The sequence below is a fragment of the Bacteriovorax sp. BSW11_IV genome (genome assembly GCF_000447755.1).
Lineage (GTDB): Bacteria > Bdellovibrionota > Bacteriovoracia > Bacteriovoracales > Bacteriovoracaceae > BSW11-IV.
Genome location: NZ_AUNE01000008.1, coordinates 1 through 57671 on the forward strand (window position 1 = coordinate 1; position 57671 = coordinate 57671).

The following is a 57671-nucleotide window of genomic DNA, read 5'->3' on the forward strand; positions in this document are numbered from 1 at the left end:
CAGGGCATGGAATTGCCCATAATCAAATTGAAAAATATTTTCGAGGCTACGGTGCTGCCGGGGAAGATAATCTTAACAAAGGCGTTGGTCTAGGTATTGGTCTTTTACTGGTGAGCAAGACCATGAAAAATCTTGGTGGTAAAGTTGTCTTTAAAACAGCACCTGATAAAGGCTGTGAAGTTCAACTTGTATTTAATAAAGATCTCATTCATAGCTATATGGAAGAAGATGCAACAGCAAGTATTACTCCTATTGTTCAAGAGGTTTCTACAAAAGAGGCGCTTATGAATATGGGAGGACTAAGAGTTCTTGTCGTTGATGATGATGAAGAGAGCTTTTTCATGCTCAATGAGCAACTTAAAAATTTTATGATGGTGGACTATGCTAATAACGGCAAAGTCGCTGCAGATAAGATTAAAGAAAATGATTACGATATCGTTCTCATGGATCTCCAAATGCCTGTGATGGATGGGATAGAGGCGACAAAGCTTATTAGGGAAATTGAACGAGAGTCAGGTCATGCTCATGTGCCAATTGTTGCACTGACTGGATATGCCCCTGAGAAGGATGTAAAGCCAAGTGAGGCCAGTGAATTCCAGGCCTATTGCATGAAACCAATCCGTAAACAAGACTTAGTTCGTACACTATATTCTCTAACCTTGCGTAATGGGCAAATGGCCTCCTAAACAGGGGGTCAGTAGCCTAAAAAAATCTGACATCTCCCTGTCAAGGGGGATTGGGATGGCCAGTGCTTTTTTTATAAATCCTTGTATTTATCGTGATTGTAAGGCCCTATAAATTTTCTATAGGAAAGAAAGGCCACTAGATTTTTTTTGACCCAAATTCGAAATTAAGTCAAAATTTAAGATGAGACTAGAAAGTTATAGGACATGATGTCCGAGACTTTCAGTAGAAAACCCTATAATAGTGCAGGAGGTACTATGACAGACCGCAAGTCTGAATCATCTAAAAGATTTCCTCTTCTTCCATTGAGAGATGTGATCATTTTTCCTCACATGGTTGTTCCTTTGTTCGTAGGAAGAGAGAAGTCAATTGCGGCCTTAGAAGAAGCGAGTAAGAACAATAACGAGCTTTTTCTAGTAACTCAAAGAGATGCCAACATCCTTAATCCTGATAGAGAGGACCTATACGATGTGGGTACGGTTGTAAACATCATTCAAATGCTAAGATTACCAGATAATACTGTTAAGGTATTAATTGAAGGTAAATACAGAGCTAAGATTGATTCATTCCAGGCATCAAGTGAAGGTTATTGGGCCGAAGTATCAAAGTGTACTCCTGTCAATTCAAACCCAGTGAATATTGAAGCGACTATGAGAAGCATTAAGAGCGTTTTTGAGCAATATGTGAAGCTCAATAAGCGTATCCCACCTGAACTTCTCATGAGTATTTCTAGTATCACTGATGCGTCTCGCTTAGCTGATATTATTGTTGCTCACCTGAATATGAAGATTCCTGAGAAGCAAGAAATCCTAGATGCAATTGAAATCGAGGACAGACTGCAACTTCTTCTTGAGAAGATGCAAGGGGAAATTGAGATCATCAACGTTGAGAGAAGAATAAGAACTCGCGTTAAGTCTCAAATGGAAAAGTCTCAGAAAGAGTACTACTTAAACGAGCAAATGAATGCTATTCAAAAAGAACTTGGACAAAAAGATGAAAAATCTGAAATCCAAGAGATGGAAGAAAAGCTTGCTAAGAAAGTAATGCCAGAAGAGGCGAAAAAGAAAACAGAAAAAGAAATTAAAAAGCTTAAATCAATGTCTCCAATGTCGGCAGAAGCCGCTGTTATTAGAAACTACATTGATTGGATGCTATCTCTTCCGTGGAGTGAATTCACTGAAGATAATAACGATGTAAATCATGCTCGTGCCATTTTGGATGATCACCACTATGGAATGAACGATGTTAAAGACAGAATTGTTGAATATCTTGCTGTAAGATCACTCGTTGGTGCTGAAGGTAAGGGGACAATTCTATGTTTAGCAGGTCCTCCAGGGGTTGGTAAGACATCTATTGCAAGATCACTTGCAGAATCACTTGGTAGAAGCTTCCAGAGAATTTCTCTTGGTGGTGTTCGTGATGAATCTGAAATCAGAGGTCATAGAAGAACATACGTTGGAGCAATGCCTGGTAAGATCATCAATGCTCTTAAGAAAGCAGGGACTTCTAACCCAGTTATTCTTCTAGATGAAATTGATAAGATGACAAGTGATATGAGAGGGGACCCAGCTTCAGCTATGCTAGAAGTTCTTGATCCTGAACAAAACAAAAACTTTGGCGATCACTATATTGAAGTGGAATTTGATTTATCGAAAGTTATGTTCATTATGACAGCTAACGATCTTTCAAGAATTCCAGGTCCACTAAGAGATCGTATGGAAATCATCAATCTTTCTGGTTATACACCAGTAGAGAAGATGGAAATTGGTAAGAGATATCTTCTTGATAGAGCTTGTAAAAACAATGGTCTTCAAAAGTATGAAATCTCAGTTAACGACAAAACTATGCTTGATGTTGTTAGAGGTTATACAAAAGAAGCTGGTGTTCGTGAGTTCGAAAGACTTTTAAATACAGTAGCAAGAAAAATCGCTACGGAAGTTGTATCTAAAGGAATTGAGGAAGGTAAAAAGTTTACTGTCACAACTAAGAATCTATCTAAATATCTTGGCCCTAAAAAATATGAGGGTACTGGTATTGAACAAGAGCCACAAGTTGGTCTTGTAAATGGTCTAGCTTGGACATCTGTTGGTGGTGAACTTCTTCACATTGAAGTTGTAACTGTTCCAGGAAACGGAAAGATTCAAGTGACAGGTAAACTTGGTGAAGTAATGCAAGAATCTGCAAAAGCTGCACTAAGCTACGTAAGATCAATCAGTGGAAGACTTGGAATTGATTCATCTTGGTATGACAAAAATGATATCCATATTCACGTACCAGAAGGGGCAACTCCAAAAGATGGTCCTTCGGCAGGTATCACAATGTCAACAGCGCTTACTTCTGCGATCACAGGAATTCCTGTATGGCAAAACGTTGCGATGACAGGTGAGGTGACAATTAGAGGACGTGTTCTTCCGATTGGTGGATTAAAAGAAAAATTACTTGCTGCTAAGCAAGCAGGTATTACGAAAGTTGTGATTCCTAAGAAGAACGAAAAAGATCTTCCAGAGATTCCAGCTGAAATTAAGCAAGGACTAGAAATCTACGCGGTAGAGTCAGTAGAAGAAGTTCTAAAAGTAGCTCTTCAACTTATGGAACCAGAAAAGTTCCTACAACATGTTGGGCTTAAAGTTATCGATTCACAGACAGCTTTAGAAGTTGCAAATTAGTCTCAAGTCTTTATAGGGTTTAAATGGGCCACTCATTATGAGTGGCCTTTTTTTTATTTATATTTCGATTTAATCTTTGCGATAGTTCCATCTGCTTCCATATCTGCTAGTGCTTTAGAAAGCTTTCCTATAACTTCATCACTAATGCCTTTATTACAGGCTAAACTCATTTCAGTCTTTTTAAAAGTGAAGAGCTCTTTTATATTTGAAATTCCAGAGTGCTTTGCCAGGTAGGGACCAACGACACTCGAAGTGGCCCAAGCATCAATTCTTTTTGCCGAAAGTTTTTTTGCATTTTGTGTATCGTTTGCGGCCTGATCCACTTTGTAACCTTCTTTAATAAGGTAATCGGCGAGCGCATCTCCAATATAGCCACCAATTGTAATGTTTTTCATTTCATTAAGGGACTTAGCCGTGATTGGGGAGTCACTAGGAACCATAATTACCCAGTCATTATTAACAATAGGTCCAACCCATTTAAATAATGGCATACGTTCATCTGTAACAGTTGTTGAGTAAACGCAAGTGTTGTTCTCATCTTTTGCTCTGTTGTACGCTCTTTGCCAAGGTATCATCTCATGCTTGTGTCCAACTTTGGCCCTTTCGAGTAAGCTCACAACGATGTCAGAAGCAATGCCTATGATTTTACCATTTTCTTGGTACTGAAAAGGGGGGGAGTCCTCAGTTAAGATCGTAATATCTTGTGAGAAGGTGTTTAACGATAGAGAAAATAATGCGCAAATGAATAAACTCTTTGTCATACTGTCCTCTTTGTTACTTTTAATTGATTATAGTCATGATCGTAGACTGATATCCTCAATTAATTCTCAATTTTGTTATTTGCCATCACTAATCAGGGATAATTGATCGATAATTTGTAAACAATCTAAATGAGAGAAGGTTATGAACAAATGGTCTATTCAAAAGAAACTGATCTTTTTTACCAACGTCATTTCAGTATTAGTTATGTGTACATTAGGTGTGGTTATCTTAACTAATAATGAAAAGAGATTAAAAAGTAATCTCGATTCAAAAATGGAGATGGTCATAGGTTCGCTATCTCAATCAACTCAATCATTATTTTGGAATTTCGATAGCGTGGCCTTAGAGGCCATTGCAAATGAAATTCAAAAAAGTCCTGAAGTTGATTACGTGGTTTTTGATAATGAAGCAGGAAAACCGATGTACTCATTAACTAAGGAGTTCGAAGAAAAAATCAAAGAGTCTAAACACTCGATTAAAAGAGAAGTTCTTGTAAAAGAGAAAGTTGTAGGTGGGATTAGACTTGGATACAATGAATCTTTGATATCAATGGCCATTAAACAATCTTTCACTCAAATCGTTGTGATTATCTTACTTGGTCAAGTTCTTATTTCTGTAGCGATCTTTTTCTTAGTTTCAAAAATAGTAAAGAGTCTAGAGTCAAACATTGAAAGACTTAAAGAAACTTCGATTGAAACAAAAGACAGCTCTTTAAAAATGAAAAAGGCCAGTGAAACTCTTTCGGCCGCATCACATGAGCAGGCAAGCGCAATTCAGGAAACGGTATCAACACTTGATGAAATTACGGCCATGGTGAAAACAAGTGCTAATAATGCATCTGATAGTGCGACCCGTGCAGATCGCTCATATCAAGTAACAATGGATGGAAAGAAGAGTATCCAAGAGCTGGGTAGTGTAATAAATCTTATTATTGAAAACAATCAAAAAATTAAAATTCAAATGGATGAGAATAGTCGAAATTTGGATAATATCACTAGTACGATTAATGAAATTTCAACAAAAACGAGCATCATAAATGATATCGTATTTCAAACAAAGCTTCTTTCATTTAATGCTTCAGTTGAGGCCGCAAGAGCAGGTGAAGCAGGAAAAGGTTTTGCTGTTGTTGCAGAAGAAGTTGGGAACCTGGCAACCATGAGTGGTAAAGCGTCTCAAGATATTGGCGATATGCTTAACACTAGTATTAGTAAGGTTGAGGAAATTGCGAGAGAGTCAAAAGTAAGTATTGAGAAAATTGTTAAAGAAGGTGACGAGCAGATGAAGCAAATTTCAACAATTATTCGAGTTTGTGAAAATTCATTCGATGAAGTTGTAGAAAACGTTTCTGAAGTTAAGCAAATGATGGGGCAGGTTGCTGGAGCAGTATCAGAACAATCAATTGGTGTTGATAATATTTCGCAAGCTATGAATGAATTAGATAATACGGTTCAACAAAATTCGAGAGCAGCAAGTGAAACCTATGATCACGCAGAGAAATTATCTGGTCAATCAGAGCGATTGGATAAAATTGTTGCCAACCTTTATGAAACGGTTCATGGATCCAAGAAAGATAATATGCAAATTTCACAAAAAGGCGCAAAAGTACTCACCTTAAAAAAAGCGGCATAGAGTGATGTAATCTTTGTAAAAGCACTTTTTGTTAAATGTAAATTATTTTTCTGTTCTGACCGTGAAAACATTTATTGTTGGTAAATCCCCATTTGCAAGAATTTTTTTGCTGAGACGCTCGGTGAAAATTGTGATTTAACCGATAATAACATTATGAAAGCTTTATTAACTTTCAAAATGTATTTTATTTTATCGATGGCACTTTTTCTTTCATCATGTATGAACGGTGTTATTGATGTCAAAGTACTAAATGACAATATTGGTGGTAAGAGCTCTGGAATTATTTCAGGCCAAGTTCTTCCACTCGAGCCAAATCCCATGGCCATCTCGGCGGTTGAAGCCTTCTCTTGTGATATTACAAGTGTCCAAGTTCAATTGTATAAATTAGACGCTACTGGAAAGAAGGATGGGGTCAGTCTTGCAACTGTATCTCTTGATGGAGATGCTAAGTTTTCTTTTGCTCCGAAAGTCATCACATCACTTTCAAATACTGTAGAGTACCTGATAGAAGCGAGTGGATGTGGCAGTGTTTATCAAAGGCCCTTAACGAATATTGATGAAACTCAAAATCTTGATGAGAAGACGACCATCGTCGTGAATCTTTTAAATAGCGGTGTCTCCAAAAAAATAGTGGATGTACCAAGAGAAAAAGTGCTCTCTTTCACAAGTCAATTTGAAAATACAACAGTCTCGACAATGCTTGAGGAAATCACAAATAACTCTGAAATTCAAAATGCTCTTATTGATGCCCTTGGTGACTCTGATTTTTTACCTTCTCTGTATTTAGAAAAATCTGACGGACTTTATAGAGGAGGAGAAGTCATTTCATTTGATTATAAGATTGTTGATCTTTCCAACAAAGTGACAGCGGCAGATTTAATGCTCACAACTGATGGAATAAATTATTCTGCATATAAGAGTTTAAGTGTTTCTGCTTCAGGGGATTTTATTACACTTCCTTCTATAGACTCAAATAATGCAGGTATTAAGATTGAGCTATCATTTGGAGCATCATCTAAGAAAGAATCACAATCTTTTCATTTTGTTATCGATGATACAGATCCTATTGTTTCCATTTCTTTAGCTAACAATATCAATCTTGCAAATGTTGATTTATATTCAGTAAGTGGAACATGTAGTGAAGAAGCAAGATCAATCACACTATTAATAAGCTCTCAACAAGTTAGTACAAATTGCTTAAATGGTGTCTGGTCTTATAGTCAAGGAGTTGCTTCTGTTTCTGATGGACCAGTCATTATTAGCGCAACACAAAGTGATGCTGCAGGAAATACTGCAACTGAATCAATCGTCGTTCAAAAAGATGCAACTGCGCCAGTTCTATCAATTGCAACTGCCAATAATAGTTATATCAATATAACCAATAACACTAGCTTTGCGATCAATGGAACTTGCAGTGAAGATGGGACTATTATTGTTAGTGGTGATGTTAATGATTCGATAATATGTTCTTCTGGATTATGGTCGAAGAATTTTGACTTCCAGTCTCTTGGTGACGGTAATATTGCTTTGAACTTTGATATTAATGATGCTGCAGGGAATAGTTCAATCACACAAAATTTGATTCTTATTAAAGATACGGTCGCACCTTTGTTAACATTAAATACTCCAATTAACTTAAGTGCAGTGAACATTTCTAACGTTGCAGCTATTTCATTCTCAGGAACTTGTTCTGACAGTGGCACAGTTGTCCTCTCTGGAGATCTTTCTGATACGATAAGCTGTAGTGGTGGAAATTTTTCTAAAATAATTAATCTGTCATCGCTCTCAGATGGACTTAAAACGATCAACTTAGACCTCTCTGATACTGCTGGTAATAATGCTACTCAAGTTAATATAAATCTCAATAAAGATGTTGTTGCTCCAGGTCTGACTCAAACATCTTTGGCCTCAAATTCACATTCAAATCAAGATAGTGTTACTTTTGGCGGACTCTGTGAAGATGGGATAACTATAGATGTCTCAGGAGAAGAGTCAACTCAAGTTAATTGTAGTAGTGGTTCTTGGTCATTTTCCACTGCAGCGAAAACAAGTGATGGGGATTACTCTTTTACTTTTACTCAGGTTGATAGTGTAGGAAATAGTAGCTCTATAAGTGAAACATGGAAAAGAGATACTGTGCTTCCATCTGTTTCACTTGTTGAAATTTCAAATAGTGCTGAGTATGTTGGTTCAATCTTCGTTATTGTAAAAGTTGCGGCCAGCGATAATAACAATAGTTTACAAGTTAAAATAGAAAATTCAAATCTAACAACTCTCGATTGTCAGGGAGAGTATACTGATAGTAATTGGCAAAGCTATACAGGTGCTTTCCAATCTTTTTCTCATGCTATTCACCCAGGTGATGGAGACAAAAAAGTTTGTGTTTGGGCAAAAGATAAGGCGGGAAATGTTACAGTTATTGCACCAAGTGCGGGAACTCTCGGACTTGATATGGATACAGTTAAGTACGAAGTAGGTAACGCTCCTGTTGTTACGGCATTCAGTGTTACAAATAATACGGCCGGTCCAAATTTTGGAACAAAGACCTTTAATCAAGGTGATCAAGTTTTAATTGAATGGACAATGACTGATATTGAAGGTCTAGATAATTCTCCCGTAAGTCTTTATTACACAGATAGTGCTTCGGCCACAGCGACTTGGAATGAAATTGTTGTTGGACATGGAGCTATTGGATATGGTCAGACAAATTATAGCGATAATTATATTTCATTCACCGCTCCTACAAATGGATTTTTTAAAGTTAAACTTGTGGCCTCTGATAGTGCAGGGAATACTTCTATTCCGGCAGACAGTGGTCCACTCAATACAGGAAATTGGCTGATTTATGCAGGTACAAATGATCGTGGTATTGGTGGGGCCGCTCGCTCAGTTGCATTAAAGTCAAAAGGGCGTGACTACGGATTTGGCGATGTTGCTTTGGATGTTCGAACTAATGATCTTTATATGATTGATAATGGAAATGGTCTTTATAAATATGATGCCCTATCAGGGAAGACATCTATGTTTATCAAGCATGGTAGTAATAATCTAACTGATAATTCAGTTTTAAGTACGAGTTCACAAGTTTACACGACTCTCTTAAATGTACGCTTTGATAATTCAAATAGTGGTCTATTGTACGCTATGACTTCCGATGCACAATATTCTTCAAACGTGAAAATTTGGCAGATAAACGTCGATACCAAAGAAGTAAAACTATATCTTGGTGGTGGAACTGTTTACGATGCAAGTGCGACACCGAGTACGGCAAAAGTATTAAATGCACCTTTCAATTTTGATGAAGATAATACGCTTTATTATTTCACACATTGCTCGAGTTCAACTACATATGATCGCTATAATGACGCTCCTAGGTTAATGAAAGTAACGCAAAATTCAGGGACAAAAACTGCTGGCGCTATTTCATTTGTGGCCGGTGATTGTACACGTGCGAATGCTTCAAGTGGCCCGCTTGATCCTCTCTCTTCACCTATTGGTGCAATTTCAATTCCTTCCTATGGAACTTTGGCCGCTTGGGATCATGGAAATGTTATTTATTTTTGTATGTACAACGTTAATTGCCAGAAAATAATCAACGGTCAACTTTATAGAACGAGTATTGGTTCTCAAAGACTAAATTATATCCACTCAATGAATAAATTCTATCTTGCAGGCTCTGTACTCTATGAGATTACGCCAAATCTTAGTGGAGATAACGGAGATATCTTAACGCCTTTATCAACGACAACTGCAGACGGTGAGTGCCTTGCAGATGGGCTTGATCCACTCATGAGCTGTTCAAGAATCGTATGGCCACCGATAGATGGACCAAATGGTACTCTCGGCTTTATGCAAGGGGGAGATAACTCTTCTTATTTCTTTAGATATTTAGATACCAGTGGAAAAATGCAGACATATGTTGGGGCGATGCCATTTTATGGTGATGGCCTTGATAAGTCATTCATGAGAGGGCAAATTTCTGGGATCTATTATAAAAAAGCAACAGAGGCCAATCAAGCGGCCTATCCTGAGGGGCTTTATTTTGTAGATCGCTTATCGATGGTTATGGGGCATATAGACCCATCAACAAAGCAGACGAGTATTATATGGGGAAATCAATCAGGGGGGAGTGGATCGACAGAGGGTGAGATGATTAGTAAAAATCAATCCCTTGGTGTTACTTATGATTTTGGTAACCTCCATCCTTTAACATTTGACTCTCAGGGAAATCCTTGGACAAGAGTTAATAATAGTGTTTACACAACAAGTACCACTAAGGAAATTGAAATCTATATGGATGCTGGATCTGGATATACAGAAGACGCGCAAACAGGTGATAATCCTAATGCAACTCGAATTTATCCAAATGGTGGAAAGAATAATTTTGCCATAAAAAATAAAGGATTATTTTATCTTTCTTACTATTCTTCAACATCAAGAACAAATATTAAAAGTCCTGAGCTGAAGTACTTTGATGTTACTTCTGCAACAGGTACGCTCCATATAATGGGGGATCGTTTTACAAATCAAACTTTTAGTCCCGATGATATGACCGGTGGGAATCTCGCAAGTAAAACTTTTCACTGCGCGGCCAATAACTGCTATTTGTATTACGATGATATCAACGACAAGCTTTATTTCTCAGAAAGAACTAATCTTAGAGTTATTGATAAACCAACGACACCTGCACAAAGTACATTACAAACAGTGGCCTCTTCTTCTCGAGAAATTTATAATTGGATTTTTTCAGAAGACAAGTCACAAATCTTCTACATCAACAGTGGTTCTCTTTATTGTATAGATATTAGTAGTGGAAAGTCTTGGTGTGATGATACTCCACTTGGTCCAAGCGAAGGAATGGAAACAATCTCAAGTGGGGCCAACCAATTAACTTGGATGAATTCAACGACACTTCTCATTAGTAATTATAAAGGTGTTATCTACCAATATAATCTTCTGCCTTAATAAATAATATCTTCGAAAAAAGCACCGTATTTACCTTGTTTGTCAGAAATAAGAATTTCGAGAACCCAAAGATTTTCAATGGGTCTGTGTTCGAATTCTTCAAGGCTGCCACGGTGGAAGAGGTGATGAGGAAAGTCGCCAAGTCTGTGCCCTTTCATATTCATATTGAGAACACATCCTTTGGCGTTGGCGGAAAGCTCTGCAAATGCGTAGAGATCTTTGCCGTTAAGGCCATTCTCTTTCCAGGCCTTATTACAGTCATGGAAAATATGCTTCACAGTCGTTTTTAAACGATTATATTCTTGATTATGACCAATAGAGAAGGTTTCACCATAATCGGCCTCGTGTCCCTTGAAGACTGGGCCAATATCAAAGAAGAATATATCATCTTCGGCCACACGAACTTGATCGTCAGATAATTCTCTGAATGAACACAATGTATTTTTTCCAATGCGAAATTTGGTAGGGTGCCATTTCTTTTCAACACCGTATTCAGACATTTTATCTTCAACAATTGCCAGTCCATCTTGTTCTGACATTCCGACTTCAATAAGCTTAGAGCTCTCTTGAACAATTTGTATGGCGAGATCTCTTGCTTCAAAGTATGAAGCAAGATTGAATTTCTCTGAAACTTTTTCTTCAGCAAAAGTGCTTGTTATGGTTTCTCGATTCTTTTGCATTCTTTCACTTCATTTAATTTAACAAGGCCAAAGCGACCATTAACTTTGACAATGCCACCTTTCTCACTTGGTGTAACCTGTACGTTTAGTTTTGCTTTCCCGACTTTTACACCTGCAAGGTATGCTTTACCTTCGACATATGTGTGGAGTGAATTTCCTTCACAACGAGCAACATACCACATCTTTCTTAGAAACTTATTGTCTGGAAAGTTGTGACCTTTATTATCTGTAATAAACTCATAATCGACTTCATCAACGATATGAATATCGAATTCAGAATGTTCTTCAAGATCATGTTGAATAACATTGATCTCATATTTATTTTTACTTGTTTCACATTGGTACCAACCCGCAATTTGCGGACAATTGGAAGCGAATGCAAGGGGAGTTGAAAGAGTTAAAATAAGAAATGTTTGAATAGTGCGTCTTGTAAGACCCATGTCACATCCTTTGACTTGTTTTTTTCATCCTGAAAAAAAATTAACTTTTTATTAGAATAAGATGTTGACAGATAAGATGCAATACTTTAATCTTCAAAAACCTCGAAAGGACAACAAATCCTTTTCAAAGGGCGTTTAGCTCAGCTGGGAGAGCGCTACCCTTACAAGGTAGATGTCGGCGGTTCGATCCCGTCAACGCCCACCATTTTTTTCCTCACTTTTTTATTTTTAAACTTATTGGACAACCTCTTATTAGGTTTGCTAGCGTTTTACTATACTTTTTCCATTAGGAGTTTATAGTGAAATTTTTAGCGCTTGCGTCATTGCTTTTTTCAACACAAGTTTTTGCTTCATCAATTAATTTTGAATGTTCTATGCCACAGGCACTAGAGGCCAACAGAGCTGCTTTTAATGGTAGCATTTATTTTTCTGAACAAGCTGTAGAACTTTCTCTTTCAAATGTAGAGATCATTAAAAAAGGTACAGAGACTTCATCTGAAATTATTGATGGTGTATCTGGAGAAGTCAGTGTAAAGATTTACCCGGAATCAACATTCGGTAGCGTTGTAACAAGTGTGACTCTTGAAAATAAGCAGAGCGCAGAGATTACAAAAATGAAGATCAATTTGGGCCTAGATACACCATTGAACTCATACGTTATCACAAGCGATGGGTACAAGTATCGTGCTCATTGCCTTATAAAATAAGGAATATCTATGATAAAGGTCGCAACGTTTCTAATGATGTGTATGGGTCTTTCTACTCAGGCATTTGAAACAGGCGGCCTTACTCTTGTGAGCACTCCTAAGCAATTTGAATGCTGGCCCAAAGCTCCAACGACAAAACGTTATATTGATACTAAGAAAATTCCTTTCTATAAAGAGGTTACATTTTCGTGTGTTTATTTGTGTATGAACTTGGCCTCAGAAGTTGAAGAAGTGATTGGTGTTCGCACTGTTCGTATCTTTGGTCGTGAAAAGGGTAATGAAAGTGTGTGCCGTGGATATGAGAAAGATATGGTCTTCGTGCAGACGCCTCTAAACCCAAAGTCTTGGGGTCATTATGAGCTTGGGAAAGTTAGACCATTTCAGGCCAAATCTTCAAAAATTAAGGAAATTGAGCGCTGGTATAAAGAGCAGGGTGCTGCCTTTGTTCCCTTTAAATTGCACTAGATTTTCGGCATGAACTTCTTAAGCGCCTATTTTCCTATTCAGAATAGGCAATCTTTGCCCTAGGTCAGTGAAACCCCAAAAAATTGAGAATATTTTCATCTCAATGTCCAAAACTCATAAATTAAAGTAAAAATTGTTAATGAAACTATTAAAGAGGTTTAATAATTCACTTCTTTCTTTGAGTTAGCGCCCTAAAATTAGGCCCTAAAACCAGACAAAAAACCATCAGTATTTCTCATCAATATTCCTGATAGCATGATCAATTTTGATAATAAAAATCAGGCTTTAGAATAAGTTTCGGTATTAATCTTTTATTAAAATAAATTCGTAGGATGTCGATAGGCTTAGAAGAATAGGGGCCTTTTACTGCTTAATTGAGGAAATATGGAAGATTTTGAGAGAGAGTTGAAGGAAGATTTTTTAGATGAATCAATGCAATTGCTTGAAGATTCGGAGCAGGCATTTTTACAACTAGAGCACGATAAAAATAGTGCAGATCTTCTAGACCAAATTTTTAGACTAGCACATAACTTGAAGGGGACATCGAGAGCTGTTGGCTTTGGAGAGGTTGCTGAGTTTACTCACGAAATGGAAAACCTAATTCTAAAAGTTAAGACTGGCGATGTTGAAATCACCGATTATGTCGTTACAGTTCTTCTAGAGTGTAATGATCACATTAGTCACATGATCACATCATTAAAAGAAGATCTTGATGCTACGTTTGATAGCGTAGAGATTGTCGCAAAAATTATTGGTGTTATTGAAGGCAATGCACCTGATTCGGTTTCACAAGCAGTAGATGAAGCATATGAAGAGCCAAGTTATGAAGAAGAATCTCTTCCTGAAGCTTCGGCCTTTGAAGAAGACGCTCCGGCCGCTGCAGAGAATTGGGAAGGTCTAGAAGACGAACTCGATCAAATTCTGAGTGAACACAATGAAGAAGTATATGAGCATACAGCGCAAGAAGAGGCCGAAGAGCTGATTGAAATGCGTGAGAGTGGAGAGCTTCAAGTAGATGATGTTGCGATTTCTCAATCAGCAATTGAATCACTACGTGAATTGGGTATGAGTGATGAAGAAATTTTTGCTCAGCTCAATGTCGAAACTTCAAATAAACCAGCTGTTGATGAAGGTATGACAATCAAGCAAGGTGAAGAAGTTATTGCTAAAGAAACAGTAGCTCCAAAAGTTGCAGAGGCCAAACCGATTGCTAAGCCCGTTTCTTTAGATGAAAAAAGAGCTTCTAATGCTGCTGCAAATGAAGCTGCTAATAAAAAGAAAGCAGAAGATGAAAGTATTCGTGTTTCATTGTCACGTGTTGAAGAACTCAATAACGTTGTTGGAGAATTAGTTATTCTTCAAACAGTTCTTGAACAAAGAAGACATGAGACAATCACAGACCCTCTTGCCAATAAGTCAATTTCTCAGCTTGGGAAATTATCGAAAGAAATTCAAGAAATTTCTATGTCATTGAGAATGGTTCCACTAAAAACAACTCTTCAAAAAATGAATAGAATCGTACGCGATACTTCTAAGACCTTAAATAAAATTGTAAATCTTTCTCTTGTTGGGGAAGAAACAGAAATTGATAAAACAGTTCTTGAGCATTTATCAGATCCTCTTGTACACATCGTTAGAAATGCTGTTGATCATGGTCTTGAAGATACGGAAGGCCGTATCAGAGCAGGTAAGAGTGAACACGGTAATGTTACAATTAAGGCCTTTCATGAAGGTAACAATCTTGTAATCGAAATTACTGATGATGGTAAAGGGATTAACGCAGATATCATCAGAAAGAAGGCGCTAGAGAAGAAGTTAATCTCTCCTAATTCTAGTATCCCAGATCACGAGATGATCCAATATATTTTCCACCCAGGTTTCTCGACAAAAGAACAGGTTACTGAAGTATCTGGTCGTGGTGTCGGGATGGATGTAGTTAAAACAAATATTGAAAAACTAAGTGGTAGCGTTCAAGTTATCACTGATGTTGGTGTTGGTAGTACATTTAGAGTTGTGCTTCCATTAACTATGGCAATCATCGAAGGTATGGTTGTTAGAGTTGGACAAGAAAAATACATTATTCCTCTTGGGCAAGTTCATGAATCTTTAAAACCAACGAAAGAGATGGTTCACTTTATTACTGGTATGGGTGAGTGTTTAAATTTAAGAGGAGAGGTCCTTCCATTATTTAATATTGGAAATACTCTTGCTCGTAAAATGGATGATACTAACTCATGTGAGAAAATTGCAATTATCGTTCATTCTTCAAACTTCAATTTTGCTGTTCTAGTTGATGATATTTTACATCAACAGCAAGTTGTTATTAAGAAGCTTGGCGATGAAATTAGACAGCAAAAAGGATTCATGGGTAGTTCAATCTTAGGTGATGGTAGACCATCATTCATCTTAGATTTGAATGAATTATATTCTTCATCACTTAAAAAACATAAAACAGCGTTAAAAGACAAATTACTTGGAAAGGCGGCGTAAAATGAATGAAACTCTAAGCACAATGAATAAGAAAAAAGAAGCAAACTCTGAACTGGAAAGATTCCTAGAATTTAGTCTTGGAAAAGAAGATTATGCAATTCCTCTACTAAGTGTAAGAGAAGTTATTTCAGTTCCTGAAACTACACCAATTCCAAAGGCCCCACCTCATTTCTTAGGGATCATGAACCTAAGAGGTCAGGTCATTTCGGTAGTAGATCTTAGGACAAAATTAAAAATAAAGCCTCTTGATAATAATCATGAAGAGTCTGTTATAATTGTAGATATTAACGGTATGAACTTAGGTATCGTTGTCGACTCGATTAACAAGGTTCTCGCTTTTCATATTGAAGAAATTAGCGAAGTTCCTGAAATCGAATCACAAGTAAATGCTGAATACATCCAGGGTGTTTATCGTAAAGAAGATTCACTAACTGTTCTTCTTGACGTTGCTAAAGTTCTGGATCTTAAAGATTACGGAATGATGAAAAAAGCAGCATAAACCTTAAAGTAAAAGCTACAAAGTTCGAGTTAAGTAAGTGTCACATTTAATAAATGGCACTTACTTTTTTATATCTGAGGATACCTATGACAGCAATTTTGAAAAAACAAGATTTTGAATATGATGAGCTAGTAAAGAAAGTCTCGGCCATTGTTGCAAAGATTTCCGGAAATGTTCTTGAAGAAAAACAAGCTCTAATGGTTCAGACTCGAGTGAAAAAAAGAATGTCTGAATTAGGTATTGTTACTCCTCGTGACTATATTGGTCATCTTGAAAAAAATCTAACATCAGAATCTCAGGTTCTGGTATCGCTACTGACGACTCACCATACTTTTTTCTTTCGAGAATTCGCTCATTTTGAATTTTTAAAAGATAATCTTGGAGATATCGTTGCAAGAGTTAAGGGGCGAGGAGAAAAGAAAATTAAAATTTGGTCAGCTGCTTGCAGTAGGGGCCAAGAAGTATACTCCCTTTGTATGTTTTTGAATTTTTATCTCCCAAAAATTGATCCGACAATGACATATGAGATTCTTGGAAGTGACATCGATCACGAATCAGTTGCGATTGGAAAAAATGGTGTTTATCACAAACGCGAAATTAAGACTGTTCCAATGAATTATTTGGCAGACAATTGGGCCAGAGGAACTGGAGATATCTCTGATTTCGTTAAAGCTAAAAAGAGTCTGACTGATAAAACGAGATGGAAAACACTTAATCTTCTTACATTTCAAAATGATTTAAGAACTGAAAAGTTTGATGTTATTTTTTGTCGAAATGTCTTTATTTATTTTAGACCAGAGCAAATTAAACAAATCGTAGGACAGTTCATGAAGCATCTTGAAAAAGGTGGATTCTTATTTTCTGGTATTTCTGAGTCTCTTGGTGGACTTGGAATGGAAATCAAAAACGTTGGTCCTTCAATTTACGTTGATAAAATCGCTGAGGCACCAAAACCTGCTTCTGCAACGACATCTCCAGTTGCTTCTGTTGGCACGCCAGTTCCTGCACCTATGGTCAAGAAGCTTCCTGTTATGCCAACTAAGTTTAGAGTTCTATGTGTAGACGACTCTTCGAGTGTTCTAACTCTACTTAAGAAAATTTTCTCTATGGATACTCAATTTGAAGTTATCGATGTTGCTAAAAATGGTGTTGAGGCCAATGAGATGATGCAAAAATATAGAGGTCAAATTGACCTTATGACTCTTGATATTCATATGCCAGATATGGACGGTGTGACTTACCTAGAGAAGTATTATAATTCATCTCACCCTCCAGTTGTCATGATTTCTTCTGCCTCTAGAGAGGATTCATCCGCGGCCATGAGAGCTCTAAGAGCTGGAGCAAGTGACTTTATTGAAAAACCGGCCCTTAATAATTTAATGGAGCGTGGTGAAGAGATTAAGACAAAACTCAAGGTCGCCTATATGGATAAGGCCTTTGTAAAAGAGCATATCTCTACTGTTGATAAGCAATTTGAGCACAATCTTGTTATTGGTGATGCCGCTTCTAAAATGCGTGTTATGGTTTCAACAATTTCAGACCAGAAAAAAGTAGTTCACTTTTTCAAAGAGATTAGAGGAACGCAACCACCAACAGTTATGTTTTTCGAGGGACAGGATAATTTACTCTTAGCTCTTAAAGATGACTTGTCATTAAAGATACCATTCAAAGTTGAAGTTTTAGATTCACTTTCTGCCGAATTAGAACCAGGAAAGGTTTATTTAGCAGACTTCTCTAAAATGTTTGAAGAGGTAAAAAGAAAATATTCAACTCGTTCAACTTCCATCGTTGTTTATGGAAAATGCTCTAAGCATGCGGGGGATAAAATTATTCACTGGAGCAATGCTCACTTATTGATTGAAGACATCAATTATAAATGTGAGTTGTCTGACGTTGCAACAGACATCGTTCCAGCTACAAGTTTTGCATATATGTCATGTGAGTTTTTAAGTAAGAAATAAAAGGTTAGGGAATGAAGACCAATACAATTATTAGTACAAATCTAGGGAAAGATTTTTATTTAAGAATGAAAGACATGATTTTCATCTCACTGCATTTCGAAGATTTTGCGGGTGCAATTATTCTTAAAAGAGATGAAATAAATTCTAAAAACATCAAAAACTTTTTTTCTCATTTTATGAAATCAAGAAGTGGAGCGAGGCCTGATTGTAAGTTAATTGGGCCGCAATCCCTCATTCGTTCAGCTCTTGGACTGATAAGGGCCAGTGCTCTTGGTAATATTAAAGAAGTTGAAAGAACTGGCCAGTTTGAAGTCGTTTTTATTCCTCGCGATGGAACTTTACGTGTATCAAAAGATATCGGTGGGACTTCAACTGCACCTGTTACGTATTCTGAACAACCAAAAGTTATTGCGCGTAAAGAGCTTGTCAAAGTCCTTATCGTTGATGATTCAAAGACAATTCGTAATCTTTTAACGCGAATTTTAAATACAGCACCAGGGGTACAGGTTGTTGCAACAGCAGAGAGACCTAGTGAAGTTGAGGCCTTAATTAATGAGCATAAGCCTGATGTCATTACCCTTGATATTCACATGCCAGAAATGACAGGAGTTGAACTCTTAAAGAGGATTCAACCTAAATACAAAATACCAACCATTATGGTTACTTCTATAAGTATGGAAGAGGGACCACTGGTACTTGAGGCCCTAGAGCATGGGGCATTTGACTATATTCAAAAACCAAAAATGGAAGAGATCTCTGAGGTGGCCCCTATTTTAATTGAAAAGGTCAAAGAGGCCGCCAATTATCAAGCCGCAGCTGCTTCAAAATTTTCAACAAAAACTGTGGGCAAATTTGATACAGATTCTCTAGTTGTAATTGGATCATCTACAGGTGGTACAAATGCACTTAAAGATATCCTCACTAAGATGCCTAGAGAAATTCCTCCTATTCTGATTGTCCAGCATATTCCTGCTGTCTTTTCTAAGGCCTTTGCTGACCGCATGAATACACTTTGTCCATTTATCGTTAAAGAAGCTGAAGATGGGGAATTAATCGAAAAAAACAAGGTTCTTGTGGCCCCAGGGGGCAAGCAGATGTCTATTGAAAGAAATGGACAAGGACTTAGGGTTAAGATTACAGATGATCCGCCGTTGAATCGTTTTAAACCATCTGTGGACTTCTTATTTAACTCTGTAGAGCCAATTGTGGCCAGAAGACATACTGTCGGTGTTATTTTAACTGGAATGGGTAAGGATGGGGCCGAAGGTTTACTTAAACTTAAAAAAGCAGGTGCCCTAACTATCGCTCAAAATGAAGAGAGTTGCGTAGTTTTTGGTATGCCTCGTGAGGCCATTAAAATTGGTGCGGCCCACGCCATTGAAGATAAGAACGATATCGCTGCAAAGGTGGGAGAGTTCTCCCACCCAAATGCCAAAGTCGACAAAGTCGCGTCCTAAAGTAAATTTCATAAAAAACCGATAGTTTTACGAGGTTTTTTATGAAATTTAAAGTAAACGTACTTTTCTCAATTTTTTTGTGGTTTTTAACAAACGCAAACTCCAATGCTGCAACTTCTTTTGCGCAAAAGTGGAATATTTCCCGTAAACATTCTGGAGTCATGGAAAATAACATTGGCTATGACATGGTCATGATGCAAAGGATAATGGGAATCAATGGGCGCGTTTATCCAATTGCAGATCTCACTTATATTAGAATGGATCGCAATAAGAATGATCAATTTGATGATCGTGAATTACTAGAGAATCTCAGAAAAGGTTACAATGTAAAAAAATGGAAAGTAAGTAAGTTTGATAACGTTCACTACTATCAAGCAATATTGAACGACCGCTCACGTGCTATTAGTGTGAGTGTTACACAAAATGATCTTCACTCAAAAGTAACAGTAGCAAATTATCGTTTAGGGTATAAAGATTTTACAGAAAGAGAAATTGCACTTCTTCAAAAATCATTATCTACAAATTTCGAGAGAAAAACGACTTTCATGAGTTTTCTTATAAGAGAAGCTTATGCAAATGGATTTGATCTGACGGGTCTTCTCAATAGTATTGGAGGACAAAGTGGTTCTGTATCAGGCAGTCCTGCTGTAACATCTGTTGTTGATTCGATAAATTCATCTGGTTTAAATACGAATGTAAATATTAATACAAACGTATCGGGTAGTGTGGACGTAAATGCAACGGGCTCTTTAAATGCGGGCCAATTTAATGCTGTGATTGGACAAGGAAATCAAATCAACCAGTCTTTTAATAATGCATCAGATATGGTCGATAAAAATTGGGGTCAGACAAATACCACTCTTGATAATATTAATCGTGATATCAATCATCAGGTTGGTAATTTAAATCAAAATATAGATAAAGGTATTGGTATGGCCGATAAAAATTGGACAGAAACCAATACTGTTGTCGACAAAAATTGGACTGATACAAATAAGATGGTTGATAAGAACTGGAGTGATACGAATAAGCAATTATCTCGTGCCAACTCTGTCGCAGAAAAACTTTCTGATCCTAAGCATATGTTCCTCCTATCTGGTGCGACGGCCGCAGGAGCAGTCTTTGGGGCCAGCCTTGCCAATCTTGCAATTGATGGCATGCAAGCTGGTGTCACATGGATTATTGATCAAATCACAGACCGTAAAGGTAAGGCCGAGAGATGGCAGTTATTTAGTGAGGCCCGTGGAAACTGGGAAAAAACTATTAAGAATGCTGTGGACCTGGAGAGGGCCATGGATCAATTTCTCGGTTATTACGATATCTTTAAAGAGTTGAAGTCAAAATTTCCAAATGAGCAAATCTCAATGGAAACAATTCTTCGCCATTTTTCTAAGGAAACACTTCTAACTGAAAAAAAGAAGAAGAAATATGAAGATGCTTTTAGCCTTGTCGAAAATAAAAGATGTGAAGATTATTATGCAGATAAAATTCTTGAACAAGATGCAGTTCTAGACTCGTTGAAAGATGTTTCAAATATTCTATCAAATCATAATAAAAACTCACCAAATATGAATATCTTTGATGAAAGATTTTTCTGTACCCAAATGGGGGAGATGATGCGTAATCTTCTTGATGCAGAAAATGCACTACAAGATTATCGAATCTATATGATTGATGGGAAGGCCGAATATGCGGATAAGATGCTTGAGCAACAGGAGCGATTAGTTGATAAGGCAGATCGCTACAACTCAAAAAGGGATTCTATCAAGGAGCGAGAAAGAGACATCGCAAGTGATAGCTATGAACTTGCAAAAGATGAAATTCATGCTCTTGCAAAGGCTGACTGTAAAAGAGAAGGCAAAGGTCTCTTTAGTACTGGAGAGTGTGTTGATCGAAAACTCGCAAGTGGAAATTATGCCACTCGTTTAAAAAGACTCGAGGCTCACAATAAGAGAGCAAAATCAGATATCGATAGAAACTATGAAGATAGCGACGTTTCTCGTTTAAGTGTAAATGAGGCAGCTTTGAATGATCGTATGTCATCATATAAAGATTGGTTCAAAGAACTGGAAGAACAACAGTTTTGTTTTCAAAACCCTGAGGACTCCGCTTGTAAAGAAATCTCGAAGTTTCGCTATAATGGTGTTTTTTACGTTAAAGATAAGGCCATGAATGCCATGAGTGATATTTGTAAAAATGAAGATCTAAGATTGATGGATATTAGAAAAGTGCAAAATGAACGCTCTGCTGCCGCTGTACGCGACGGTGCGCCTAAAGATTTTGCACCGGTTAACGAAGGACGTTCTCTTTCTAGTGATTCTAGCTCATCAAAAGGATTTTTTGCTTCTTTATTTGATGGAATTGGAAATTTCTTTAAAACGATTGCAGATTCTATTGGAGATGTTTTTGGAAATATTTTTGGTGGAAATAAGATTGTGGGTGAGAAATCACAACCAATAGATGTTGCCTACGTTGAACCGAAGGCCATTGAACAAATTAATGTGGAAAGATCTCAGTCTGAAAAGATTCACGAAAATTATCGCGCCCCTGCTCTAGTTGAGGCCATTGAATCTCCATTTAAAGATGAAGAAAAGATTTTAGAAAAAACACCTGAGGCCATGGCAAAGTTTGAAGAACTTTTATTGGAAGGTGATAAGAATAAGGTGATCATCAATGCTCTGGCAAAATCTGACTTGAGTGATAACATAAAGGCCGCCATCTTGATGGATTTAGATCCATTAAGTTCAAATTCTATTAATGAAATTATTGCGGCCTATGATAAGTCCTTTTATAAGTCAAAAGATGGACGATTTAGAATAGATTTAAAGAAAATAAAGAAAAACGACAATATTAATGATTGGCGCAAGTTCATTGAAATTTATAAAAAAGCGACAATGTAAAATAAGATCAATTCCGATTCGCCTTCGAGATTTATTCGAAGGCGATTTCTCTTAATCAAATTAATATGAAGATAGTTTTCCTTCTTTCAATGTTTCTTTTTATTTCATGTAGCTCGCATGATTTGAGGACAAGTAGTCGGAAAATTGCTTCTGAGGAATCAAAAAGAGGATGCGTTGGTTTAGTTGATGATTTATTCAACTTACAGCACACAAAGCAACTTGATCTATCATTTCATTATTTAAAACACCACGAAAGAAAGAATGATTTAGCAAATTACTTTTTTCATCCAGAAAAAGAAGACCACTTTATGGTGCATTACTACACCGGACAAACTGGTTACAAAAAAATGTATGAAGACTTAAATCGAGAAGGGCCAAAGGACAAGAGAGCACTTGTGTATCGTTACTCCTTAAATAATGCTCTTAATTCTTTTCCTAAATTCGAAGGCACTGTTTATAGCGGTGCAGTTGTTGATGAAAAGACATTGAAAAAGTGGAATTTTAAAGTCGGAGAAGATTTACGATTCGATTATTTTCTTTCGACAAGTTCTGATTTGAAGATCGCAAAGGGCTTTTATTCTAGACAGATTCGAGCTTGGGAAGGTGAAAAGACTAGGGTTCTTTTTGAAATAGAAAGTCTATTTGGTAGAGATATTTCATCTAAGTCTAAATATGCTTATGAAAAAGAAATTCTTTTTAAAAGTTCATCTCGCTTTAAAGTTGAGTCCATTTCTGAAAAATCTCTTGGGACCATATTCGGAGATAGGCCAGAATCTCTGATCGTCGTAAAACTAAAAGAGGTTCCACATACAAAACTCAAAGGAAAACTTACGAGAAAAAATGCAGAAATTGACCCTAAAATTGAGATTAGGAGATTAATAAACGAAGAGGATTGGGCGAAGGCCCAAATTACAATGCCTGATACACCAGAGCTGTATTATGGTGAAGATAGTGCAGAGGATTTTTTGAATGCAGTTAAGTATGTAAAAGACCTACCTCATTCAACAAATATTTCAATTGATCTGCTCAAAAATATTCATGCGATTGCGACAAAAAGTCATTTCTTTAGAGGTTATGAACAACGAAGAATAAAACTCGCATACACGAAAGGTGACATTTCTTTTCAAGAGGCGAGTGCTTACTTAGAAGGAGTTGACCAAGGGAGACCATATTCTCGAATGAGTCACGAGAAATTGAGTGGAAAATTTAGAACTGATAAAGAAGATGATTTTTTTCATACAGGAGATCATTTTCTGCCCGAAGGGGAAAGGTATTTTACAGTAGATGATATGGATAAATATAATACGAATCCCTATTTTTATGAAGAAATCGAATCTAGAGTTGAACTTTCCAAGAATCAATTTAAAACTGAGTTCCATTATGTTTATTCTTCCGATGTCGAGAATGAAGTTCAAAATTTATTTGAACAGGCGATTCCTTTTTTAGATTCTGCCGCTAGTGATGAAGAGTATATTAGGTTAGTTAATAAGCTTGAGTTGTCACTAATGTCGATTCATCCTTTTTTGGATGGCAATGGTAGGGCCATTCGTCTATTTGCAGATTTTTTGTATCAAAAAAGAGATCTACCGCCTGTTTTAAGGCCTAAAGAGTATGACTTTACAATGAGCTTAGAAGAGATTTATGAATATACAATTAAAAATATGAATGACTATTTAGAGCTATATTCAAAATAAAAAAGGCCTCATGTTAGAGGCCTTTTTTTTTAGTAATTAGGTGATTCTTTTTGAATGTATGCAACAGCATTATGGCTGTGCAAAGATTCAATGTGCTCAACTTTGGCGTTCCAGTCAAGAATCTTATCTTCGTGATCTAGTACTGTTGAAATTCTTCTTGAAGAGTGCTCAACGAACATAGGATTATCACCATTTAAAATAGCGAAGGCCTGCTCATCAACTCTCTTAACAAGAGATTGTGTTTCAGTTGGAAGTGCAATTCTAAGAAGTTCAATCAGACGTTCAATTGAAAATCCACTTTCTACATCGTATACGACTTGAACAGTTGCGACTGATCTTTGAGAGTGAGCTGATGCAATTCCTGAACCTTCTGTCGTTAGACCTTGACGGTATTCTTCTTCGTATTGCTTTGACATTGATAGTGAACAAGGACAAGTTGAAGAGTACTCATATTGGATTGTTAAATACAATAGAACGCGACCATCTTTATTCTCGATCCCTTCCCATTCACACTTGTAATATTGCCATCCCCAGTTTTCAGACTTCAAAGACTTTTGCTTAACAGGGTAGCTAAATTTTAATTTTAGGTGAGCTTTTTCGATTAGATCTTCATCTTCGAAATCGCGAAGATCAGCTCTATAGCGTCCTAGAACTTTCTTGTAAAAAGCAGAGTTCACAGGAATCTTACTTCCTTCCTCTTGTAGGATTGCGCAAAAGCGGCTCATGTTAGCACCTGTTTTAGATGCTTTTAAATAAACAAACATCGATGCTTCTGCATCATGATTCATTGTGTGACCATCGCCATGCTCAAACATTAATGGGATTCTAAATCTTTCGATACCAACGCGTGGAATTGCGATTTGAACTTGGTTAGGCATTTTTTGAAAATCATTTAGACCTGACTTATCTTTAACTTCACAGTCTAGAATGTCTTCTCTTGTATTTCTTAAAGCTTCTACATTCATTTCTATCGTTCCCCAAAATAGGTCATAAAAGACCTTATTTTTTTTATTGCGCAACCTTTTTATATTACTAAGGTGCTGTTGTAAACCATGTTTGCGCCTTACTCTATAAGCATAACAGGTTTATGAACTTTTCTGACGTGTTTCTTCAGTCCTAAATCATTGAAATCTTAATCTGGCATTGGCCATGTCCTTCAAAATAGAGAGATTTTATAGAGGCTTTACAAACGCTCGACACTCTTTTTTCTAAATGAAATGTTAATATTCGACGATAATAGTAGGGAGAAGATCGCCTAAAGAGAGGACCTATGTCGGCACAAAAACTCTATGAAATTGAGACCTATGAGAAGTACTTGCTCTCTGTTGATGAAGTGAAAAAGCAGATTGAGAATTGTCCTGTTTGCGGGGCCAAGCTTATTTTGACACATATCACCGATTCTCAAAATATGTTGGCCCAAGAAACGTCTAAATGCTTAGACTGTGAATATGGTACACGCGAAGTGTACCACGTTTTAAATTAAGAAAATAAAGTATCAAATGGGTAAGGAAGAAGTTCTTTGAAAAGGACTTTTTTCTTAATTCCTTCAAGGTCTCCAAGATAGATTGGTGCATCTCCCTTAGAAAATTCATTGATGACTTGTAGGCAAAAAGCGCAAGGAACAGTGACAGGATTTGTGTCACAAACAACAACGATAAAATCAACTTCTTTTCTTCCAAGTACCGTTATCCCTGACCATAGGGCAGTTCTCTCAGCACAAACAGTTCCACCGTAGCTCGCATTTTCAATGTTGCAGCCACCAAAAATTTTCTCAACACCTTTGAATGCGACGGCCGCTCCAACGTGAAATTTGCTGTAAGGGGCGTGAGCATGGTCACGAGTTGATTTTGCGATTTCGTATGCTTCTAGTACACGTGCATCAGTTAGCATGTAGCGTCCTTTTTAATAATGGGTGAAGCTGCATTTTCGTGCAGTATCTTTCCGTTTAACATAACAATTGATCCCATGACAATAGTGGAAACGATGCGACCTTTAACTTTCATACCATTGTAGGGAGTCCAGCCGCATTTAGATGCCTGCTCTTCATTGGTGATGAGGTGATCGCCTTTTAAATCAGCAATCGAAAAGTCTGCATCATAGCCAGGTGCAATTTTCCCTTTATTGAGTCCATACAGTTTAGCAGGGGCTTCACAAAGAAGCTCTTGCAATTTTTCTATACTAATTTTTCCTCTAAGGTGATGATTGAGCATGATTTGAAAAATCGTTTGCACGCCAGGCATACCTGAAGGAGTGTCTGGGTAGCCTTTATTTTTCTCTTCAGTCGTATGTGGTGCATGGTCTGAGCCAATTACATCTACGAGTCCTTTATTTAAACCTTGCCATAAACCATCTGTGTGAACTTTTTCTCTAATTGGGGGATTCATTTGAGCAAATGTTCCGATGATATCGTAAATGTCGGGAGCATAAAGAGTGAGATGTTGTGGAGTCACTTCCACAGTGCAATAGTTGCGATCTTTTTCGATTAGCTCCATTTCATCTTTAGTCGTGATATGAAGAAGGTGAACTTTTCTTTTTGCCTCTTTAGCAATAGAGAGAATCATTTTTGTTGATTCAACAGCGCTATCGACATTTCTCCACTCATAGTGGGCGTGAACAGACTTTGCATTGTCGCGGATATGTTTTCTTTGATTAAGAATAGTTTCAGATTCAGAGTGAACAGCGATTGGGCATGAAATATTTTTAAAAATTTCCAGAAGCTTTTCTCTGTCAAAAAGGAGAAGAGATCCCGTTGAACTGCCTAGAAAGATCTTCACGCCACAGCAACCTTCAAGCCCTTGTGATTTTTGTAGCTCTTCTAAATTATTTCCAGTTGCCCCAATAAAGAATCCAAAATTAACGAGTGATTTTTCTTTTCCAAGACGAACTTTTTCATTGATGGCCTCTACTGTTGTCGTAGGAGGATTAGTGTTTGGCATTTCTAGGAATGTGGTAACACCACCAAGTGCCGCTGCGAGAGAGCCCGTGTAGAGGTCTTCTTTATGGATTAGGCCAGGTTCGCGAAAATGGACTTGGCTATCAATAACACCAGGAAAAACATGAAGTCCTGAGGCATCAAACTCCTCTTTGGCATTGGCCTGTAGATTTTTTTCAATTTTTTTTATTTTTTTGCCATATATACCGATATCGGCTATATTGAGGTGACCATCTACTAAAAAGGTAGCATTTCTAATGACGAGATCAAATTCGTTATCCACAATTCAAGTCCTTTGCTGTTGCTGCTGTAGCACATGCTGCTGCTAATAGTTTTTTGCGGCTAAAATTCTTACAATAAAATTATAATTCAAATTACAAGATAAATGGAGAAGGGAAAATGACGTTAACAGTATTTAATACTATGACAAAAGAAAAAGAGTCATTTAAAAGCATCGAGCCTGGCAAGGTGAAAATGTATGTATGTGGTCCTACTGTTTATGACTATCTTCATATTGGAAACTTTAGAGGGGCCATTTTCTTCAATATGGTGAGAAATTGGCTAGAGCATAGTGGTTATGACGTTACATTTGTTTATAACTACACTGATGTCGATGATAAGATTATTGCCCGTGCAAATGAGAGGGGTATTACTTCAAATGAACTTTCGGAAGAATTTATTCGCGCTTTTGAAGAAGATTTTTCTCGTCTAGGTCTAAGAAAGCATGATCACAATCCTAAAGTAACTGATTATATGGATCAGATTATTGAGTATGTAGCTTCTCTTGTAGAACAGAAAAAGGCCTATGTCGTTAATGGTGAAGTGTTTTACTCAATTGACTCATTCAAACCTTATGGTGCTCTTTCGGGTAAAAAACTCGATGACCTCCATGCTGGTCAAAGAGTAGAAGTTGATCCAAATAAGTTAAGCCCATTTGACTTCGTTCTTTGGAAACCGGCCAAAGAAGGTGAGCCTTCATGGGCATCACCATGGGGTCAAGGTCGTCCAGGTTGGCATATTGAATGTTCTGCCATGATTAAATCACTTCTAGGCGATACGATTGATATTCACGGAGGTGGAATTGACTTAATTTTTCCGCACCATGAAAACGAAATTGCTCAAGGTGAGGGATGCACAGGTTGCAAGTACGTAAACTATTGGATGCATAACGACTTCATTAATATTAAAGGGGAGAAGATGAGTAAGTCCCTTGGAAACTTCATTACGGCAAGAGGTTTCATGGATACTTATCATCCAGAAGTTTTAAAGTTCTTAATGCTCTCTGCTCATTACAGATCTTTACTCAATGTTAGTGATGAAAAAATTGAACAAACATTCTCTGGTCTTGCAAGAGTTTATCATGCACTCAACTCTGCAAATCAAATGCTTTTAAAAACCGAGGCCGTAGCTGGCGCAGCTACTGAGAAGAACTTCGATTCAATGTTAAAAGAGCTTGATAAGAAAATCGAGAAATCAATGAATGACGATTTCTCTACAAATGAAGTTATTGCTTGCATCTATGAAGCAGTTAGAGGGTTTAATGCTCTTAATCTTGGTAAGAAATTAAAAGATCCAGCTACTCATGTTACAGTGAAAAGATTTAAAGAGTGGGTACTTCAATATGGTTCAATGATGGCGTTGTTTGTTGAAGAGCCATCACAATTTCTAAGAGAGGTTGATGATATTCTTTTGAAACAAAAAGGATTATCAAGAAACGAAGTTGATGCTCTTATTGAAGAGCGTGCAAATGCTCGTTTGGAAAAAGATTTTGCAAAATCTGATGAAATTAGAGACAAGCTCCATAACATGGGAATTGATTTCCAAGACACACCAGAAGGACCAATCTGGAACGTAAAAATTTAGAAATGACCTAATTTCAAAGGTTAATTTAAATAGAGGGGAAGTTAAGACTTCCCCTTTATTCATCTCATTAGCGACCAAATATAGAGGCATACTTAATCATTATTTTTTCTTCATAACAATAAGAGAAATTCATTTATCAAAAGCAAAACGTCAAAAGCCATTTGATTTATAGGCAAAGAGTGCTTGTGATTCAGATCATACTTTTTTCTGACCTGTTCCTTCTATAATTTTTTTATCACGTCAAAAAGGAAAGAGGATGAAAAAATTAAACTTCAGAACACGCATTATGTGGATCGTTGGCTCATCGTGTGTTCTCTGCTCAAGTCTATCAATACTTGTCTCCATTTATTTTGGAAAGGAGGAACTCGCTGCAGGTATTATTGAAAAGGCCCAGACAATTCACTCTCGATTAGAGGCGGCCACTGAATACGTCGCACTACAAGGTGGCTTATCATCTGAAATTAAAAAATTCAAAGAAGCTTATTCTTCAGATAATCAAATGACAAAAGAAGACAAGGAACAAGTTTTAAAACAAGTTCCTATTTTCGCAGCAATGAAGATCGGTGAAAAAGATTCTCAGAAAGAGCGCTATCTATTTAGAGTTTTCTCGAATGAACCAAGAAGGAAAGAGAATTTAGCAAATGATTTTGAAAAAACAGTTTATGATAAGTTTCTAAAAGATAAAAGTTTGAAGCAATATGTTCATAATGATGGTGAAGTGATTACTGTTTTTAAACCAGTTCGTCTTAGTGAAAAACAAGGTTGTCTCACCTGTCATGGTGACCCAAGACTCAGCCCGTGGAATAACGGCAAGGATATATTAGGATATCCGATGGAAAATTGGGAAGATGGACGCTTACATGGCGTCTTTGCTATTTCTTCGAATATAGATGAGATAAGGGCCTTAAGGAAAACTGACGAGCATACCCGTACTCTCATTCTTTTTGGAATGCTTCCTATTATAGGTGTGGTTTTTATCGCTTATTTATTAATAAAGACGCCACTTGCAAATGTTGTTAATGTTGCAAATAGACTCCAAAAAGTTACTGATGGAGTAGGTGGTGCATCTAAAGAAGTCAATGAGAATGCCTCAAATCTTTCACAGTCCACAACAGAACAAAGTGCTTCGATACAACAAACAAGTGCATCCCTTGAAGAAGTTGAAACGATGCTAAGAAGAACAACTGAAAATGCACAGAATGCTTCCGCCGTTTCTGCAAGTTCTCAAAGTAAGGCGCGAGATGGTCAAGAAGTTGTCGCAAGAATGAATGAGGCCATGTCAGAAATTAATCAATCAAATGAGAGCATCATTGTTCAAGTTAAAAATAGTGAAAAAGAATTTGATGAGATCATAGCTGTAATAAAAGAGATTGGTGAGAAGACACAAGTTATTAATGATATCGTATTTCAAACAAAACTATTATCATTCAACGCTTCGGTTGAAGCGGCAAGAGCAGGTGAGAATGGAAAAGGCTTTGCCGTTGTTGCTCAAGAGGTTGGAAGTCTTGCTCAGATGAGTGGTAATGCGGCAAATGAAATTACGAATATGCTAACAGATAGTATTCAAAAAGTTGAAAAGATAGTTAGTGAAACCAACTCGAGGATTAATGATCTTGTTGATATCGGGAAAATAAAAGTAGAACTTGGACAAAGTGTTGCGAACGAATGTCAAATAATTCTAAAAGAAATTGTCCAGCAAATAAGTGAAGCGGCACAGATGAGTCAAGAGATTACTGATGCGAGTCTTGAGCAGAATCAGGGGATAAGTGAAATTTCAAGTGCGATGAATCAGCTCGATGGGGTGGCCCATCATAATACAAAAACTTCGAATGATATGGAGAAGCTAGCGCAGGGTCTTTCTAGCCATGCAAAAGAATTGGAAAATTCGGTGAAGGATTTATTGGTCACAGTTCTAGGTGATGATAAAGTCTAAACTAAAAAAAATGGCCAAGTCATATCAGAGACTTGGCCTTTTTTATGTCCGGAATTGTTGGCAAATTTTCAAAATTCCTTCCGTTTTATCTGGACCACTGAAAAATATTATTTCCATCATTACAGTGACTTAAATCCAAAATGTAAGTGTACCTAAAAGTTAGACGCTAAAATAAAAGTATCTTAATTTTGAGGTGAGTTATGAAAAAGTTGCTTCTACTAATGACGGTATTTACAACACTAATCGCTTGCGGAAAAAAAGGTAATAGTACCAACGTAAAGCTTAAGCTAAGTAATCTTGTTAGCACTGGAACAACATCTTTTAATGGTGGTGTTTACTTAGTTGGGCATAGACTAGATGATTTCCAATCTATTGCCATTGGTCTTAAATTGGATGGTTCTGATAATTTCTTTACTCTTGAAAAAGGAGACTGGGAATTTGCGGCCATCGGTTGGAGTTCTACTGTGGCAGGAGTCGCAAACACTGGACTAAGTGGGGATGTTCGTTGCGGTTACTCTGGAGTTAAGAAGTTTTCATTTGATGAAGAACAAATTGAATTAACTCTGTCAAAGGCCGGCTGTAATTTTCAGCTACCAACAACAGGAGAGAGATTTTCTGCGCTATCAGATCTTGAAGCTGATTATATGTTTAAAAAAGTTAACTTCTATAGTTGTATGCAGATTCCAGCTGGGGGAGTGAGTGGATCTGAGTGTTATGGTGTGAATAATTTAAACTCTGTAATTAATGTTGGTCTATCAAAATCATATGAGATTGTTTTACCAGGTGAAATGGAACTTGGTGGTAATAAATCTTTCCTTCCTGGACTTAAAACTAAATGTATTAATATGGCCACTGATGAGTCAGTTCGTCTTCCAACAGGGAATGGATTTGATTCATTCATTAATCTTGCACTTGTTTCATATCCAGAAGAAAACTGTGTAGGTAATCCAAGTATTTCGGATTTTCGCAGTGGACTTCGTGTAAATAGTACGATGCCAGATAAAAAATCTTTCTTCATGGCCAGTGATAATTTTGATTCATCTCGTGTCGCTTTATATTTTGAACACAATCCAAATAGTGCAAATAATGCGCAGGTTTTTGGTAATGGTCAGGATGGCTCATCAGTGATTACGACTATTGATGCAAATTATTTTGCTAATATTCTAACTCTATCGAGTAATTCAGTGACAGTTACTTCTGGTCACGGAACAAATATTTTACCTAATGATGAGGTTATGCTCTACATTACTGAAGATGACGGAACGTGTGGGTCAGGATTTGGACAAGGACGTTTTGTCTTTAATAGAATTGCTTCTAAAAGTGGTGATTCATTTACCTTCTTCAAAAGTATAAATGAAGTTTTTGGCACGACACCAAATATCAGCAGTTCAGCCTGTTCTGTGCAGATGTTAAAAGTATTCAACTATAAAGGGATTTCTCTATCAGGTTCAACTCCTATTGTGGCAGCGGCCTACGATGAAACTAATAAAATAGGAGGTGTTATTGCCATAAGAGTTAGAGATAATTTGCAGATGAATTTTGATGGAAATGGTGCAACTATAGATTCTTATGCTAAGGGGTTCTATACGATTAGTGGGCAATCTAAATGTTCATCTACACTTTCCCAGTGTGCTCCTTTTGGAGACGGTAATGGAACCTTTGCTGGTGGAGGTGCCATTTACCTATCCGCCAGAAGTATTATTACTGATAATGGAAGTGGACTTCATTTTATCAAAGCTGATGAAGGTGGAACAGGCGCAACGAAAGGCTCTGCTCGTGTTAGATTGAACTATGCAAGTATTGGGACAAATGATTCTATCTTTGTTAATGGAAATCCAAGCTTTTCAGACATAAGATACTGCAATGATAGTTCCAGTTCATTATCTTTGCGTACGGCAGTTGATGGAACCGCCGGAGATGGTCTCATTCAGACTCCAAGTCTTTGCTATTAATAAGTAATTCAAATTGAGTAAATATTAAGGTCTGCTAAGAGCAGGCCTTTCTATAATAGGGGTATGAGCGAAAAACCCTACACCTACAAATACAAGATTTCTTTTGCTAATGGCGAAGTCTACACTAAAGATATTGTCATTGATAATATTGATGGCACCTTAGTTGAAAGTGAGATCATTCCCAAAGATCTAGAGGAAATGGCCCGACTTGATTTTTGTAAATGTACGCATTGTCCTTACTCTGAAAAAGAATTTAAATACTGTCCAGTTTTTAGAAATATTACCCAAGTTGTAAATGATTTCAAAAATCATAACCCTCATGAGGTTGTTACAGCATCTGTAGAGTTTAATGGCAGAAAAGTTGAAACAAAGGATGAACTCCATGTTCCTTTAACCTCACTTGTTGGTCTACTAATGGCCTCTAGTGAATGTGAATACTTTGATTTTCTAAAACCTATGGCCAAGACTCACCAACCTTTTTCAACTTATGAGGAAACGTTGATTAGAGTAGTCAGTTTCTATTTTCTTAATAGGTTTTTATGTGGTCATACACTCGATTGGAATATTCAAGAATTAAGAAAACAGTATCAAGATTTAGAAAAAGTTAATGCTGGTATTCTAGAGAGAATAAAAGCAATTAAAGATGGAGCAGAGGCCGAAGCTGAGGCAGTACTAGTCTTAGATAGTTTTATAAAAAACTTCTCTTGGGAATATGAATTGAACTTAGATGATCTAAAAGAATTTTTTCAAAGAGGGAAAGGTTTTTTAAATCTCTAAGTTAATTTCCCTAACGTTTTTTTATTTTTTGTACGAAAATACAGATACATAAAACGGAGGAAGAGAATGAAAAAACATTTTTATGTGACAGCTGCCATCTTGTTCACATTATCATCGCTATCAGTTAATGCTGCCGAATGCAAAAAGGAAGAAGCACAAGCTGCTGTTGAGAAAGCTTGTAAGCTTATTGAGGCAAAGAATGAAGGGGCGCTTGATGAAATTAAGTCTTACAAGTTTTGTGGAGACAATTATGTATGGATTCAAGATTCTGATGTGAAGATGGTTCTACACCCAATTAAGCCACGTCTTAATGGTAAGTCTCTAATGGAAAACAAAGACCCAGCTGGAAAGCTCCTTTTTGTTGAGTTCGACAAAATGGCAAAAGCAAATGCTGCTGGAGGATGGGTTGATTATCAATGGCCTAAGCCAGGTGCAGAAAAAGCTACAGACAAAATCTCGTTTGTTAAAATGTGTCCAGGTCCTAAAAAGTGGATTGCTGGCTCAGGTGTCTGGAAATAATTAAGTACAGGGACTAGAAATGACGACATTTTTTAAACGTAGGAGCTTTCGTTTTAAGCTGCTGCTACTCATTATGGTAATGTGCCTCGTATGCATTTGTGTAACTTCTTTCATTTCATTTAGAAAATCGAAGGAAGCTCTTGAGCGCGAAACAGTCAACCAAATGATCTCTACGAGTGAATTATTAAAGCTTAGAATTGAATCATCATTAGAACATGCTAAGAAGATGTCGTTAAGATTAGGATCAGACCGCCTTATGGAAGGTCTGTTCCTCGCTTATGAAGGGGCCTTCTATGGAGGAAACTTCTCTGCTGGAAAAGATCTCAATATCTATTCTGAACCTTATCAAAAATTAGAGCAAATTTACGGTGATCGTGTCAGAGAAATGGCAAAAGATTTCAATGTAAAAAATATTTATCTTGCAAGTATTGATGCTCAAATTATCATGTCTTCTTATAAAGAAAAAGATGGAGAACTCCTAGGGAAAAACCTCGCAAATGGAGTCTTAAAAGAATCGAAGCTAAGTCAGTGTTACAAAGCTGCTAGTGATAGTAAAGGCAATCAAGTTTTCTTTAGTGGATTCGAATATCTCGCATCGATCCAAAGTGCCAGTGCATTCTTTTGTATTAAAAAGCTCGCTGAATTTGATCACGCATCTGAGGGGATCTCTAAAGGAGACGTCATGGGTGTCGTTGTCTCACAAGTTGACTTAGATGATCTTAATAAAATCGTTACAAGTCGTGTCGGTATGGGAGAAACAGGTCAAGTTTACTTAGTCGGTGAAGATAAAACTCTTAGAAGTGATTTTTTCATTGGAAAAGAAACGTATAATGTGAACAACTCTGTTAAGAATCAAATTAAAGTGGAGACGAGTTCTGTGGAGCTTGCTCAACAAGAAAAACAGGGTTACCACTATATTAAAGATCCGAATGGATATGATGTATTAAGTTATTATTCACCTTTACATGCTTTTGGACAAACTTGGGCGTTAATAGGTGAAAAGCAAGTCTCTGAAGTTTTTCAGTCAATTTCTTCAATGCTTAATTTTATCATTATCGCCTCTGTGCTAACGTTTATTGCAATATTCTTTGTGGGCTTCTTTGCAATTGCTAAGATGATTTCACCAGTATTAGATGCCAATAAAACACTTCAAGGTGTTTCTGGGCATGTTGATACAAATTCTAATGCCATTAAACAAAACTCTCAAAAACTAAGCGCTGGTGCGACTGAAATTGCAGCGGCCATCCAAGAAACCGTGTCAACTCTTGATGAACTTTCTAGTATGGTTAATAAAAACTTAGAAAACGTTGAACTCTCAGGTAAAAAATCAGAGGAGAGTCAAAATGTTGCTAAGAAAGGGAAGGATTCTATCGCCAGTATGATTGTGGCAATGGATGAAATTAATCAAAGTAATCAAGATATCGTAAAAGAGACTGATAATATTGGTGAGCGTATGCAAGAGATCATCAATGTTATTAATGAAATTGGTGAGAAAACGAAAGTAATCAACGATATCGTATTCCAAACAAAGCTGCTTGCTTTTAATGCATCTGTCGAAGCTGCTAGGGCAGGTGAGCATGGTAAAGGTTTTGCCGTTGTTGCAGAAGAGGTTGGATCACTTGCAAGTGCATCAGGTAAGGCCGCAACTGAAATTGCTTCGATGCTTGATGATTCTACAAAAAAAGTAAGCGATATCGTTACTATTACAAAACAGAATCTAGAAAAGCTTGCTGGTCAAGGTGAGGAGAGAATTAAGCATGGTTCATCTCGTGCCAAAGAGTGTGACGAGGTTCTTAGTTTAATTCTATCAAATGTTGTTGAAGTGAATGAGAAAGTTCAGGAAATCAACTACGCCTCAAATGAACAGGCCACGGGAATTTCTGAAGTGGCCAAAGCAATGGGACAACTTGATGAGCTGACACATTCAACTTCATCAATAGCATCTATGGCCCTTAATAGTTCTAATGAACTAGAAGAAGAGTCAAAACGTTTGCAAAAAATTATTATTGATCTCGATAATCTAGTGAACGGTTTAAGTGATGATAACACTACTCTTTTACGCACGATTCCTGTTGAAGATGATTTTTCAGATCAGTCATTGAGAGATGATGATTTTTCAATAGAGGATCAAAATTTTGAAGATGATAAAAATGTAGAAGAAATACAAATCGCAGCAGAAGAACCTAAAAAGCGTGATGAGGTAGTCAAAAAAGAAGATACATCATCAGCTAAAAAATCATCTGAGGTTGAAGAAGCCTCAAGTTTAATTCCATCGAGAGATGATTCCCGATTTGAAGATATTTAGGCCCCTATGCAGGGGCCTTTTTTTTTACTATTCTAAATGGGTAAGTCATTCAATGGAAAATCATGCATTATTGTCGCGTAGCCGTAAAATACCCTGGAAAAGAAGGAATCCTCACTTATAAAGTGGGTGAACACGTTGTTAAACGTGGAGACCTCGTTAAAGTTCCTTTGGGGCGAAGAAAAGTTGAAGGTTGCGTCGTTGCAAGTCAATTAAGTGAAGATGATGTTCGCGAAGAAATTGCTGGCTTCCAAATAAAAGAAGTTGAAGAAGTTTTGCCTGAAGTCATGTCACTAACTGATAGTGAGCTTTCGTTGTACGAATGGATGGCCAAGTATTATCACTATAATTTAGGGATGGTGATTTTCGAGAGCTTACCTGAAATTATGAAAAGGCCTAAGAAGATTGATCTAAAAAATGGGGTAGGTAAAACTCTTCCTCACGATCTTGGAGAACTTCAGGCCCCCATTTATAAAGATATCGCTGCTCGCCTAGATAGAGGGTTTGACCGCTTTTATATTCACGGGGTAACGGGAAGTGGGAAGACGCTGGTTTATTTGAATCTTATTCGCGACACGCTTGCTCGTGGTAAAAGTGTTTTATTTCTTCTTCCTGAGATAAATCTTACGCCTCAATTTACAGAAACTTTTTTAGATTATGTAGATTGTCCAATTTTGTCTTATCATTCTGGTATTTCGAATTCAGAAAAATTTATCGCCTGGAAATTTTTAAAAGAATCGCCAAACCCTGTGATTATCATGGGTGTACGAAGCTCTGTTTTTCTTCCTGCCCAGAATTTAGGACTAGTTATTGTCGATGAAGAGCATGATAGCTCTTTCAAGCAAAGTGATCGTTGCCCTTACAATGGTCGTGATGTGGCCATTAAAAAGGCCCAGCTTGCAAACTGCCCTGTGATTATGGGTTCTGCAACTCCATCGGTTGAGAATTATTTCAGCTTCACTCACAATAAAAATTTGCAAGATCACTACTTCACAATGAAAGAGCGTATTGCAGGAAATTTCCCACAAATTGAACTTTTAGATGCGAGATTTGGTGGAAAGAAGTTGAGTGTTGATGAATTGTCTCTATGGCCTTTTGAACAGCGCTCAATTGATCTCATAAAGTCGGCCCTCGATAGTGGTGAGCAAGTTCTAGTCTTTGTGAATAGACTTGGTTTTGCCAATTATGTTCAGTGTCGTGCTTGTGGACATAAATTCGAAGATCCCAATACTGGAGTTGCGCTTAGGTATTTTAAAAATAAAGGTATACTTTCATCGGCCCATAGTGATTTTGAAATCCCGATGCCAGAAATTTGTCCAAGCTGTGGCAATATGAACCTTTTGCAAAAAGGTTTTGGGACAGAGAGATTACAAGAAGTTTTAGAACAGGTTTTCCCTGATAAGAGAATAGATCGCTTTGATAGAGATGAGATTAAAACGTTGAACGCACTAACTGAAAAATTGGATGCTTTTCATCGCGGTGATATTGATGTTTTTGTTGGAACTCAAATGCTGTCAAAAGGGCACAACTTTAAGAAAGTAAATCTTGTTCTAGTACTTGGTGTTGATAGTATGATGAATTTTCCTGATTTCCGGGCCATCGAAAGAACCTATCAAACGATTACTCAAATTTTAGGACGTGCAGGACGTTATTCAGAAGAGGCGAAAGTCGTTATTCAGACACTTGTTCCTGAGAATAAGTTATTTTCTACAATCAAAGAACATTCCTTTAATGGCTTTTATGAAGATGAAATAAGCATTAGAGAATTTTCAGGTTTTCCTCCTTTTAGTAAGCTTGCCGTGATTCATTTTAATGGTCGATTTAGAGATAAGTTAATTGAACACAGTGTTTCTGTGGCCAATGGGATCAAAGAGTTTTGCGCGAAAAATTCTTTTAAAGTAGATGTGCTTGGACCAGCGCCAGCAAGTATTGAAAGAAGAAGTGGACAGTTTACATGGACAATTCTTCTTAGAGCAGAAGATGTTGCCCACTTACATACGACTCTTAATTTCTTTGAAAAAAATTACAATAGGATCTCAGGCATTTCATTCAAAATTGACGTCGATCCTTATCACACGCTCTAGTACTTTGCGATCCACTCTTCTAAAAGGGTATCGAGAACTTGATCTGTTTTATTATTCCAAGATCGAGCACCTGAACGTAGAGTATTGAGATATTGATTGTTCTCACCTTCAAGAGCTTTACGCTTTTCAAAATCATTTGTGAATATTGCATAATAGAGTGTCTTACCTGATTTAGTATTTATAAATCCTGCAATATTATTCACGTAATCTAGTGAACCTGTTTTTCCCCAAACTCGATAACTTGCTGTCGAAGTGTTGAGACGCTTTCTAATCCAACCGTTATGACCTGATAATGAAAAGAGTGATAGGAAGTAGAGACCATCAAATCTTGTTTCTCTCACATTGCCGATGAATTCAGAAAGAGTTTCAACAGTTGTTTGATTGACGATACTAAGTCCTGAACCGTTAGCGAATGTTGATTGTACGAATTTTTCTTGACCGTACTTTTTCAAATACCACTCTTTCATTTGGAGAGCAGCTTGCGCAATTGAAGAAATTTTTGAATTTTCTTTCATTGCCGCTTTTACGAGGATTGCTTCACTGTAAAGATTGTTACTGTACTCCATTGCAAGTCCAGCAATCGTTTTAAGATCGGGACTTTTGTATTGATATAATGTTCGCGTGCTATCATCTTTACCAATTTCATAATTATTAAGCTCAATACCATTGGCCTTTGCCATAAAGATAAAAGTTTCGGCGGCATAAATATGAGGATAGCGTAGCGGTATTTCTTCTAAATTGCCGTAGTCGTTATATGTGCTCACACTCCAACTTTCAGAATTTGTGTCGTTGCCATCAAAGCGAAACTTCATACCGGGAGTAAACGGCTTATAATCCTTAACAATACCAATAGAACTAACAGGGGGAATTGTATAGAAAGTTGCTTTTGCCGTATGGCCAGAGTTTTCTTTTTTAAGTTGAAAGCGATTGAAGTCGAGATTTAAAAAACTTAGTCCTGGATTATATGTTTGATCATCAAGTCCAAAATTTGAAAGGCGTTTCTCACTTATGAAATTATCATTTACTAGAATGAGCTTACCTTCAACTTTCTTAATCCCTTTTTCTTTAATCGCCAGAATGAAATTAATCAGTGTTCCTGAAATAAATGAAGGGTCTCCTGAGCCAATGAGATAGAGGTTGCCTTTTAGAACTCCATTTTCAATTGGTCCTTTAAAACGAAGTTTTGTTGAATAAGAAAACTCGTCACCTAAAATAGACAGAGCATAAAATGCGGTGAAGATTTTTTGTAGTGAGGCAGGAGTGAATTCTTTTTTCGAATTCAGTGTTTCTAGAAATTTTTTATTTTCAGCATCGTAGAGAGCATAAGCGAGCTGAGAGTCTGGCATTTCTATCTTTTTTAAGATTTTTGCAATTTCATCTGAGGGACGGGCCTGAAGCTCATCAGCAAATGAGTGAATATTAATGATGCTTACAAGTATGATTATCGTGATCTGGATCACTGCCTGGTACTGGATCATATCCTCCCTCATGGAATGGATGACATTTAAGAATTCTTCTTAGCCCATAGTATAAGGCCTTGTACCAAGGAAGCACAATAAAACTTTGCTTCACATATTCAGAGCATGAGGGGTAGAAACGGCACTTTGGCCCGAGCATCGGAGAGATGAAAACTTGATAAATTTTGATGAGAAAGAGGGCCAAATGTTTCATATCTACTGTAGACCCCAAAAAAAACGCTGCGTCAATTACAACTTGAAAACTTTTTGCTATTTTTGTGGTTCAAGGAGAAATTTATGAAAAAGCAGGAAAGGGCAGATTTTATTTTAGAGCGCCTTGAAGATTTATTTCCTGAGGCACCAGTACCTCTGGACCACACAGATGCTTATACGCTTCTTATAGCGGTATTACTCTCAGCTCAGTGTACAGATGAAAGAGTTAATAAGGTGACTCCTAATCTCTTTAAAAAGGCCAATACTCCACAAGATATGTTGGAATTAACTGTTGCTGAGATTGAAGATATTATTCGTCCATGTGGGCTTGCCCCAAGAAAGGCCAAAGCAATTTGGGAACTTTCTCGCATTATCATGGAAGAGCATCAAGGTGAGGTGCCTGCGAGTTTTGAAAAGTTAGAAGAACTTCCAGGTGTCGGTCATAAAACGGCATCAGTAGTCATGGCCCAGGCCTTTGGGGTGCCAGCATTTCCGGTTGATACTCACATTCACCGTTTGGCCCAGCAATGGGGGTTAACAAATGGAAAAAATGTCGAACAAACGGAGAAAGATTTAAAGAAAGTCTTTCCTGAAGAAAAGTGGAATAAGCTTCACCTTCAAATTATTTTCTACGGCCGCCAATACTGCACGGCCAGACAGTGCAATGGTCTTCACTGTGATATTTGTCAAACTTGTTACCCTGATAGAAAAAAAGAAAGGGCCTATAAAAAGGCCTAAGGATGATTTTAATATGAAAATGATAAGAGAAAATGACCTTGATATAATCTACAAAGCAGGGACTTCTGATAAGGCGATTATCGTTTTACACGGCTATGGAGCAAGCTGCAATGATCTTGCGCCTATTGGGCAGATGATGGATCAAAGTGGACATTTCCATTGGTATTTTTTAGATGCACCATTATCTGTCGATATTGGCTATGGCATGGAAGGAAGAGCTTGGTTTCCAATTGATATGATGGGACTTCAACAAGCACTTATGAAAGGAAGTTTTCGTTCTTTTTTTGCAGACAAAATTCCTGACGGTTTTATAGAAGCGAGTGAAAAAGTGGAGGCCCTTTTAAAAAGTTTAAAAGAAAAGCACAGCAGTCTTATATTGGGAGGGTTCTCACAAGGATCAATGATTTCAAGTGAAGTTGCTTTCAAAAATCCCGGACTCGTGGATAAGCTTTTTATTTTATCAGGTACATTTGTGTCTGAATCTCATTGGAGAGATTTATTGAGTCACAGTACTTCTCTTCCTATTTTTCAAAGTCATGGAAGTGTAGATCCTGTATTGCCTGTAAGTGAAGCGAGACGATTAAAAGAGTTTTTAGAAGAGAATGATCAAAATCATGAGTATCATGAGTTTCACGGTGGCCATGAGATACCAATGCCAGTCATTCAATCTCTTAGTGCATTTTTGGTGAGGGCATAATGGCGATTTCATACGAAGGTAATATTTTAAAAATGAAGAGTAAGCTTGGCGATGTGGTGGAATATTCTCTACCTCTTAGTGATGTTGGTGTTCCAATGAATGAGCTTATTGGTAAGAAAGTAACTTTGGAGTTCACTGGGATAATCAATTGTATTGCCACTGGTGAAAAAATTAAAAAAAGTTACGGACAAGGTTATTCTTATAAGGCCTTTATCACACTTGCTGAGTGCGATAGCTGTATTGTTCGACCTGAGTTGTGCCACTATGCTGAGGGGACTTGTCGAGAGCCAAAGTGGGGTGAAGAGCATTGTATGATCGATCACTATGTTTATTTATCAGTGACAGATCAGATGAAAGTGGGAATTACAAGACATACTCAAATTCCAACTCGCTGGATTGATCAAGGGGCCAGCTATGCTATTCCTCTTGTGAAGGTAAAAGATAGAAAAACATCTGGTCTTATTGAAAGCGAAATTAAAAAGACCATGAGTGATAAAACAAACTGGCGCAAGATGCTTGAAAATGTCGTTCCAGAGATTGATCTTTATGAAGAGCGCGAAAGAATCTATGAGGAGTTTGGCGATCTTTTTGATGAATACGATGCAACTGATTTAGATGATGATATTACTGAGATTAAGTATCCCGTTCTTGAGTACCCAACTAAAGTTAAATCTCTCTCTTTTGAAAAAACACCAAAGATTGAAGGAACATTAATGGGAATTAAAGGCCAGTATCTCATTTTTGATATTGGAGTGATTAATATGAGAAAGTATCAGGGACACTATATTAAACTTTCTTCTTCTTAATTTCTTCCACAATTCTACGTTCAAGATCTCCTGTTTCGGGAGATCTTTTTGCTCTTAAAACTTCTTTGGCATAGGCACTCATTTGCTGTAGGCCCTTTTCATAGCGGGCACAGTTTTTACAAATGAGCAGGTGAAACCATAGGGCGAATTTTTCACTATAAGATTTCGGAGCAATTCCTTCTCTTTGTCTTTTATTTATTTCGTGACACTTTGCCATAGTTTTCGCCTTTAAATAGTTCAAAATCCATTATATCGGAATTTATTTATTACGACTATTGTCAATTAATTCAGCATATTATCACCAGAAAGTGGAGAGATCTGATAAAAATGCTTTATATTCGCAAAAAATGTGAAAAATGACTTGGCGGTCTTTTTAATGCATTGTACTGTGCCTGCAATAAAAATAATGGAGGGATGACCATGAGAAGCTTAATTGCGATTTTATCACTTACTTTCGCTGTCGTAGCGAATGCAAATACACTTGAAGAAGCACAAACACTTTTTGCCAACAGAGGCGAAAATGTGGCCAACGCTAAAAAGGCCGCAGATATTTATGCAACTCTTGCTGCTAAGGCATCAGGTGTTGAAAAAGCTAATCTACTTCTTGGTGAGGCCGAAGCAATTTATTACGTTGGTATTAAGGCCGATGCTAAAAAAGAAAAATTATCTCTACATGAGCGTGGTTACGAAGCGGCTCAAAAAGCTGAGAATCTTCTTAAGGCCAGTGCTGCAACAAAAACAGAAATCGCAATTTCTAATTACTGGTTTGCCGCTAATATTGGTAAATGGGGTGAGGCCAAAGGCGTTCTTGCTTCACTTGGAAAATGGTATAGCGATATGAAGCCAGCTCTTGAAGAAATTAAAGATCTTGATGATACAATTCAAGACTACGGTGTTTATAGAATTCTTGGAATGGGTTATTTGAAAGTTCCAGGAGAGTCGAATAACGAAGGTCTAAACTACCTTGTAAAGGCCTACACAAATACGATCAGAACTGTTGAAGTAGATGGTGAAGAGCTAGAGCTTTCATATCATGTGAACAATGTTGTTTTTCTTCTTGAAGGTATGGTTAAAGAAAAGAAACTTAAGCTTGCTGATTTAGAATTCTGTAAAATCTATGACGATATTTCTTTCTTATGGGAAGCCGCTCAAGAAGATGAGTCTATTCTTGAGACTTACAATTCTAAGCTTGTTCCTGAGTCGAAAGTTGAGTTCACAAATTTCTTCGCTGAAAAAGACAACAAAGAATATTTCGATAAAAACTGTACTAGATAATAATCTAAGAACTAAGAGAGAGAGTTTATGATTAAGATATCTATACTAATGCTCACAATGGCCAGCGTATCTTCATACGCTGGTGGTATTGGTGCACCATTAAATATTTCCTCAGCAAGTGTTCTTCCTAAAGGGGTGAGAAATCTTACTTACAAGGGAGTAGCGGCTTCGCCTTCGGACAAGTTCAATAGTTCTGGGCAACAAGTTGTTCTTGCTGATCCATTCTTTTCTGAAATTACTTTTGCGAATCTTTTGGATGGTACTAAAGATCCCAATGATAAAGGTTTGATCGAAGCAAAAATGATTGAAATGGGAGCGAGCTTAGAAGATTCACTAGGATCAGTAAAAGGTCAGGTGAATATAGAAGTTCAGGCCAATGTGCCTGTGTTTGCATGGGGTATCACTGAGCGCTTTACAGCGGCCGTGGCCATTCCTGTGACGAGATCTTCTGTAAATATTGACACAGGTGTTGATCACAAGAACCCGGCCCTTCACGCTGCTCTTAAGCAAAAGACAAATATTGCACCGGATAAGCAAGTTGAAACATTCACAAAACTTAACGATCCCGTTAACGAAAAAGTGAAAGAGTACAACTATGAGCCTCTTCAAAATGAGACAACGACAAAACTTGGCGACATCAAACTCGTAGGAAAATATAAAACTTACGAAGATGCAAAAAATGTTGTGACACTTGGTGCGGAAGTGACTTTACCAACTGGCGAAGAAGAGAATCCAAATAAAGTCATTGATGTTCCAGGTGGAGATGGGCAAACAGATATTGGTCTAAATATCGCCCATGATTTGATTCTTGGAAAATTTGTGCTGGCCTCATCTTTAGGTTACACAGTTCAATTCTCTGATACGGTAGAAAAAAGAATTCCATTCAATGGCCTAAGTAAACTTTCACCTGACTCAGATAATAATGTTAAGCGTGATCTCGGGGATATTTTTCAAGCATCTCTAGGGGCCAAATACGGCTTTTCTGGAGTGACTTTAGGAACGGCCTACAGTTTACAGTACAAGCAAGCGGATACTTACAAAGGGAGCAAATACGAGCAGTCACGCTATGATTATTTGGCCCAGGACAGTGTTCAAAATATGCAAGCCGCTCTTTTCTCTGTTGGATACGATACAATCGGTCTTTATAGAGCGAAGAAATTTCCAGTGCCTTTAAGTTTAAACCTGACTCATACAAGAGTACTTTCTGGGAAAAACGTTGTTAAAGACCCTTTTACAACGCTTGATTTCTCATTGTTCTTTTAAGGGAGAGTGAAGATGAAAAAAATATTAATTGCTCTTTCTTTTGTAGCATTTGTTGGTTGTGGAAAAGATGCTTCTTTGATTAAAGTTGATAGCAACAAGTTCAATAAACTTATTCGTCAAAATCTAGAAGTTGATTACACGGCCATTAATGAGGAAATTAAATCTGGAACAGTTCTTGTCTATCCTCAAGTTGGGGATGTGGGGAACTACACATACACTTTTGATCCTGAAATTTATGAAACAGTTATTGGAAGTGTGAAAGGTGCTAAAGAGCGCGTTCCTTCAACTATTGCTAAATCAATGATGGCCGAAGACAAAGTTGTAACAATCGTTAAGGTTATTCAATTAGTAGGGATTGCAAGAGATAACGCGCAAGTGAAGATTTCTGACAATGATAAACTGATTGCCTCTATTCAAGAACAAATTTCACCACTTCTAGATGCGTATACATGTTACAAAATCAAAAGTGGTGCAAATGAAAATAAATGTTCTAAAGTAAGAATTAAAGATGGCGAAGATAAAACCGAACGACGTGCAGAAATGTTTAGAGTTTGTAATGATCTTTCTAAAGTCGTTGATTCATATATCGATATGACTGAAGAAGAAGCACTACAACTAAGTCAAGATGCTTCAAAATGCCAGTCTATTGAAAAAAATAGAATCGAGTCGCTTCGCTTGGATAATGAACATCAAAAAACTATCAGAGATTATGGGAAGGCCCTTTTCCTAAATATGATGGGGTCGCTAGAAGAGTCTAACGGTAAACTTTATCGATTTGTATTTTCTGGTAGCGAAGACAGTTATGATGATGTTTCGAAAATTACTTTTTCAGAAGATGGCACTAAAGTTGAAAACTTAAGTCTATTCATTGACTTCAATTTAGGGAAATCATTTCAAACATATAGTCTTGAAGAGGGAAATTTAAAAATTCTTCAGTATGTTGACGATGCACTTACAAATACGAAGTTACTAGAGATTGAAATTGATACAGGAAAATTTCTTGTGCGTTCTAAACTTTATATGTCTGATTCAAATGTTTTTGGCGTAAGACTAGTAGGTGAGGCCGACTTTATTTATCCTGATAATAAGGTATGGCAAGGGGTCATTAGAATGGACCTTGAACAAAACTCAAAATAATTTAAAATAAGGGGACTCATCATGAGTCCCTTTTTTTTGGAGAGTTTTGTGAATCGTAAATTTAGAGATTCAATGATATTCAAACTGATTAATTTTTATCCGCCATTTTTAGGAGCAGGTGTAAAAGTTAAGCCTCTTAATAAAGAAGGCACTAAACTCGAAGTGTCTATGAATCTCACTCGTTTTAATCGCAATTATGTGGGGACTCACTTTGGTGGGTCTCTTTATTCAATGTGTGATCCCTTCTATATGCTTATTCTTCTTCGTATGCTCGGAAAAGATTATATTGTCTGGGATAAATCGGCATCGATAGATTTTAAACGACCAGGTCGTGGTAGAGTTCACGCCATTTTCGAAATTACTGAGGATCAATTCACTGAGATTAAGAATAAAGTGGATGAGCTTGGCAAGTTTGAGCCAGAACTTCTAGTTGAAGTGAAGGATCATGAGGGACAAGTTATTTGTGAAATTTCGAAAAAATTATGGATTAAAAAGAAGAGTTAGCGCGCTAACTCTACTTTTACACCATATTTAGAACTCAAATCATTGAGTATTTTTATAAGAGTTTGCTTTCTTACCATAACGTCTAAAATTGAAAATTTTTGATCAATAGCAATAGCGCATTTATTTTCACAAACGACATCTGACGTGCACAATTCAACCGTCGTAATAACTTCTTGATTTTGAAATTGTGAATACCACTTAAAAAATTCTTCTACTTTGTCTTTGAGATCATTTAAAAATTGCGGATCATCAAGATGGTCTAGGTTGTACAGAAAGCGTCCTGAGTCCATTTGCTTTCCATTGATAATCACATGAATAATACCGCGAGTATTGAAGTTTAATGAACTGTTAAAGCATTTAGGGCAATACATTTGATATCCTGATTTTCGTTTAGTTCTTATTCGGCAATTTTTCCAAAATATTAAATACTTCTCTTTATTAAAAGCTTAATATTACTAAAATATGATATACTGTTTTGGTTCTAGGAGCTTGTATGAAAGGTGATCATAAGAAACTTCAAATGAGAGACGGTGTTTCTCTACATTTGAAAATCAAAGAAGTAGGCAGTCCCATTTGGATTGTGGCCAGCCATGGTATTGGTGAGCATTACGGTAGACATAAATATATATCTAAGCTTTTTGGTCAGGATTTTAATATTTGTCAGTACGATCTACGAGGCCACGGTAGAAGTGAAGGGGTTGGCGCCTATGTCGATTCTTTTGAGCACTTCTATGAAGATCTCGGCGAAATCATTTCTTATTTAGAAGATAAGTATAAAATGAAGCGCATGATTTTATTTGGACACTCGATGGGTGCACTTATTACTTCTGGCTATTTGCAAAATGAAGCTCATAAGCATCTTTATCCTGAAGTTGTCTTTTTAAATGCCCCACCTGTAGGTATGCCAGGTGCATTAGGCGATGTCATTAATATCATCCCTAAAAGTGTCTTTAGAAATTTAGTAAAGCTTCCCCTTACAATTAAGCTGGGAGGCCTAGTTGATCTCAACTATCTTTCACACAATATTCAAGTGAAAGAAGAGTACCTAAATGATGAGAGAAATCATTTAAAGCTTCATTCTAAACTTCTGCTTGAGTTGGTAAAAGCTTCGAAAGATGTTTATGCACGTCCTCTTCGAGTAGAGTGTAAGGCATATTGTACATATGGAAGTGAAGATAGAGTTGTTGGGCCTGCCGCCATTAAGAACTATTTCACTCATACAGAAAAATCATTTCGATTAAAAGAATTTGAAGGCGCCTATCATGAAATTCATAACGAAATTGAAAAGTACCGTTCTGTTTATTTTAAATTCTTAAAAGAATCGTTTTACGAAACACTCTATACAGAATTCGAGGCCTAGGAAACTAGGCCTTGTCTACAATCTCCAAAAATCTTTCTATAAATCGATGGCCATCAAGTGTGGCCTTTTTAAATTTATCGTCACTAATTTCTTTAGAGATGTGTCCACTGACAAATTGCTTAGAGGCCTCAGGATGACCTTGGACGCTTAGAAAAGGAAGATCTTTGTGAGCTATAGCATCGAACTGACATTGCTTACTTTGGGCCAGCGAAATAAAATCGGGAGCAAGATTTTTCACTTCGTAATTATGAGTTACAAAGAGTTCAAAATTTTCACCGGCCTTAAAATTGAAGTGATCTTGGTTTATTGTAAATTGGCGAGTTCCTTGATGAGGTCTTTCAATAGCATCAATAAGATCAACAGATCCTCCAAAAATATCTTGAACTAATTGGTGGCCAAAGCATATTCCCAATGTAGGAGTTCCAGAACTTATTTTTTCTTTTAAAAATTCAGCAAGCTCCACTTGCCATGCTAATTTTTCATGGACATCTGAAAGGCTACCTAAAATGATAAGACCTGAATTTTCTGGAATTTCAAAAAGAGAAGACATTCCATATTGAACTGGATGATGGTAAGAGAAAGGTCTCTCAAAATAATGAGTCAATTTATTAAAGCAACTGATGGCCTGAGTAACTGTTGCACAGTCGATAATGGCCACAGGAGATTTCATATGCACGTTTACCTCGAAACTCCAATTGGACCCCTTAAGATCATTGGAAATGAAAAAAATATTAGCGAGATTCAATTTATCAAACATGATGAGCTTGGAGAAGACGCACCTACAACTTGTCTGCTTGAAGCAAAAAATCAGCTTAGTGAATATTTTCAAGGAAAAAGGAAGAATTTCGACTTAGAGCTTAATCTTTCCAGTGCAACTGAATTTCAACAGAAAGTCTGGCAAGGCCTAGTTCAAATTCCTTACGGAAAAACAAAGACTTATGGTCAGCTCGCCGTGGATATCAACAGGCCGGGTGCTCAACGTGCAGTGGGTGGCGCCAATAATAAAAACCCGATTCCTATCATCATTCCTTGTCATCGCGTGGTTGCAAGCAATGGACTTGGGGGATTTGCCCTTGGAGCTGAAGTTAAAAAGTGGCTTTTAGATCATGAAAAAACTGCATGAGGCGTAGCGTTAAGTCGTCCTTTAGGTTATAAACACCAAAAGGAAATTCATGGACTTACGTACAATTCTACTTTCATTCTTAATGGTCTCAAGCGCCGAAGCTTCAGTTAGACCAACTCCTTCAGTTATTTACGGAGAGGATAATCGCGTTGAATCTCTAGAGGTTCGTAATCCTAAATTAATTGAGGCCGCATTTTCTGTGGCCGCACTTGTTCCTTTTTATGATCTTTATGAATCAAATGAAGCTCCAGATAGTGAACAGTCACTTGAAGAACAATTGCAAAGCGTTCGCGGTAAAGTTGATGAGCAGACCTATAATTTTCTCTTAGAACTTCTTAAGGCCTCGCGCGAAGAAGGCAAGAGAGAAAGTGATGAGATGAATTCTGATGATAATAGTAAAGACGATCTTGTATTAAAAGATATTGATAAAAAAATGTCTAACGCTGCACTTTTACGCTATCACTTAAGTCGCATTCTCGCGACAAAGAAACATGAACCGTTTTATGAATTCGATCAATCGCGCACACCTGTGAGTGAGTTCAATATTTGTCCGAGTGAGAAATTCTCAACTCAACCCATTTTGTCCATGTGTACTGGTTTTCTTGTAGGTAAAGATAAACTTGTAACAGCAGGCCACTGCATACGTAGCAAGCAAGACTGCGAAGATGGGGTTTGGGTATTTGAATATTTTAATGGTGTTAAAAATATTCAATCAAAAAATATTTATCGTTGCCAAAAAATTCTCTCAAGAAAAGAGACTGATCTTTTCTTTGGAAAAGATTACGCCATCATAAAATTAGAAAGAGAAGTAACTGGTCGTAAACCACTTAAAATTTCCAAAGATCGCATTAAAAAGAAAAAAAATGTTGCAGTAATTGGGCATCCTCTCGGCCTTCCTATGAAGACGGCAGTAGGTGAAGTTACTTCTTCTTGGTTTGGACCTAATCTAAAAACTAATCTCGACACTTTCGTCGGGAACTCTGGTTCACCTGTTCTTGATACTGAGAGTGGTGAGGTTATAGGTATTTTAGTTGGCGGTGCTGAAGACTTTCCATCGCAATCAAATGGCCAATGCATTGAAAATAATAGGATCTACTCGAAAAAAGGCCGTGAAAAAGTCATGAAGATCTCTTCAGTTCCGGGACTCTAACTCCTTGTATTTCTTCGTAGTTTAATTTTACATTATACTTTGTAGAGTGAAACGCTCAAGTAAGTATTTCACCATGACGATAAGAATTATGTAGTTAACTTTATGGGTAGAAATAAACATCATGAGTGAACAAAAAGATCAAAATATGGAACTTGTCGATAAGATCAATCAGGAGGGCTCTTCTGAACATGATCTTCTTGATTTAGAATTTACTGCAACTAACGTTGCAATTAAATTTGATAGTTCTCAAATTTCTAGTAAGGCCCATGACGCTTCGTCGACTCACAGTAATCTTGTTCCAATGCAAGTGATGGGGTCCGGACTTTCAGATGCGGAATTGCGTGCCCAAGTAGCAGAGGCCAAGACTGAGCTTGTTGCTATGTTTGCTTCTGATGCAAAGTTGTTAGAGCATCAAATGAATCAAATGATCAAACAAATGTATGCAAAAAATCCTGAGTTAAAACCATTTCTCTTGAAAATGAAAAAATTGCTGGCAGATCACGCAGATGTAAAGAGGATCTCACAAGTAGATCCTCTAAAGAAAGCTTCTTAGAATTAAACTTTCAGATATTTTAGAACGAGTTTTTTATCCTTCACCTTAGGTGGAGTTTTCGGCGTTGGAGGATCTTCTGGAACAGGATTCTTGTCTCTGCTTGAAACTTGAATAGAGCTCTCTAATGAAGCCGATGGACTATTTGTAATTGCGACAAGCGCAAGGACTAAAAGAAGTAACAATCCTAGATTTCTCATAATCTCCCCCGAAATTAATCTCACTACTTCATTTTTGTAATGTTAATGACCTCCAACGTCAAAAGAGGTTTCTGTTAAACTTTGGTTGGCCGTTGTAAAAACAAATGGTTATGGTTTTTGTGTAATAAGATGATAGTTTTTAATAAAAAGAGAGGGTCAAAATGACCCTCGTTTTATTTGAGAAATGTTTCAAGAAAGCTAACACGCTTAATGGCCGGCGGGTGAGAGTGGTACCAGTTACTGTACATTTCATCAGGTGTTAATGTGCTGGCGTTGTCCTTGTACATCTTCACAAGGGCATTAATAAGGTCGCGAGCATTTGAATGAGTGGCCGCAAATTCATCGGCCTCATATTCAAACTTTCTTGATTGATATGAGCTGATTGGGCCAATGAAAAAAGTGTAAATCCCACTAACCATCATAAAAAGAAGTAGTCCCGCATGTGTGCTTACTGTTTGTACTCCATGACCTTTAAAGAAAATTTCTGAATGCAGAAGTTGTCCCATAATAAAAAAAGCAATGAAGCTCATGACAATACTTTTAACGATCATTTTAAGGATATGCTTTCTTTTAAAGTGACCAAGCTCGTGAGCAAGAACAGCTTCAACTTCATTGGGGTTAAGAGAGTTAATAAGAGTATCGAAGAAAACGATTCTTTTATTTTTTCCAAAACCTGTGAAGTACGCATTTCCATGGGCACTTCTTTTTGAGCCATCCATAACAAAAAGACCACTTGCTTTAAAATCAATGCGCGCAAGAAGCTCCATGATTTTATTTTTTACTTCACCTTCTTCAAGAGGTGTGAATTTGTTAAAGATGGGTGCAATAAAAGTTGGGTAGGCCCACATCAAAACGATTTGAATAAGAGTTAAAAAAACAAAAGCGTATAGCCACCACAGTTCTCCAACAGAGGCCATAATCCATAGGAGACCATAGAGGATAGGGACAAAGATAACAAGACCAACAAGAGTTGATTTAATAATATCTGTGATGAAAGTTTTAACTGTTGTCTTATTAAAGCCAAATTTTTCTTCAATTACAAAAGTTGTATAAACTGATTGTGGAAGAGAAAGAAAAAATGAAATGGCCAAATAAACCATAAAGAAGAAAACACCAGTCGTTAGAGTTCCTTCTCCAATAAGATCTTTTGATAACCTGTCCATGGCCTCAATCCCACCACCGAGTGTCCACATCAGAAGTATGGCCACTTCAATGAATTGAAAAAATTGAGAGGCCTTTATTTTAGCAATACTATAATCAGCGGCCTTTTGATGGTCGGCCAGAGAAATTTGTTCTTTAAATTTTTCAGGAACTTCATTTCGGTTTGCCAAGATATTTTTCATATTTCGGCGATCAAGGTAGGCCTCAATAAGGCTTTTAAGGGCCACAAAGAGAATGAACACCTTCGTGACAAGAGCTGCGTTGACCATGTGCTTCCTTTTTGTTTTATGTTTTTGTGTTTATGATAACTTACTCTCAATACCAATAAAAGGATTAAGATTTTGAAAGTCCATCAATTTTTTAGCTTTAGTTCTCTACGAAATTTTGAATATCTACTTGAAGATGAGTCTGAACTTTATGCCGTTGATCCCTTCAATGGTGACAAGATTTTTGCAGAGGCTAAAAAAATTGGAAAGCCTATCAAAGCTATCATTAATACTCATGAACATTTTGATCACTACTGCGGCAATGAGGCCCTCGTTAAGGCCTGTGCTTGCGAGGTATGGGCCCACGAAAAAGCGCGTGGCAAAATTCCTGGTGTGGGGCGATATTTAAAAGATAACGAAATCTTGAAAACAATTGATGGAACTTATGTTAAGGTTTTGTACACTCCAGGGCACACAATGGGCCACTTATGTTTGCTTTTGCAAAATGAGGGAAAAGATCTTGCGCTGATTAGCGGAGACACTCTTTTCAATGCAGGCGTGGGCAATTGTCATAATGGTGGAAATCCCGAAGTTCTCTATGAGACTTTTAGAGATCAAATTTTTCCACTACAAGATGATGTGGTTTTGTATCCTGGACATGATTATATGAAGAACAACTTGCTCTTTACTTTAAATCTTGAACCAAGCAATAAAAAAGCAAAAGCACAGCTTGAAAGAATTAAAGATTTTAAAGATGGAGAGTTTATAACATCCACGATTGGACAAGAAAGAGAGTTCAATACGTTCTTTCGTCTAGATGTTGAAGAAATTAAATCGAGCTTGGGAGACAACACTCTTTGTGAAAAGAATGTTTTTCTAAAACTCAGAGAAAAAAGAAATCACTGGTAAGGAGGATAATATGGCACTACCTAAAGTAGGAAATCTTGCACCAGCATTCACAATGCTTAATCAAGATGGAGAAAAAGTTTCATTAAAAGATTTTAAAGGAAAGAAAAATGTTGTCCTTTATTTTTATCCAAAGGCCATGACTCCTGGGTGTACAGTTCAGGCCTGTGGGATTCGCGATACTAAGAAAGATTTCGACAAATTAAATACAGTTGTTCTTGGGGTAAGTCCTGATGAACCAAAAAGACTTGTAAAATTCATTGAAAGAGATGGATTAAATTTCACACTTTTATCAGACCCTGATCATGCCATTACTGAAAAGTACGGTGTTTGGGATCTAAAAAAATTCATGGGTAAAGAATTCATGGGAGTTGTGAGAACGACTTTTATTATCAATAAAGAAGGAAAGCTTGTTCACATCATGGATAAGGTTAAAACAAAATCACACCATGATGATGTTATTAATTGGATTAAAGAAAATCTATAATAAGGGTAAACGATGAAATTAGTTGCTATTCTTGCTTGTATTCTAAGTTTTAATGCTAGTGCAAAAACTTTAGAGTTTATGTCGTACAATGTTGAGAACCTTTTTGATGCCAATCATGATGAAGGCAAACTTGATTGGGCCTATCTTCCAAAATCTTTTAAAGACAAGAAGAAAGAGTGTAAAAAAGTTGAGAGCCGCAAAAGAAGAGAAGAATGTCTTGATACAGATTGGACCTCTGACAAGGTTAAGCTTAAAGTTAATCAAATTGCAGATGTCGTATTAAAAGACAGAGGCAATCCTCCTGAGTTTATGGCCCTAGTGGAAGTAGAAAATGAAGCCGTTGTAAAACAAGTGGCCGATGTTCTTCGCTATAAAGGCGTAGCTGTGACGAATAGTCCGGACAATAGAGGAGTGGACGTTGCTCTTTTATATAACGAGGACAAGGGGATTAAGTTTGTTAAAAAATCAGAGATCGTTTTAAACTCAGATGATTTTAAAAGCTGGCCTACTCGTAATATTTTAGAAGTTGAATTTCTTGTTGATAAGAAATACCCCCTTACAGTTTTTGTAAATCACTGGCCAAGTCTTGGAAATCCAAATATTAAGCGTGTAAAAGCGGCCGAGTTTTTAAGAAAGAGAATTCAAGAATTACAAAAAGCAAATAAGGATCACTACGTTATTGCGGTAGGGGACTTTAATACCATTGATTCAAACCACCCGCACCCATTTAAAGATGTTCTTCTAAAAGATGGTATCATGTACGATCTTCACGAAGAGTACAAAGAAGATAAGAAGATTTCTTGGGATGTGAAAAACAGCCAACCTCCGGGATCATACTTTTTTGCTCCTGAGATGACTTGGAATGTTCTCGATCGAATTTTCTTATCTCCAAATCTTAAAGATAAAAAAGGACTAAGTGTTGCGAATGATTCATATACAATTTATGCACCAAACTTTATCACAACGAGCTATGAGTATAAAAGTCGTGGTAAGTATTTGAATGGTTCAAAAGTTGTAGGGGTTCCAAAGCGCTATGATCATAATGCTTCAACTACAGGTGAAGCTGGATATTCAGACCACTTTCCAATTATTTTCAAAATTAAGTATTGATAAATGAAGGGCCAGAAATGGCCCTTTTTTTGTTAGTGAGGAATAATACACTTAAAAGTGATGAGATTTACTTGCTCACCAAATAACTCTTTTTTAATTTTCTTTGTTTCAGTTGAAGTTACTTCTTCACTAATGATTGAGGGAGCATTAGGGGCGCAAATCTTTGTAAGTCTCTCAAGAGTTGAAAGTCGTCTTTGTTTTGTTTTCTTCTCATCTTCGCAAACCCTGTATAAAACTTTTCCACCAACAAAAGTTCCGTGCTTTTGCTCAATATACTCACCATCAGGAATTGTTGGAGTTAGACTGCAACTTGCTACGATTAGGGTAAGAGGGAGGAAAATTTTTCTCATCATTAGGCCACCTATTATAAGTTTTCTTCTACGAGTATTTCGATCGGGAATTTCTCTTGGAGCTTTGCAATAATTCTTTTCACTTCAGGCGCGAACTCTGGACTCGACTTTATATCAATGTCGCGAAAGGCCTCTTTTAGTGAGGATTCTAAAGTTGAGTAAAAGCATAGGCCTTCGTTTGCTTCTAATTGGAAATAGAAGAATGCAGCTTCTTCTTTTGGCAGTCTAACGATTAGATGAAATATATTTTGTTCACTCAAAGTGCTCTCCTTATATACAAAACCAAATATCATTGACTTAGGTGCTAACTCAACTAAAATATTAATTAAGCTAGGCATCAAAGACTTCATTATGAAGTATATGTCATGGAGGACAAAAGTGAAAAGGAATTCACTGATGCAAGTAAGCATTCTACGACCTGCAAAGGTTTCGCGTTATTTATCGTTAATGCTTATGGTAAGTACGTTAAGTTCATGCGCTTGGATGACAGAGCGTACATCTTTATTTGGTGAAGATGAAGCGAAGGCCAAAGAAGCACCACTACAGATGGTTCCTAAAGAGCAGTACGACCAACTTCTTTCAAAGTATGAAACTTTAGTTGATCAAGTTAAGAGTGCTGAAGTTCAAAAAAGAGATTCAGTTGAGAAACCATTTCAAGGGGGAGATCCTTCTGAAATAGTTAACCAACTCAGTAAAGTGCAACCACCTGCTGATTTAGCTGAGACTGTTGATGTATTCAATGAGCAAAAAAAGATGGTCGATCAAAATGAATCGATGCTTGGTCAGTCTGGTGCTGGTATCGGTGTTTCAGACAATGCCATTGAAAATCAAATCGTAAGATTAAGAAAGGGGATTGTCCTTGTTAATCAAAATCGCTTTGATCAGGCACTTAGTGTCTTTAAAGATTTAGAACAATCACCTGTTCCACAAATCCAAGTTAGAGCTAAATTCTATTTGGGTGAAATGCTATTTATGCAAAATGAATATGATCTTGCTATGCAAGTTTTTGAAGAGATTATTTCAAAGCATTCGTTTAGTGGTGTCGTGATTAAGGCGCTTGGACGTCTTATTGTTTGTTCTGAGAAATTAAAATTAGATAAGAAAAGAGAGAAGTATTACTCAATCCTTCACGATTTTTTTGGCGCAGCTTAAGGAGTAGCACTTGGTGAGACGTAAAGTTCTCTTCACATTCATATTAGCAACACTCTTAGCTTCAAATGCAACATTTGCAAATGATGATGCTGTGACTGATGACGTGAACTTGGAGCTTCTCGAGGCCAACGATCAACAGATGCTTGAAGGAAGTAATGTTGATCTCAATTTATCAGATGTTGAAGAAACAGATGATTATGAGGCCCTTAAAAATGATATTGGAACAGATCCTTTTGCCACCTCTGAAAACAAAGAGGAAGTGAAAGAGGTACCTGAAGAAAAAAAGAATGACACATTCGTGATTCAAGATGATGTTGATTTAATTATCGAAGACAAATCATTGATAGTTAATCAGCCAGAAGAGACAAAAGAAGAAAAGGCCAAGCGTCCTGAGATTTTTGACGTTGGTAATGAAGAGAAGAAACTTCTAGAAATCTCGAAATTTTTAGAAACTAAAATTCCTGACGTTGAATGGGAAGAGATAAGTACAAATTCAAAAGAAGAAAAATATGTCGTTCAAAAGGGCGACTGGTTATGGAAAATTTCTGAACGTCTATTTGGTTCAGGTTTTTACTATTCAAAAATTTGGTCGATGAACCCTCATATTACAAATCCGCACGAAATTGAACCGGGAATGGTTCTAACGTTTCGTACAGGGACCAGCGACGAGTTTCCAAACGTCGAACTTGGAAATTTTGAAAACGTACCAGATGAAGCTAAACTGAGTAAGAAATCTGCTGCGGGATTTCAATTTGATAGTTTTGCAGATGATTCGACTCCTCCATGGTTAGCTGAAAGACAAAAGCTCATTGATCAAGGTGTCTTCTTCCAATTTGCTTCAGAAGAAACTTTTGATGATCTTAGAAAAATTGGTGAACTTTCAATTAGAACTGAATACCAGAAGTATGAGCCACCTGTTCCTGATATTGTTATTAAAGAACCTGGTGAAGAGTATGACGAGACAGGTCTCGATAAATCTTCGAAGATTGAATATAAAGTAAAAGAAGGTTTCTTCTTAAATACATTTGTGACGACAAACGTTGTACAGGATTTAGGAAAAGTAGACGCAAAAAGAGATGAGAGTATTTTTATCAAGGCCCATGAAAAAATCTATGTGGAATTTGATAAAGGCGTAAAAGTTAAACCAGGTGACATGTTCTCTGTTTACAGCCCGGAAGGTAAGGCGTCTCATTCTATTTCTGATCGCTCAGGGTTTAAGTATGATATCTCTGCCCAGATTAAAGTTATCCGCAAGCAAAACCATCTTTGGGAGTGTTTGGTAACAGATCTTATCGGGATCATCGAAAGAGGGGCGAGAATCACTGTTTATACTCCTAAGATTGAAAAAATCTTTAAAACATTTAATAAAAGGGCCATTGAAGCGGCCATCATCGATACTCATAGAGACACGGCAAATGGTATTTCCTTTGGTGATGTTGTTTATATTGATAGAGGTCGTGCTGAT

At 37.1% G+C, this 57671-nt stretch carries 51 protein-coding genes and 1 tRNA gene (1 of these 52 running past the window's edge); 37 read left to right on the plus strand and 15 right to left on the minus strand.

Annotated elements, in window-relative coordinates; all coding sequences use genetic code 11:
- A partial coding sequence (locus M899_RS02150) for a response regulator (RefSeq protein WP_021269782.1) occupies nucleotides 1–686 on the plus strand: 686 nt, incomplete at its 5' end.
- Nucleotides 687–941: 255 nt separating this feature from the next.
- Nucleotides 942–3350 (plus strand): endopeptidase La, encoded by a 2409-nt coding sequence (lon, locus tag M899_RS02155; protein ID WP_021269771.1) that lies wholly within the window; start codon nucleotides 942–944, stop codon nucleotides 3348–3350.
- Nucleotides 3351–3403: 53 nt separating this feature from the next.
- On the opposite strand, the gene M899_RS02160 is transcribed toward lon, so the two are convergent.
- Nucleotides 3404–4111: a substrate-binding periplasmic protein gene (locus M899_RS02160; protein WP_021269770.1), complete on the minus strand. Its 708-nt coding sequence runs from the start codon at nucleotides 4109–4111 to the stop codon at nucleotides 3404–3406.
- Nucleotides 4112–4253: 142 nt separating this feature from the next.
- On the opposite strand from M899_RS02160, the gene M899_RS02165 reads away from it, so the two are divergent.
- A complete protein-coding gene (locus M899_RS02165; RefSeq protein ID WP_021269760.1) occupies nucleotides 4254–5741 on the plus strand; it encodes a methyl-accepting chemotaxis protein in 1488 nt (495 codons plus the stop codon).
- A gap of 153 nt (nucleotides 5742–5894) precedes the next feature.
- Entirely contained in the window at nucleotides 5895–10706 is a 4812-nt protein-coding gene (locus M899_RS02170; protein WP_034727469.1) for an Ig-like domain-containing protein, read from the plus strand.
- Here the strand turns inward: M899_RS02170 and M899_RS02175 are convergent.
- Together M899_RS02175 and M899_RS02180 are read right to left on the minus strand one after the other, a co-directional pair.
- Nucleotides 10703–11386, minus strand: coding sequence for a M24 family metallopeptidase (locus tag M899_RS02175; protein WP_021269811.1), 684 nt, complete (start codon nucleotides 11384–11386; stop codon nucleotides 10703–10705). The two genes, M899_RS02170 and M899_RS02175, sit on opposite strands and share 4 nt — an antisense overlap.
- On the minus strand, nucleotides 11362–11826 hold the full coding sequence (locus M899_RS02180) for a hypothetical protein (RefSeq protein WP_021269763.1): 465 nt from the start codon (nucleotides 11824–11826) through the stop codon (nucleotides 11362–11364). Before M899_RS02180 ends, M899_RS02175 begins: the two co-directional genes overlap by 25 nt.
- Nucleotides 11827–11955: 129 nt before the next feature.
- On the opposite strand from M899_RS02180, the gene M899_RS02185 reads away from it, so the two are divergent.
- From M899_RS02185 to M899_RS02225, 9 genes are all read left to right on the plus strand, one after another.
- Nucleotides 11956–12031: transfer RNA gene (locus M899_RS02185), tRNA-Val, on the plus strand.
- Nucleotides 12032–12125: 94 nt separating this feature from the next.
- On the plus strand, nucleotides 12126–12533 hold the full coding sequence (locus tag M899_RS02190) for a hypothetical protein (protein WP_021269785.1): 408 nt from the start codon (nucleotides 12126–12128) through the stop codon (nucleotides 12531–12533).
- 9 nt (nucleotides 12534–12542) lie between these two features.
- The gene (locus M899_RS02195) at nucleotides 12543–12998 is read left to right on the plus strand and encodes a hypothetical protein (protein WP_021269765.1); all 456 of its coding nucleotides are present in this window, start codon (nucleotides 12543–12545) and stop codon (nucleotides 12996–12998) included.
- A gap of 384 nt (nucleotides 12999–13382) precedes the next feature.
- Nucleotides 13383–15488: a chemotaxis protein CheA gene (locus tag M899_RS02200; RefSeq protein ID WP_021269799.1), complete on the plus strand. Its 2106-nt coding sequence runs from the start codon at nucleotides 13383–13385 to the stop codon at nucleotides 15486–15488.
- Nucleotide 15489: 1 nt separating this feature from the next.
- Entirely contained in the window at nucleotides 15490–15987 is a 498-nt protein-coding gene (locus M899_RS02205; RefSeq protein ID WP_021269802.1) for a chemotaxis protein CheW, read from the plus strand.
- An 86-nt stretch (nucleotides 15988–16073) separates the two neighbouring features.
- Nucleotides 16074–17948, plus strand: a complete 1875-nt coding sequence (locus M899_RS02210) for a CheR family methyltransferase (RefSeq protein ID WP_021269807.1) — start codon at nucleotides 16074–16076, stop codon at nucleotides 17946–17948.
- Nucleotides 17949–17959: 11 nt separating this feature from the next.
- Nucleotides 17960–19405 (plus strand): protein-glutamate methylesterase/protein-glutamine glutaminase, encoded by a 1446-nt coding sequence (locus M899_RS02215; protein WP_021269768.1) that lies wholly within the window; start codon nucleotides 17960–17962, stop codon nucleotides 19403–19405.
- A 41-nt stretch (nucleotides 19406–19446) separates the two neighbouring features.
- On the plus strand, nucleotides 19447–22305 hold the full coding sequence (locus tag M899_RS02220; RefSeq protein WP_021269812.1) for a hypothetical protein: 2859 nt from the start codon (nucleotides 19447–19449) through the stop codon (nucleotides 22303–22305).
- 65 nt (nucleotides 22306–22370) lie between these two features.
- On the plus strand, nucleotides 22371–23999 hold the full coding sequence (locus M899_RS02225) for a Fic family protein (RefSeq protein ID WP_034727473.1): 1629 nt from the start codon (nucleotides 22371–22373) through the stop codon (nucleotides 23997–23999).
- A gap of 29 nt (nucleotides 24000–24028) precedes the next feature.
- Here M899_RS02225 and folE2 read toward each other — a convergent pair whose 3' ends face one another.
- Entirely contained in the window at nucleotides 24029–24964 is a 936-nt protein-coding gene (gene folE2 / locus M899_RS02230; RefSeq protein ID WP_021269786.1) for a GTP cyclohydrolase FolE2, read from the minus strand.
- Nucleotides 24965–25269: 305 nt separating this feature from the next.
- Here folE2 and M899_RS02235 point away from each other — a divergent pair, with 305 nt between their 5' ends.
- Entirely contained in the window at nucleotides 25270–25482 is a 213-nt protein-coding gene (locus M899_RS02235) for a hypothetical protein (protein WP_021269774.1), read from the plus strand.
- Here M899_RS02235 and cdd read toward each other — a convergent pair.
- Together cdd and M899_RS02245 are read right to left on the minus strand one after the other, a co-directional pair.
- Entirely contained in the window at nucleotides 25479–25889 is a 411-nt protein-coding gene (gene cdd / locus M899_RS02240; protein WP_021269808.1) for a cytidine deaminase, read from the minus strand. The two genes, M899_RS02235 and cdd, sit on opposite strands and share 4 nt — an antisense overlap.
- The gene (locus M899_RS02245) at nucleotides 25883–27214 is read right to left on the minus strand and encodes a dihydroorotase (protein ID WP_021269783.1); all 1332 of its coding nucleotides are present in this window, start codon (nucleotides 27212–27214) and stop codon (nucleotides 25883–25885) included. The genes cdd and M899_RS02245 overlap by 7 nt, the downstream gene beginning before the upstream one ends.
- A 116-nt stretch (nucleotides 27215–27330) precedes the next feature.
- Between M899_RS02245 and cysS the strand changes: the two genes are divergently transcribed.
- The 7 genes from cysS to priA all read left to right on the plus strand — a co-directional run bounded on the left by cysS (nucleotide 27331) and on the right by priA (nucleotide 38361).
- On the plus strand, nucleotides 27331–28794 hold the full coding sequence (cysS, locus tag M899_RS02250; RefSeq protein ID WP_021269803.1) for a cysteine--tRNA ligase: 1464 nt from the start codon (nucleotides 27331–27333) through the stop codon (nucleotides 28792–28794).
- Between the two features lie 256 nt (nucleotides 28795–29050).
- Nucleotides 29051–30727, plus strand: a complete 1677-nt coding sequence (locus M899_RS02255; RefSeq protein WP_021269789.1) for a methyl-accepting chemotaxis protein — start codon at nucleotides 29051–29053, stop codon at nucleotides 30725–30727.
- 200 nt (nucleotides 30728–30927) lie between these two features.
- Nucleotides 30928–32679, plus strand: coding sequence for a hypothetical protein (locus M899_RS02260; RefSeq protein ID WP_021269769.1), 1752 nt, complete (start codon nucleotides 30928–30930; stop codon nucleotides 32677–32679).
- A gap of 63 nt (nucleotides 32680–32742) precedes the next feature.
- Nucleotides 32743–33456 carry a DUF6901 family protein gene (locus M899_RS02265; protein ID WP_021269796.1) on the plus strand — a complete coding sequence of 238 codons (714 nt, stop codon included), beginning with the start codon at nucleotides 32743–32745 and terminating at the stop codon, nucleotides 33454–33456.
- Between the two features lie 66 nt (nucleotides 33457–33522).
- Nucleotides 33523–33975: a cache domain-containing protein gene (locus M899_RS02270; RefSeq protein ID WP_021269792.1), complete on the plus strand. Its 453-nt coding sequence runs from the start codon at nucleotides 33523–33525 to the stop codon at nucleotides 33973–33975.
- A gap of 19 nt (nucleotides 33976–33994) precedes the next feature.
- A complete protein-coding gene (locus M899_RS02275; protein ID WP_081653699.1) occupies nucleotides 33995–36280 on the plus strand; it encodes a methyl-accepting chemotaxis protein in 2286 nt (761 codons plus the stop codon).
- 62 nt (nucleotides 36281–36342) lie between these two features.
- Nucleotides 36343–38361 (plus strand): replication restart helicase PriA, encoded by a 2019-nt coding sequence (gene priA, locus M899_RS02280; protein ID WP_021269793.1) that lies wholly within the window; start codon nucleotides 36343–36345, stop codon nucleotides 38359–38361.
- Here priA and dacB read toward each other — a convergent pair.
- Together dacB and yidD are read right to left on the minus strand one after the other, a co-directional pair.
- A complete protein-coding gene (dacB, locus tag M899_RS02285) occupies nucleotides 38358–39839 on the minus strand; it encodes a D-alanyl-D-alanine carboxypeptidase/D-alanyl-D-alanine endopeptidase (protein ID WP_034727477.1) in 1482 nt (493 codons plus the stop codon). The genes priA and dacB overlap by 4 nt on opposite strands.
- Nucleotides 39781–40032 (minus strand): membrane protein insertion efficiency factor YidD, encoded by a 252-nt coding sequence (gene yidD / locus M899_RS18180; protein WP_021269784.1) that lies wholly within the window; start codon nucleotides 40030–40032, stop codon nucleotides 39781–39783. Before yidD ends, dacB begins: the two co-directional genes overlap by 59 nt.
- Before the next feature lie 83 nt (nucleotides 40033–40115).
- Between yidD and nth the strand changes: the two genes are divergently transcribed.
- From nth to M899_RS02300, 3 genes are read left to right on the plus strand one after another with little or no spacing between them, the layout of a single operon-like run.
- A complete protein-coding gene (gene nth, locus M899_RS02290) occupies nucleotides 40116–40769 on the plus strand; it encodes an endonuclease III (protein WP_021269764.1) in 654 nt (217 codons plus the stop codon).
- A gap of 13 nt (nucleotides 40770–40782) precedes the next feature.
- A complete protein-coding gene (locus tag M899_RS02295) occupies nucleotides 40783–41466 on the plus strand; it encodes an alpha/beta hydrolase (RefSeq protein ID WP_021269761.1) in 684 nt (227 codons plus the stop codon).
- On the plus strand, nucleotides 41466–42272 hold the full coding sequence (locus M899_RS02300; protein WP_021269813.1) for a DUF2797 domain-containing protein: 807 nt from the start codon (nucleotides 41466–41468) through the stop codon (nucleotides 42270–42272). The genes M899_RS02295 and M899_RS02300 overlap by 1 nt, the downstream gene beginning before the upstream one ends.
- On the opposite strand, the gene M899_RS02305 is transcribed toward M899_RS02300, so the two are convergent.
- On the minus strand, nucleotides 42253–42489 hold the full coding sequence (locus M899_RS02305) for a hypothetical protein (RefSeq protein WP_021269795.1): 237 nt from the start codon (nucleotides 42487–42489) through the stop codon (nucleotides 42253–42255). The two genes, M899_RS02300 and M899_RS02305, sit on opposite strands and share 20 nt — an antisense overlap.
- 203 nt (nucleotides 42490–42692) lie before the next feature.
- Here M899_RS02305 and M899_RS02310 point away from each other — a divergent pair, with 203 nt between their 5' ends.
- The 4 genes from M899_RS02310 to M899_RS02325 are packed head-to-tail and all read left to right on the plus strand — an operon-like array spanning nucleotide 42693 to nucleotide 46451.
- Entirely contained in the window at nucleotides 42693–43547 is an 855-nt protein-coding gene (locus tag M899_RS02310) for a hypothetical protein (protein WP_021269780.1), read from the plus strand.
- A 27-nt stretch (nucleotides 43548–43574) separates the two neighbouring features.
- Nucleotides 43575–44810: a hypothetical protein gene (locus M899_RS02315; protein ID WP_155897041.1), complete on the plus strand. Its 1236-nt coding sequence runs from the start codon at nucleotides 43575–43577 to the stop codon at nucleotides 44808–44810.
- Nucleotides 44811–44822: 12 nt separating this feature from the next.
- Nucleotides 44823–45947 carry a hypothetical protein gene (locus M899_RS02320; RefSeq protein ID WP_021269791.1) on the plus strand — a complete coding sequence of 375 codons (1125 nt, stop codon included), beginning with the start codon at nucleotides 44823–44825 and terminating at the stop codon, nucleotides 45945–45947.
- Nucleotides 45948–45995: 48 nt separating this feature from the next.
- The gene (locus tag M899_RS02325) at nucleotides 45996–46451 is read left to right on the plus strand and encodes a YiiD C-terminal domain-containing protein (RefSeq protein WP_196801719.1); all 456 of its coding nucleotides are present in this window, start codon (nucleotides 45996–45998) and stop codon (nucleotides 46449–46451) included.
- Here the strand turns inward: M899_RS02325 and M899_RS02330 are convergent.
- The gene (locus tag M899_RS02330; protein WP_021269767.1) at nucleotides 46448–46822 is read right to left on the minus strand and encodes a hypothetical protein; all 375 of its coding nucleotides are present in this window, start codon (nucleotides 46820–46822) and stop codon (nucleotides 46448–46450) included. The genes M899_RS02325 and M899_RS02330 overlap by 4 nt on opposite strands.
- A gap of 122 nt (nucleotides 46823–46944) precedes the next feature.
- Between M899_RS02330 and M899_RS02335 the strand changes: the two genes are divergently transcribed.
- A complete protein-coding gene (locus M899_RS02335) occupies nucleotides 46945–47811 on the plus strand; it encodes an alpha/beta fold hydrolase (RefSeq protein WP_021269805.1) in 867 nt (288 codons plus the stop codon).
- Between the two features lie 4 nt (nucleotides 47812–47815).
- Here the strand turns inward: M899_RS02335 and M899_RS02340 are convergent, their stop codons facing one another.
- Nucleotides 47816–48481, minus strand: a complete 666-nt coding sequence (locus tag M899_RS02340; RefSeq protein ID WP_021269794.1) for a glutamine amidotransferase-related protein — start codon at nucleotides 48479–48481, stop codon at nucleotides 47816–47818.
- Between M899_RS02340 and M899_RS02345 the strand changes: the two genes are divergently transcribed.
- From M899_RS02345 to M899_RS02355, 3 genes are all read left to right on the plus strand, one after another.
- Nucleotides 48482–48934 (plus strand): methylated-DNA--[protein]-cysteine S-methyltransferase, encoded by a 453-nt coding sequence (locus M899_RS02345; RefSeq protein WP_021269788.1) that lies wholly within the window; start codon nucleotides 48482–48484, stop codon nucleotides 48932–48934.
- Nucleotides 48935–48983: 49 nt separating this feature from the next.
- A complete protein-coding gene (locus tag M899_RS17405) occupies nucleotides 48984–50084 on the plus strand; it encodes a trypsin-like serine peptidase (RefSeq protein WP_021269778.1) in 1101 nt (366 codons plus the stop codon).
- 121 nt (nucleotides 50085–50205) lie between these two features.
- Entirely contained in the window at nucleotides 50206–50637 is a 432-nt protein-coding gene (locus M899_RS02355) for a hypothetical protein (RefSeq protein ID WP_021269797.1), read from the plus strand.
- A gap of 2 nt (nucleotides 50638–50639) precedes the next feature.
- On the opposite strand, the gene M899_RS02360 is transcribed toward M899_RS02355, so the two are convergent.
- Both M899_RS02360 and M899_RS02365 read right to left on the minus strand, forming a co-directional pair.
- Nucleotides 50640–50834: a hypothetical protein gene (locus M899_RS02360; RefSeq protein ID WP_021269766.1), complete on the minus strand. Its 195-nt coding sequence runs from the start codon at nucleotides 50832–50834 to the stop codon at nucleotides 50640–50642.
- A gap of 173 nt (nucleotides 50835–51007) precedes the next feature.
- Nucleotides 51008–52264 carry a M48 family metallopeptidase gene (locus M899_RS02365; RefSeq protein ID WP_021269776.1) on the minus strand — a complete coding sequence of 419 codons (1257 nt, stop codon included), beginning with the start codon at nucleotides 52262–52264 and terminating at the stop codon, nucleotides 51008–51010.
- A 72-nt stretch (nucleotides 52265–52336) separates the two neighbouring features.
- On the opposite strand from M899_RS02365, the gene M899_RS02370 reads away from it, so the two are divergent.
- The 3 genes from M899_RS02370 to M899_RS02380 are packed head-to-tail and all read left to right on the plus strand — an operon-like array spanning nucleotide 52337 to nucleotide 54704.
- Nucleotides 52337–53110: a hydroxyacylglutathione hydrolase gene (locus M899_RS02370; RefSeq protein WP_021269790.1), complete on the plus strand. Its 774-nt coding sequence runs from the start codon at nucleotides 52337–52339 to the stop codon at nucleotides 53108–53110.
- Nucleotides 53111–53120: 10 nt separating this feature from the next.
- Nucleotides 53121–53594 (plus strand): thioredoxin-dependent thiol peroxidase, encoded by a 474-nt coding sequence (gene bcp, locus M899_RS02375; protein WP_021269809.1) that lies wholly within the window; start codon nucleotides 53121–53123, stop codon nucleotides 53592–53594.
- 12 nt (nucleotides 53595–53606) lie between these two features.
- On the plus strand, nucleotides 53607–54704 hold the full coding sequence (locus tag M899_RS02380) for an endonuclease/exonuclease/phosphatase family protein (RefSeq protein WP_021269775.1): 1098 nt from the start codon (nucleotides 53607–53609) through the stop codon (nucleotides 54702–54704).
- Between the two features lie 32 nt (nucleotides 54705–54736).
- Here M899_RS02380 and M899_RS02385 read toward each other — a convergent pair whose 3' ends face one another.
- Nucleotides 54737–55057 (minus strand): hypothetical protein, encoded by a 321-nt coding sequence (locus M899_RS02385; protein WP_021269758.1) that lies wholly within the window; start codon nucleotides 55055–55057, stop codon nucleotides 54737–54739.
- Nucleotides 55058–55068: 11 nt separating this feature from the next.
- The gene (locus tag M899_RS02390) at nucleotides 55069–55314 is read right to left on the minus strand and encodes a hypothetical protein (RefSeq protein WP_021269772.1); all 246 of its coding nucleotides are present in this window, start codon (nucleotides 55312–55314) and stop codon (nucleotides 55069–55071) included.
- Nucleotides 55315–55450: 136 nt separating this feature from the next.
- Here M899_RS02390 and M899_RS02395 point away from each other — a divergent pair, with 136 nt between their 5' ends.
- Nucleotides 55451–56206, plus strand: a complete 756-nt coding sequence (locus M899_RS02395) for a tetratricopeptide repeat protein (protein ID WP_155897043.1) — start codon at nucleotides 55451–55453, stop codon at nucleotides 56204–56206.
- 13 nt (nucleotides 56207–56219) lie between these two features.
- Nucleotides 56220–57671, plus strand: partial view of a LysM peptidoglycan-binding domain-containing protein gene (locus M899_RS02400; protein ID WP_021269759.1) — the 5' portion only. It continues 702 nt past the right edge of the window; 1452 of the gene's 2154 nt are visible here — the first part of the coding sequence; its start codon is at nucleotides 56220–56222; the stop codon falls past the right edge of the window.

Coding starts and splice junctions, on each gene's coding strand:
- M899_RS02210 (WP_021269807.1), top strand. CDS start 16,074: ATGACAGCAATTTTGAAAAAACAAGATTTTGAATATGATGAGCTAGTA.
- folE2 (WP_021269786.1), bottom strand. CDS start 24,964: ATGAATGTAGAAGCTTTAAGAAATACAAGAGAAGACATTCTAGACTGT.
- M899_RS02255 (WP_021269789.1), top strand. CDS start 29,051: ATGAAAAAATTAAACTTCAGAACACGCATTATGTGGATCGTTGGCTCA.
- M899_RS02200 (WP_021269799.1), top strand. CDS start 13,383: ATGGAAGATTTTGAGAGAGAGTTGAAGGAAGATTTTTTAGATGAATCA.
- M899_RS02275 (WP_081653699.1), top strand. CDS start 33,995: ATGACGACATTTTTTAAACGTAGGAGCTTTCGTTTTAAGCTGCTGCTA.
- M899_RS02330 (WP_021269767.1), bottom strand. CDS start 46,822: ATGTATTGCCCTAAATGCTTTAACAGTTCATTAAACTTCAATACTCGC.
- M899_RS02380 (WP_021269775.1), top strand. CDS start 53,607: ATGAAATTAGTTGCTATTCTTGCTTGTATTCTAAGTTTTAATGCTAGT.
- M899_RS02260 (WP_021269769.1), top strand. CDS start 30,928: ATGAAAAAGTTGCTTCTACTAATGACGGTATTTACAACACTAATCGCT.
- M899_RS02220 (WP_021269812.1), top strand. CDS start 19,447: ATGAAATTTAAAGTAAACGTACTTTTCTCAATTTTTTTGTGGTTTTTA.
- yidD (WP_021269784.1), bottom strand. CDS start 40,032: ATGAAACATTTGGCCCTCTTTCTCATCAAAATTTATCAAGTTTTCATC.
- M899_RS02175 (WP_021269811.1), bottom strand. CDS start 11,386: ATGCAAAAGAATCGAGAAACCATAACAAGCACTTTTGCTGAAGAAAAA.
- priA (WP_021269793.1), top strand. CDS start 36,343: ATGCATTATTGTCGCGTAGCCGTAAAATACCCTGGAAAAGAAGGAATC.
- cdd (WP_021269808.1), bottom strand. CDS start 25,889: ATGCTAACTGATGCACGTGTACTAGAAGCATACGAAATCGCAAAATCA.
- M899_RS02295 (WP_021269761.1), top strand. CDS start 40,783: ATGAAAATGATAAGAGAAAATGACCTTGATATAATCTACAAAGCAGGG.
- M899_RS02315 (WP_155897041.1), top strand. CDS start 43,575: ATGATTAAGATATCTATACTAATGCTCACAATGGCCAGCGTATCTTCA.
- M899_RS02235 (WP_021269774.1), top strand. CDS start 25,270: ATGTCGGCACAAAAACTCTATGAAATTGAGACCTATGAGAAGTACTTG.
- M899_RS02355 (WP_021269797.1), top strand. CDS start 50,206: ATGAGTGAACAAAAAGATCAAAATATGGAACTTGTCGATAAGATCAAT.
- M899_RS02165 (WP_021269760.1), top strand. CDS start 4,254: ATGAACAAATGGTCTATTCAAAAGAAACTGATCTTTTTTACCAACGTC.
- cysS (WP_021269803.1), top strand. CDS start 27,331: ATGACGTTAACAGTATTTAATACTATGACAAAAGAAAAAGAGTCATTT.
- M899_RS02170 (WP_034727469.1), top strand. CDS start 5,895: ATGAAAGCTTTATTAACTTTCAAAATGTATTTTATTTTATCGATGGCA.
- M899_RS17405 (WP_021269778.1), top strand. CDS start 48,984: ATGGACTTACGTACAATTCTACTTTCATTCTTAATGGTCTCAAGCGCC.
- bcp (WP_021269809.1), top strand. CDS start 53,121: ATGGCACTACCTAAAGTAGGAAATCTTGCACCAGCATTCACAATGCTT.
- M899_RS02225 (WP_034727473.1), top strand. CDS start 22,371: ATGAAGATAGTTTTCCTTCTTTCAATGTTTCTTTTTATTTCATGTAGC.
- M899_RS02385 (WP_021269758.1), bottom strand. CDS start 55,057: ATGATGAGAAAAATTTTCCTCCCTCTTACCCTAATCGTAGCAAGTTGC.
- M899_RS02340 (WP_021269794.1), bottom strand. CDS start 48,481: ATGAAATCTCCTGTGGCCATTATCGACTGTGCAACAGTTACTCAGGCC.
- lon (WP_021269771.1), top strand. CDS start 942: ATGACAGACCGCAAGTCTGAATCATCTAAAAGATTTCCTCTTCTTCCA.
- M899_RS02180 (WP_021269763.1), bottom strand. CDS start 11,826: ATGGGTCTTACAAGACGCACTATTCAAACATTTCTTATTTTAACTCTT.
- M899_RS02320 (WP_021269791.1), top strand. CDS start 44,823: ATGAAAAAAATATTAATTGCTCTTTCTTTTGTAGCATTTGTTGGTTGT.
- M899_RS02160 (WP_021269770.1), bottom strand. CDS start 4,111: ATGACAAAGAGTTTATTCATTTGCGCATTATTTTCTCTATCGTTAAAC.
- nth (WP_021269764.1), top strand. CDS start 40,116: ATGAAAAAGCAGGAAAGGGCAGATTTTATTTTAGAGCGCCTTGAAGAT.
- M899_RS02270 (WP_021269792.1), top strand. CDS start 33,523: ATGAAAAAACATTTTTATGTGACAGCTGCCATCTTGTTCACATTATCA.
- M899_RS02310 (WP_021269780.1), top strand. CDS start 42,693: ATGAGAAGCTTAATTGCGATTTTATCACTTACTTTCGCTGTCGTAGCG.
- M899_RS02395 (WP_155897043.1), top strand. CDS start 55,451: ATGCAAGTAAGCATTCTACGACCTGCAAAGGTTTCGCGTTATTTATCG.
- M899_RS02365 (WP_021269776.1), bottom strand. CDS start 52,264: ATGGTCAACGCAGCTCTTGTCACGAAGGTGTTCATTCTCTTTGTGGCC.
- M899_RS02360 (WP_021269766.1), bottom strand. CDS start 50,834: ATGAGAAATCTAGGATTGTTACTTCTTTTAGTCCTTGCGCTTGTCGCA.
- M899_RS02215 (WP_021269768.1), top strand. CDS start 17,960: ATGAAGACCAATACAATTATTAGTACAAATCTAGGGAAAGATTTTTAT.
- M899_RS02335 (WP_021269805.1), top strand. CDS start 46,945: ATGAAAGGTGATCATAAGAAACTTCAAATGAGAGACGGTGTTTCTCTA.
- M899_RS02345 (WP_021269788.1), top strand. CDS start 48,482: ATGCACGTTTACCTCGAAACTCCAATTGGACCCCTTAAGATCATTGGA.
- M899_RS02265 (WP_021269796.1), top strand. CDS start 32,743: ATGAGCGAAAAACCCTACACCTACAAATACAAGATTTCTTTTGCTAAT.
- M899_RS02205 (WP_021269802.1), top strand. CDS start 15,490: ATGAATGAAACTCTAAGCACAATGAATAAGAAAAAAGAAGCAAACTCT.
- dacB (WP_034727477.1), bottom strand. CDS start 39,839: ATGATCCAGTACCAGGCAGTGATCCAGATCACGATAATCATACTTGTA.
- M899_RS02195 (WP_021269765.1), top strand. CDS start 12,543: ATGATAAAGGTCGCAACGTTTCTAATGATGTGTATGGGTCTTTCTACT.
- M899_RS02305 (WP_021269795.1), bottom strand. CDS start 42,489: ATGGCAAAGTGTCACGAAATAAATAAAAGACAAAGAGAAGGAATTGCT.
- M899_RS02300 (WP_021269813.1), top strand. CDS start 41,466: ATGGCGATTTCATACGAAGGTAATATTTTAAAAATGAAGAGTAAGCTT.